Genomic DNA, 57,671 nt, shown 5'->3' with positions numbered 1-57,671 from the left:
CAAAAGAAATGTTCGATAAGGAAAGAAAGTTTTTGATTAAATAATTTTAAGAACTTAGTCAAAAGGAAATAAAAAGGTCAAAAAATCAATTTGAAAAAAACAACAAAAAGATAAATATCGAATTAGGAATTTGAATTGCTATTTGAAGAAATTTTTTAAAAACAAAAAAGCCACTTAAAAAAGTGGCTTTTTTGAAATTCATTTTTAAAGAATTGTTATTCGATTTCAGAAACTCTCATCGTGTTAACCATTCCTTTATCTTTAATTGGCATTGCAGCAAGGTTGATTAAATAATCTCCTTTTTGTGCATAACCTTTATCGATAGCAATTTGATTTACATCTGTTACAGTATCGTCTGTACTTTCTTCATTATCATAGTAGAAAGATTTAACACCCCATAATAAATTCAATTGTGTTAAGATTCTTCTGTTTGAAGTAAATACTAAAATATGAGCTGTTGATGGTCTCCAAGCCGAAATTTGGAAAGCCGTATAACCGCTGTTTGTTAAAGTACAGATTGCTTTAGCTTCGATTTCGTTAGCCAATAAAGCTGCTTGGTGGCAAACTGTTTTAGTAACAAAACGTTTCGTTTTAATTTGTGGTGTATTTTGAGGAACCTGAATAAGCGGTGAGTTCTCAACAGCTTCACAAATTTGTGCCATTCTTTGGATAACTTGTACTGGGTAGTTTCCTGTAGCAGTTTCTCCAGACAACATTACAGCATCTGCACCGTCCATTACTGAGTTCGCAACGTCGTTTACCTCTGCTCTAGTTGGAGTTAAACTTGTAATCATTGTTTCCATCATTTGTGTAGCAACGATAACAGGAATTCTAGCCGTTTTAGCTCTTCTGATCAAATCTTTTTGTACCAATGGAACTTCGTGAGCAGGAAGCTCAACACCAAGATCTCCACGAGCAACCATTAAACCATCGCAATATGCTACAATTTTATCCATATTCTCAAGAGCTTCTGGCATTTCAATTTTAGCAACGATTGGAATTTTATATTCTGAATGCTTAGCAATTAATTCTTGTAAGTCTTGTAAATCGCGAGGAGTTTTCACGAATGAAAGGGCAATCCAATCAACTTTTTGCTCGATTGCAAAAATAGCGTCAGCGATATCTTTTTCAGTTAAAGCTGGTAAAGAGATTTTTGTGTTTGGAAGATTAACCCCTTTTTTAGATTTTAATTCTCCACCTTGAATAACTTTAGCAACAACCTCAGTTTTTTTATCTGTAGATACGATTTCGAAAATAAGTTTACCATCATCAAGCAAGATTCGCTCTCCTGGGTTAACATCATTTGGGAAATTCTGATATTTCATGAACACTCTTTTTGATGTTCCGATAATATCTTCGGCAGTTGTAAAAGTGATTTCGTCTCCATCGTGTACAACTGTACCTTCTTCCATTACACCAACTCTAAGTTTTGGTCCTTGCAAATCTCCTAAAATTGCTGTCGTGTAACCAAACTCTTCGTTTAGTCCTCTAATGATATCGATTTTTTCTTTTACTCCTTCGTAATCTGCATGCGAAAAATTGATTCTAAACACATTAACACCTGCATCGATCATATCTTTAATGATCTCTCTTGTACTACAAGCGGGGCCAAGTGTAGCAACAATTTTGGTTTTCTTGTTTGTTAGCATTTTTTTTAAAAAATTAGATTGTTTTTTGATTTTATTTTGTCTGTATCAACGGCATAAATAGCCGCAATACTTTCTATTGTGTTTAATTTTTGTTGAATTTCTGAAAAATTAAGCGCCTCTTCGCTATTATCAATTTTCAGGAAAAAATCGACTTTTTTAAATTCAGGAAGTAAATGAATTGTTGTCGAAACCTCACTTGTTTCATTAGAAAACAAATTCTGAAAATCATTTGTACTCACAGAAATGATTTCATTTTTATTCTGAATTAAATTCCAGGAAACAGCTTTTTCTTCATCATAATAATAGAATCTCGAAAAATTTGCTTCACCTTCCTTAGTCTGAGCATGGATCTCGTTTTTGCTCTTACTTAAGTTGATCGGAAGGATTTTATTGATAAAATAGGCTAATCTATAATCTTCTAATGAAGTATGAATTGCCATTAAATAATAATCAATTTCGTCAAATTCGTCTAAATCCAATTTATGAATAGCCATGTCTTGAAAAATCAAGTTGTAAATATACTATTTCTAAACTGAGCATCAACAGTTATGACATGCTTGTTTTGTTAAATTATAAACGAAAACGATGTAGCCTTGTGAGAGTTACAACATTTTTGCAGCTATTTCTTGTCAATTTTTTCTTGAAACGCAAAATAAGCTCTCTGCGATGCTTTTTCTTCTGCTTTCTTTTTTGAAGTTGCTCGCGCTCTTGCGACAACTTTATCATCGATACTCAATTTAACTCCAAATAAACGCTGGCCATCTATACCGTTATCTTCAAAAATGTCATAATGGAAAACTCTTTTTTCTTTCTGACACCATTCGATAACAAGACTTTTATAACTTATAACTTTTCCTTCTAGTCGCGCAATGTCAACATAAGGCGTTACTACCCTTTTTTGGATGAATTTCTCGCAAAAGGTATAGCCTTTGTCTAAATAAATAGCTCCTATAAGGGATTCAAAAATATTACCATGAATATTTTCTCCAAAATGCTGAATCGGCACTTTGCTTTCTACAAACTGCACTAAATTTAAGTCTTTGCCCAATTCGTTCAAATGTTCACGACTCACAATTTTTGAACGCATTTTGGTCAAATAACCCTCGTCTCCATTTGGGGCTTTATTAAATAAATGTGCAGCAATTACAGCACTTAACATGGCATCTCCTAAAAATTCTAAACGTTCATAATTAATAGGATGACCATTCTGATCTAATTTATTAGACGAACGATGTGTAAACGCTCGTCTGTAAAAATCTATGTTAGAAGGCTGAAAACCAAGAATTTTCTGAATAGTGTCAAAAAAAATCCCGTCTTCTTGAGAACGGGATTTCGAAAATATTTTTTTGATAATATTCATATACAGAAAATTAATCAGCTAGTTTTTTAAACAATACGCAAGCATTGTGTCCACCAAAACCAAATGTATTACTCATAGCAACATTTACTTCTCTTTTTTGAGGTTTGTTTAGAGTAAGATTTAAAGATGGGTCAATGTTTTCATCAACAACTGTATGGTTAATCGTTGGAGGAACAATTCCGTGTTGCATTGCCAAGATAGAAGCAATAGCTTCAATAGCTCCTGCCGCACCCAATAAATGTCCTGTCATTGATTTTGTAGAGTTGATGTTGATGTTTTTAGCGTGGTCACCAAAAACAGCGCTAATTGCTTTTAACTCAGCAACGTCTCCTAATGGAGTAGAAGTTCCGTGAGTGTTGATATGATCTACCTGATCAGGAGTCATTCCGGCATCTCTCAATGTGTTTTCCATTACTGCGATAACTCCAATCCCTTCCGGATGTGGTGCTGTTAAGTGATAAGCGTCAGAAGACATACCTCCACCGCCAATTTCACAGTAGATTTTTGCTCCTCTTGCTTTAGCATGTTCATAATCCTCAAGAACCAAAGCTCCTGCTCCTTCTCCCAATACGAAACCATCTCTAGTTGCGTCAAAAGGTCTTGAAGCTGTTTCTGGGCTTTCATTTCTTGTAGATAAAGCGTGCATTGAACTAAATCCTCCCATACCAGCAATTGTAACAGCAGCTTCAGAACCACCAGAAACAATAACATCGCACATTCCTAAACGAATGTAGTTGAAAGCATCAATTAATGCATTTGCAGAAGATGCACAAGCAGAAACCGTAGTATAATTTGGCCCCATATACCCGTTACGCATAGAAATATGTGCAGGAGCAATATCGGCAATCATTTTAGGAATAAAGAAAGGGTTGAACTTCGGAGTTCCATCACCTTTTGCGTAATACAATACTTCTTCTTGGAAAGTCTCTAAACCTCCAATTCCTGCTCCCCAGATAACACCAACTCTTTGTTTGTTTACGTTATCATTTGTGATTCCAGCATCTTTAATAGCTTCATCACTGGCAGCAATTGCGTATTGTGCAAATTTATCTAATCTACGAGATTCCTTGCGATCCATGTAATCTTCAATATTGAAGTTTTTTACTTCGCAGGCAAATTTCGTTTTGTGTTTCTCGGTATCATAATATGTGATTGGAGCGGCTCCGCTAACTCCATTCACAAGTGCATTCCAATATTCCTGGATATTATTCCCAATAGGAGTAAGTGCACCTAATCCTGTTACAACAACTCGCCTTAATGCCATAAATATGTATTTTGTACTTTAAACAAATAAAACCCACGCTTTCTTAACTTATTGTTACTTAAGAGCCATGGGAATTACAATATAAATATATCTTTTTGATTGAAAATCAATCGAAATTTAAAATTTAAAAAAAATAATAACACCCGACTCTTAAAAATTTCAAAAATCAAAAATCAAATTCCAATTGGAATTTGGAATTTCAAAAATTGGTACTTTTAGAAATCGGGTGTGGTATTATTATTTTTTTGCTTCTTCGATATAAGAAATAGCTTGACCAACAGTAGCAATGTTTTCTGCTTGATCGTCTGGAATTTGAATATCAAATTCTTTTTCGAATTCCATAATAAGCTCAACAGTGTCTAGTGAGTCAGCTCCTAAATCATTAGTGAAGCTTGCTTCTGTTACAACTTCGTTTTCGTCAACACCTAATTTGTCTACGATAATCGCTTTTACTCTTGATGCAATGTCTGACATAATCTTTAATTTTAGAATTTAATTTGTTGGCAAAAATAAAAAACTTTATTTTAAAACAACTATTTAGTTTATAAATGTGACACTAATTTATAAAATTAATTTCAAGAAAGGTCTTTTAAAGCTATTTATTTTCGTTTTTTATTCCGTTTTTTGCACTCTCAAAACACACAACTTTATGAAAAAAATTATTGTTTTTGCCTCAGGATCAGGAACTAACGCAGAGAACATTATAAAATATTTTTCGAACACTGAAATTGCAAAGGTCGTTTCGGTCTTTACAAATAATGCTTCGGCAAAAGTGATTGAAAGAGCAAAAAATCACCAAATTCCAGTCGAAATCTTCGAAAAAAACGAACTTTTGGAAAGAAAAGTGCTACAAAAAATACAAAAAATCGACCCAGATTTGATAGTTTTGGCTGGATTTTTACTCAAATTCCCAGAAAACATAATCGAACAATATCCAAATAAAATAATCAATATTCATCCTGCACTTTTACCTAATTATGGAGGCAAAGGAATGTATGGAATGCACATACACAGAGCAATTGTAAACAATAAGGAAAAGGAAACTGGAATATCTATTCATTACGTTAACGAAAACTACGACGAAGGCGCTATCATCTTTCAGGCAAATGTAGCCTTAACAGACGAAGACACTCCAGAAACGGTTGCAGAGAAAATTCATGAACTGGAACAAAAACATTTTCCAGAGATTATTCATAGAATATTAGAAGAATAGATTTTAAAATTGAAACCATATAAGTAATGTAAGGCAATTTAAGATTGCTTTCGAAAATTTAGATAATCAAATACGCTAAAATTTAAAAGCCTTAGAAATATAAGTCTCTACTTTAAATGAACTTTTATTACTTATATGGTTAACAAAAAAAATAAATGAATCACGAAGTACATATATATACAGACGGCGCTGCAAAAGGAAATCCAGGAAATGGCGGTTATGGAGTCGTGATGGAATTGGTGGGCACACCGCATAAAAAAGAATTCTACGAAGGTTTCCGCCTTACTACTAATAATAGAATGGAGCTTTTGGCTGTAATTGTGGGTTTAGAAAAACTAAAAAAGCCAAATATGAAAGTCCTCGTTGTATCAGATTCTAAATATGTGGTGGATTCTGTAGAAAAGAAATGGGTGCTTGGCTGGGAGAAAAAAGGCTTTGCAGGAAGAAAAAATGCAGATCTTTGGAAACGTTTTTTAGTCGTTTACCGCAAACACCAAGTCGATTTCAAATGGATTAAAGGGCATAATAATCATCCGCAAAATGAACGTTGCGATCAATTGGCTGTTATGGCATCTATGCAGCCTAAACTTTCGATTGATTCTTATTACGAAAACATCGATTCTAAGTTGCTATAAAAAAGATAACGTATCGAAAACCTAAATTCTCGATACGTTATACTAAAATTACTAATTATTGACTATTATTCTTTATCTAAGTCTTTTGCAGTTTTAAATCCTGTCAAAAGCCCGATTCCAGCCATTATGAAAATAATTGAAGGATAAACCGCACCGTCATCTAGCGACGTATAAGTTGTAATTAATAGCGCTAGAAAAATTCCAACACCGCTTCCTATTAATAAGAAAGCTATATTTACAACAAACACTTTCCAAGCCGGAACTCCGCTTCCTTTTCCTTGCAAAAAGATACTTGCATCAACGCCTTTTTCGATAAGAGCCAAACGCTCTCTGTTTCTTGTTGAATAAATTAAATAAACGATCCCGAAGATCATTAAGAAAAGACTGATTGGAATTAAAATTTTTGAATCCATGATATTTTATGTTTTTAATTGATTGATATACCTCATAGGACGAGGGTTTTTAAAATTAGGTTACAGGATTTTGGAAAAATTTTCAATTTTTAAATTCCAAATTCCAAAACTAACTGATTATCAATTAATTTTGATTCTGAAAAACTTTATCAAAGTTTTAAACTTTGACAAAGCTTATACTATTATATAATAAGTATAATTTGAATTTTAACTCTGATAGTTATTGGATTGGAATTTGGGATTTGCTTTTTGGAATTTATTTTTCAAATTCCTTGTAACCTAAACAAACAACTTGTCGTCCTATATAATATGAGCACATTAACTGATCAACATTATATCGATAAAATTCTGCAGGGCGAGACGAATGCGTTTTCCGTTCTTGTGGATCGTTATAAGGATATGATCTTTACTTTAGCACTTAAAATGGTTAAAAATCGTGAAGAAGCGGAAGAAGTTGCTCAAGACACTTTTATAAAAATTTATAGTTCGCTGACAAAATTTAAAGGAGAATCTAAATTTTCGACTTGGATTTATAAAATTGCTTATAACACGTGCCTAGACCGTTTGAAGAAAAATAAAAAAGATGATTTAAATATTTCAATAGATGATTTTTCTTCTCATTTAATTAAAACAATGGACAATGCGTTGAGCGCATTAGAAGAAACAGAACGAAAACAAACCATCCAGAAATGTTTAAATTTATTACCAAGTGACGAAAACTTCCTTTTAACTTTATTTTATTTTGACGATCAGAATTTAGAAGAAATTGGAAAGATTATGAATATATCGGCCAATAATGCCAAAGTGAAATTATTTAGGAGTCGACAGAAATTAGCCGTAATTTTGAGACAGCAGTTAGAACCAGAAATAATAGAATGTTATGAAAGAGAGCGATAAAAATATAGAACAACTTATTGAGAAAATGATGGCTGAAGATAAACTGCAGTCGCCATCAATAGATTTTACTTCTAAAATTATGGCTGAAGTTCATGTATTAGAAGAGAAAAAACTCAAAGCATACAAACCATTAATTTCTAAACCAATTTGGATATCGATTGGCTTGGCTGTAGCGGCATTAGTGATTTATGTTTCTTTATTCTCCGTTTCAAATAATGATTTAAAAATTGATGAAATCGGGAAATTATATTCTGATAGAATGTCAACAGCATTTTCAGGAATTCATTTTTCTAAAAACATCTTGTATGCCATTTTGATTGTTCCAATTATGATTTTGGTTCAGGTTGGAATTTTAAAGAATTATTTCGACAAGAAGTATCAACTATAAATTTAAAAATGAAAAATAAAACGGCCTTATATTCGCTCTTAATGTTATTGCTGTTTGTCACTAATTATGCATCAGCAATTCCATCAAATTTTACTACTAAAGAAATAAAATTTGTTAGCGAAGGAATTTCACTTGCGGGAACTGTTTTTACACCAAACAATATACAAGCTGCCGTTGTGATTGTTCATGGATCTGGACAAGAAAAAAGAATGATAGACTTTGCTACAACTCTAGCCAACAACGGTATTGCCGTTTTAACTTATGACAAACGAGGAGTCGGAGAATCAGGCGGCGTATATGCAGGACCTGAAGTAGGAACGAACAATGTGGATTTGGCCAATCTAACTCTTTTGTCTTTAGACGCAAGTGCTGCCGTAAATGCTTTATCTAAATCTTTATCAAATACTAAAATATCAATCGGTTTAATAGGCGGAAGTCAAGCTGGATGGATAATACCATTAGCGGCAGAGAAAAATAAGAAAGTTAAATTTATGACCATATTTAGCGGAGCGCTTATAACGGTTAAAGAACAATTAAGATTCCAATTTTACACCAATGGAAATCAAAAATTCTGGGATACGCATTCAGAAGAAGAGGCAAGAAAACATGTATTCAATGACCCTGATAAATATGAATTCATCGATACAAACCCTAACGATGTTCTTTCTAAATTGTCAATCCCAGGATTCTGGATTTTTGGAGGTAAAGATATTCAAGTTCCTGTGAAACTATCCATCGAATATCTAGATAAATTAAAATCTACAGGAAAACCTTATGAATATAAATTATTTCCAAACTTGGGTCACAATACAGCATTTTCAAAATCTGAAGAACCTATGAAAGATGCAATCACTTGGATTAAAAATATTAAATAAAAAAAAGCATTTTCAAGAAGCTGTAAATTATTCGCAATTATTTTCAAAAAAGTTGCATCTTAAATTCAAAAAACCTATTATAAACACTGCGAAAAATCAATTTTAACCCATTCATTTACAATAGTTTTAGTTCGAAATCGCTGTCATTTTTTTAAGAAAATTTTGAGAACCTAAACCGTTGCAAGATTGTAACTTATGAAGTATCTTTGCACCCTAATTCGAAATTCATAAAATGAATAAACTATTGATTGTTGGAACAGTTGCTTTCGACGCGATTGAAACTCCTTTCGGAAAAACAGATAAAATATTAGGTGGTGCTGCAACCTACATCGGATTATCAGCGTCATTTTTTAACTTGCAATCAGCCATTGTTTCTGTAGTTGGCGACGATTTTCCTCAAGAACATTTAGATCTTTTAACTTCAAAAAATATTGATATCTCTGGTATCGAAATTGTAAAAGGAGGAAAGACTTTTTTCTGGAGCGGTTTATACCACAACGATTTAAATTCTAGAGACACTCTTGTAACAGAGTTGAACGTTTTAGCTGATTTTCAGCCAAAAGTTCCTCAAAACTACAAAGATGCTGATGTTGTGATGTTAGGAAACTTACACCCATTAGTACAAAGCAGTGTTCTGGATCAAATGGAGAAAAAACCAAAATTAGTAGTTTTAGACACTATGAACTTTTGGATGGATTGCGCTCTTCCAGAATTATTAGACGTTATTAAACGTGTAGATGTTATTACAATCAATGACGAAGAAGCAAGACAACTTTCTGGAGAATATTCATTAGTAAAAGCTGCTGCTAAAATCCAAGACATGGGACCAAAATATGTGGTGATCAAAAAAGGAGAACACGGAGCACTTTTATTCCACAACAGAGAAGTATTCTTTGCACCAGCTTTACCATTAGAAGATGTTTTTGATCCAACAGGAGCAGGAGACACTTTCGCAGGTGGTTTCTCTGGATTTATTGCGCAAAGCGAAAACATTTCGTTTAACAACATGAAGAATGCAATTATTTACGGTTCAAATTTAGCTTCGTTCTGCGTTGAAAAATTTGGAACTGAAAGAATGGAATCATTAAGCAAAGCCGAGGTGGCGATTCGATTACAGCAATTTAAGTCGTTAACTCAGTTTGACATAGAAATATAATGCCTAAGAGCCTCGATAAAACGGGGCTTTTTTATTACGAATACACACAACTTACAACAACACACAAATAACAAAAAAACAATGAGCGACGCTTTAAAACACGAATGTGGGATAGCTTTAGTTAGACTACTTAAACCGCTTGAATACTATAAAGAAAAATACGGAACTGCTTTCTACGGAATCCAGAAGATGTATTTAATGATGGAAAAACAGCACAACCGCGGACAAGACGGCGCTGGTTTTGCTAGCATTAAATTTGATGTTGATCCAGGACAACGCTACATTAGTAGAGTTCGTTCTAATCATGCTCAGCCCATACAAGATGTTTTTAAACAAATCAATGAGAGAATCAGCGAGGAGTTAAAAGCACATCCAGAATTGGGAGACAATATGAAAGAGCTAAAAGCAAATATTCCTTATGTTGGAGAATTGTTTTTAGGTCACGTTCGTTACGGAACTTTTGGAAAAAACAGCATCGAAAGTGTTCACCCATTTTTGCGTCAAAGCAACTGGATGCATCGTAACCTGATTTTGGCAGGAAATTTTAACATGACAAATGTTAAAGAACTTTTCGAAAACTTGGTTGAATTAGGACAACACCCAAAAGAAATGGCTGATACTGTTACAGTAATGGAAAAAATCGGTCACTTCTTAGACAAAGAAGTAATGCAACTATACCAAGATTGTAAAGCTGAAGGCTATTCAAAAAGAGATGCTTCTCCAGTAATTGCGGAACGCTTGGATATTGCTAAAATATTAGCTCGTTCAGCTAAAAATTTAGACGGAGGTTATGCTATGGCTGGTTTATTAGGCCACGGTGATGCATTTGTTTTTAGAGATCCAGCCGGAATTCGTCCAGCTTATTATTACCAAGATGACGAAGTTGTTGTGGTAGCTTCTGAAAGACCAGTTATTCAAACTGTATTCAATGTTCCTTTTGAAAGTGTTCAGGAAATCAATCCAGGAAATGCATTGATTATCAAGAAAAATGGTAACGTTAGCATGAACCAGATCTTGGAACCAACCGTTTTAAAAGCTTGTTCATTTGAAAGAATCTATTTCTCAAGAGGAAGTGATGCTGAAATTTACCAAGAGCGCAAAAATTTAGGAAAATTTATTTTACCTGCTGTTCTTAAAGCAATTGATAGCGACACAGACAACACTGTTTTCTCTTATATTCCGAATACAGCCGAAACATCATTCTATGGTTTAGTTGAAGCTGCTCAGGATTTCTTAAATCAGAGAAAAAACAATTATATTCTAGAAAATAGAAATACATTAACTGCAGAAACACTTCAGGAGCTTTTATCTGTAAAAATACGTACAGAGAAAGTAGCTATTAAAGATGCTAAACTTAGAACTTTTATTACTGAAGACAGCAGCCGTGACGATTTAGTGGCTCACGTCTACGATGTTACTTACGGTGTAATCAAACCAGAGGATAACTTGGTAATTATAGACGATAGTATCGTTCGTGGTACTACATTGAAAATGAGCATCATTAAAATGATGGATCGTTTAAAACCAAAACGTATTGTAATCGTTTCATCTGCTCCACAAATCCGTTACCCTGATTGTTACGGAATCGATATGGCAAAGCTAGAAGGTTTAGTTGCTTTTAGAGCAGCGCTTGCTTTATTAAAAGAAAGAAACTTATACCATATTGTAGACGAAGTTTATGCTAAATGTAAAGCTCAAGAAAATTTCGCAGACAAAGACGTTGTTAATTATGTTACAGCAATCTACGATCAATTCAGTGACGAAGAAATCTCAGATAAAATTGCAGAAATGTTAAGCTCACCAGAAATCAATGCTGAAGTAAAAATCATCTTCCAAACAGTAGAAGATTTACACAAAGCATGTCCTAAAAATTTAGGTGATTGGTACTTTACCGGAGATTACCCAACTCCTGGTGGAAATAGAGTTGTAAATCGTGCTTTCATGAATTTTTATGAAGGAAAAGACGCTCGAGCTTATTAATAAAATACTAACAAAAGGTTAAATTGTGCATTTCATCGGTTTTTTTTGCCGTTCATCCTGTTTCTTTGGTAAAATTGAAAAGCTACAATACTTTTGAGATACCATAACATTAGTAGGTTAAGTTTATGGTAGATTTGGGGCAAAAAGGGTGGAAGAAATTCCACCTTTTTTATTGAAATAAACTCAAACTATTTATAAACAGCCAATTATATCTCTTCATCGGATATACTTACCTTTCATCTAAAATTTTTCCGTTACAAAAATAACTGCCATACATTTACTGAACCATAACATTAGTAGGTTAGTTTATGGTAGATTTGGGGCAAAAAAGGCGGAGTAACTTCCGCCTTTTTTATGCATATTGTAATTTACTGTAAAACAATTAGTTAGCTGTATTTTATCGAATATAATTGCTTTTCATCTAAAATTTTTCCTTTATAAAAATTCCTGCCATAAATTTACTGGACCATAACATTAGTAGGTTAGTTTATGGTAGATTTGGGGCAAAAAAGGTGGAAGAAATTCCGCCTTTTTTATTTTCTTTTTTTTAGAACATAGAATATAGAGCATAGAATACAGAATAAAGACCAAAAATTGAGCACAAAAAAAAAGACGAACATTTGGTGCTCGTCTTTTTTCTATATTCTATGCTCTATTTTCTTATTTCTCTAAAGCAAATCTTCTAGCAACTTCTGTCCAGTTGATTACATTGAAGAAAGCTTCAATATAATCTGGTCTTCTATTTTGGTAGTTTAAGTAGTAAGCGTGCTCCCAAACATCCATTCCTAAGATTGGAGTTCCACCGTTACCAGCAACTTCTGGCATTAATGGATTATCTTGATTTGGAGTACCTACAACTTCTAATTTTCCACCTTTTTGAACTGTTAGCCAAGCCCATCCAGAACCGAATTGTGTTGCTCCAGCTTTAGCAAATTTTGCTTTAAATTCTTCAAATGATCCAAAAGAAGACTCAATTGCAGCTAATAAATCGCCTGTTGGCAAACCTCCTCCGTTTGGAGACATTACAGTCCAGAATAAATTGTGGTTGTAGAAACCTCCACCATTGTTACGAACTGCAGCGTTAGATTTGTCTAAGTTGATTAGAATATTTTCGATAGTTTTTCCCTCTAAATCTGTTCCAGCAATAGCTGCGTTAAGATTTGTAGTATATGCGTTGTGGTGCTTTGTATGATGGATTTCCATTGTACGTGCATCAATATGTGGTTCTAATGCATCGTATGCATAAGGTAATTGTGGTAATTCAAAAGCCATGGTAAAATGATTTTTATGGTTTATAATAATTTATTCCAAATTTAGACATTTAACTTTGGAATTGAAAATACTATTTCGTTATAATTGAATTAAATTCACTGATAATTTACATTTTTACGATATAAACGCCTGAAAATCTTTATTTTCCATTAAATGTAGTCATTGTATTTTCTAAACCAGCCGTTCCGAAAGTTTTTATAATTTCAGCAGAAGTTTCTAAACGCTCTGGCAATTTTGCTTCTTCTTCGGCATTCCATTCTCCTAAAACATAATCTACCTGCTGTCCTTTTTTAAATTGGTCACTGATACCAAATCTATAGCGGGTATAGTTTTGCGTATTAAGAACTAAATTGATGTTTTTAAGTCCGTTGTGGCCGCCATCGCTTCCTTTTGGTTTGATGCGGATTGTGCCAAATGAAAGGTTCAAATCATCTGTAATAACCAGAATATTCTCTAACGGAATATTTTCCTTATCCATCCAGTATTTTACTGCTTTACCGCTAAGATTCATGTAAGTGTTTGGCTTCAAAAGAAAAAAAGTTCTTCCTTTAAATTTATATTCAGCCAATGCGCCCAATTTTACGGTTTCGAATGAAAGCCCTTCTTTTTTAGCGAAAAAATCAAGCACTTTAAATCCGATATTGTGTCTGGTGTTTACGTATTCGGCTCCGATATTTCCTAATCCTACGATTAAATATTTCTTCATATTATCTTCTTTGTTCTCTTCTTTTGATGTTGATGAAAACATTTTTGTTATCCATTTTATCATGATTGCAAAAGTAAGATTAATTAGAGAATGCGGCAATTGGATAATTAGATAATTTGAAAATGCGGCAATTAAATAATTTCTTACTGGCCGTGGTTTAACCACAAAGTTCGCAAGGGTTTACGCAAAGAACACTAAGATTTCTTGTCCTTCTTGTCATCCAGAGCGAAGTCGAAGGACCACAAAAAGAAGGTCGACAACCTAAATTCCATACTTTGCGTTGGCTTCGACTCCGCCAGCCTGACATGTTCAATATTTGTAAAGCTGAGCGGAGTCGAGCCTTACATAGCAAAAACCTTTGAATCTTAGCATCTTAGAAACTTAGAAGCTAAAAAAAAGCCCCAATCGAAAGATTGAGGCTTTTTGTATAGTTTGAAAAAAATTATTTTTTCTTTCCTTTTGCAGGAGCTTTTGCAGCTTTTGCAGCCTCTTGAGCAGCTTTCATAGCAGCACGAGAGATTCTCACTTGACAAACTACAGTGTTGTCTGGGTGCATAATTTTGTACTCTGGTTTTCCAACTTTAGTAACGTATAATTTGTTACCCATTTCAAGTGGAGTGATGTCAGCTTCAACGAAATCAGGAAGATTTGCTGGTAAAGCTTTAACTTTTAATTTACGTTGGTTTAAACGTAAAACACCTCCCGCAAGAACACCTTTAGATGTACCAACGATTTTCACAGGAACTTCCATTGTGATTTCTTTATCATCAAATAATTGGAAGAAGTCAATGTGTAAAATTTTGTCAGATACTGGGTGAACTTGGATATCTTGCAAAATTGCATTGAATGATTTTCCTTTTCCAAGTTCGATCACAACTGTGTGAGCGTTTGGAGTGTAAACCAAGTTTTTGAATGCAGTAACGTCTGCTGAGAAATGTACTGCTTGGTTTCCTCCGTATAAAACGCAAGGTACCTGTCCAGCATTACGTAAGGCCTTAGTTGACACTTTGCCCACGCTTTCTCTTTCTGATCCTTTAATTGTAATCGATTTCATTGTAAAAAAAATATAGTTATTAATATAAATATTCTAATTTTTGATGTAGTGAGATTGCTTCGTTCCTTGCAATGACTACATTATAAATTTTCCACTGATGGAATTGTTGTGGTGAACCATTTGCATTACCTCAGCAAATAAAGGCGCGCAGCTTACCACTTTTATTTTCTTTGATTCTCTCTTTAACGGAATAGAATCGGTTACGATTAATTCTGTTAGTTTTGAGTTTTCAATTTTCTCATACGCTCCGCCTGATAAAATAGCGTGCGTACAAATTGCTCTTACGCTTAGCGCTCCTTTTTCGATCATTAGGTCTGCCGCTTTCGCTAAAGTCCCTCCTGTATCGATCATATCGTCTACTAAGATTACGTTACGTCCTTTTACTTCACCAATAAGCTCCATAGTATCGATAACGTTGGCTGCTTTTCTTTGTTTGTAACAGATTACTACATCTGATTCTAAAAACTTAGAGTAAGCATATGCTCTTTTTGAACCTCCCATATCTGGAGATGCAATTGTCAGATTTTCTAACTTTAAACTTTCTACGTATGGTAAAAAGATTGTAGATGCAAATAAATGATCTACTGGTTTTTCGAAGAATCCTTGAATCTGGTCTGCGTGCAAATCCATTGTCATGATTCTTGTTGCTCCTGCAGCTGTTAGTAGGTTCGCTACTAATTTAGCTCCAATCGGAACTCTTGGTTTGTCTTTTCTATCTTGTCTTGCCCAACCAAAATAAGGCATAACAGCTGTAATATGTCTTGCTGATGCGCGTTTTGCCGCATCAATCATTAACAACAATTCCATCAGATTATCTGCACTTGGAAAAGTTGAACACACGATAAAAACGCGTAAACCTCTAATTGATTCTTCGTAAGACGGCTGAAATTCTCCATCACTATACGTTGACATCGTTACTTTTCCTAACGGAATCCCGTAATCTTTTGCAATTTTTTCTGCAAGATAAACACTTTGTGAACAAGCAAAAATTTTAGCTTCTGGTTCTAGGTGCGACATTGTAATTTGTTGTTTTATTCCGCTACTTTCACACTATTCGACTTTATTTTTTAAACAAAGAGGAATGCGCATAAATGTCTCGAATGTAGTTAGTTGTGTGTGCTTCGTTTTAACGAGGTGCAAATTTATAAAATTTATTGGACACTGAAAGCAAAAAATTAAGTATTTTTAGTAGTTCGTTTAAAATTATTTTTTACATTTGCACCGTGTTAAAGGAATGACGCCATTTATGACTTCATTCTATTGCGTTAAAATAACTGATTTATCATTTATTTTTTCGTCTGCTACGCCCGGATGGCGGAATTGGTAGACGCGCTGGTCTCAAACACCTGTGGGAAACCGTGCCGGTTCGACTCCGGCTCCGGGTACATAAAAACCTCTTCTTAACGGAAGAGGTTTTTTTTATCTCTTTTTTTAACCATATAAGATATATAAGTAAATATAACTTTGCGTATAATTCAGTTTTTACTGAATGAACTTATATCACTTATATGTTTCAAACCTCACAACTCGCCTCATGCAAAACAGGAAAATTGCATGAATTAGCAATAAAACACAACTGATTTGCTTTCTGATGCAATTCTAAGGCCAATTCAATTTGATCTGGATTTGAAATTTTTACTTTCGGATATAATCTTGCCTCAACAAAACGACCGCTTCCATCTTGATTTACTTCTAAAGTTGCTTCTGCATTGTCTGAATATTCTAAAACTTCTATTCCGTTTTGAGAACAGACATATAAATACGACATCATATGGCAGGAAACTAAACTGCTCAACAATAAATCTTCGGGATTGTATAATTCTGGATCGCCTTTAAATGCTTTTGCTGCTGAAACATCTAAAACTGGTTTTCCTTCAATTTGAATTTTATGGGTTTTACTATAGTTTTTTGAGGATGCCTCTTCTTTTTTTGAAGTCCAGTTTAACTGCGCTTTGAATAGATGTTTCATTTTGTCTTCTTTAACATAGCAAAGTTACTATTAAATACAGTTAAGGCTTTAAGTTTAAACACTATATTGTCATTTCGACGAAGGAGAAATCTTCGTGAGAAATTCCACACTGCAATTCCAATCTTTGTAGAGCTACTTGCGAAGATTTCTCCTTCGTCGAAATGACAAAAATGAATGAATTCTTTGTGTCAACAAAAAAACCTCGAAAGCAATTACTTTCGAGGTTTTTAGAAAATTACTAAATTAATAAACAGATTCTAAAACTATTTTTTAACTGAAAACTTAAAAGTAGTTTTCGTTTTATAATTTTCTCCCGGGTTTAAAACCGTTGTTGGGAAGTTTTTCTGGTTTGGAGAATCTGGATAATGTTCTGTTTCTAGACATAATCCTGTTCTGTGTGCAAAAGTTCCTCCGTTTGGCATTGGCAACGTTCCGTCAAGGAAGTTTCCAGAATAGAACTGAATTCCAGGTTCGTCTGTTGTCATTTCCATAACTCGTCCGCTTGCGGCGTGATACACTTTTGCAATGATTGTTTTTCCTTTTTCAGGATTGTTCAATACCCAGCAGTGATCATAACCTTTTCCTTTTTCTAACTGGTCATTTTTAGCATTAATGTCTTTTCCAATTAATTTTGGAGTTCTAAAATCGAAAGGAGTGCCCGCAACATCTTCTAATTTTCCTGTCGGAATTAAATCTGCATCAACTGGGACTAATTTATCTGCATTTAAAGTCAATTCGTGATCTAAAATGGTTTTGGTGAAATCTCCTGATAGGTTGAAATACGAATGCTGTGTTAAGTTTACAACTGTTTTCTTATCAGTTGTTGCTTCGTATAAAACTTCTAATTGATTATCATTTGTCAAGGTATAAGTCACAAAAACTTTCAGATTTCCTGGATAACCTTCTTCCATATCTTTGCTTACATAAGACAATTTTAAAGAAGCTGTTTCGCCAGATTTAACCTCATCTGCTTTCCAAACTACATTGAAGAATCCTTGCGGACCACCGTGCAAAGCATTTGGCGCATTGTTAATTGCTAACTGATATTCTTTTCCATCTAATGAAAATTTACCTTTTGCAATTCTGTTTCCGAATCTTCCGATCAAAGCTCCAAAAAACGGATTTTCTTTTTCATATTGTGCCAAAGAACTAAATCCGATTACAACATTTTCTGAAACGCCAGCTTTATTTGGCACTTTCAAATCGGTAATTCTTCCTCCAAAAGTGATGATATCAACCTCCATCCCATTTTGGTTTTTCAGTTTATAGCTCTCAACTTTTTCGCCTTTAGCTGTTGTTCCGTATTCTGATTTTTCAATTGTAACTTCTCCTTTTTTATCTGAAGAAACTGTAGTGTTATCCATTTTTTTATCGCTTTTGCATTGAACTGTAACTATAGCAATACCTAGCATGCTTAGTATAAAAAGGGAACGTTTTAATACATTCATAAATGATAGTTTTTTAAGTTAGTAAAGTCTTAAAGCCGAAAGTCTTAAAGTCAATTCCTCAAAGTAACTAAATCTTTAAGACTTTATGACATTAGACTTTTGACTAATTTAAAGGCCGTGTTGAAACAAATGGTAATATGCTTCGTTGGCATTAATTTTATCTTTAAACTCTCTTACAGTAGTTTTTTCATCAATAACCAATAATTCTATTCCCGCAATATCCGCGAAATCTTCCATGTATTCAGTTGTGATTGACTGGCTATAAACGGTATGATGCGCTCCACCAGCTAAAATCCAAGCTGTTGCTGCAACTTCAAGATTTGGTTTACAATCCCAAAGAACACGTGCAACAGGTAATTTTGGTAATTCAGCCATTGGCTTAACTGCTTCAACTTCGTTTACAATTAAGCGGAAACGAGTTCCCATATCAACCAAAGAAACGTTGATGGCATCACCAGCAGGAGAATTGAACACCAAGCGAGCTGGATCTTCTTTTCCGCCAATTCCTAAAGGATGCACTTCGCAAGAAGGTTTTCCATCAGCAATAGATGGACAGATTTCTAACATGTGAGATCCTAAAACATACGATTTTTGTGGTGTGAAGTGGTAAGTGTAATCTTCCATGAAAGAAGTTCCGCCATCAAGACCAACACACATCACTTTTAAAGCCCTAACCATTGCTGCCGTTTTCCAATCTCCTTCTCCACCAAAACCATAACCATCGGCCATTAATCTCTGTGTTGCAATTCCTGGCAATTGTTTCCAAGCACCAAGATTTTCGAATGTATCTGTGAAAGCTCCAAAACCTCCTTCTTCAAGGAAAGCTCTTAATCCTAATTCAATTTTTGCCGCTTCAACCAAAGAACTTCTTTGTGCTCCGCCTTCTTTTAATGAATCAGTTAAGTTATATGATTGCTCGTAAACAGCTAATAAATCGTTTAATTCTTTATCTGTTACTTTTTCGATATGTTTAGTAACATCTGAAGAATCATATCCGTTTACCGAAACGCCAAAACGAATTTGAGCTTCCACTTTATCACCTTCTGTAACGGCAACTTCACGCATATTGTCCCCAATACGAGCTACTTTTAGGTTTTGAAGTTCATCCCAACCTAAAACCACTCTCGACCAAATTCCTAGTTGTTTTTGGACTCTTTGATCTTCCCAATGTCCAACCACAACTTTACGTTTTTTACGTAAACGAGACATAATGAAACCGAATTCACGATCTCCGTGAGCCGATTGGTTCAAGTTCATGAAATCCATATCGATGCTTCCCCACGGAATTTCAGCATTGTATTGCGTGTGTAAATGGCATAATGGTTTTTTAAGGATATTTAATCCGCCAATCCACATTTTTGCCGGTGAGAAAGTGTGCATCCAAGCAATAATTCCGATACAGTTTTTAGCTGAATTTGCAGCCAAACAAACATCTAAAATTTGTGAAGGAGATTTCACCACATCTTTATAAACCACTTTTACTGGAATACTAGGCGATGCATCTAACCCTTTTGCAATAATTTGCGAATGTTCTGCTACTTTTCTAAGCGTTTCTTCACCGTATAATTCTTGGCTGCCTACTACAAACCATACTTCTTTTTGAGATATATCAATCATTTTGTTTAATCGTTTATTTGTTTAACCGTCAAATCGTTTTTCTTTATCTAAAAATTCACGATTAACGAAAGTCTTTTCTCTATGTTCTTTATTCTATTTTCTTTAATCTAAAATCTGCACTCTAAAATCTAAAATCACTATTGTCCGTAATACGAATCTTTTCCGTGTTTACGGTTGTAATGTTTCTTTATTAATGAATCTTTTAATCTTGGTGCATTTGGGTTGATTTGCAAAGTCAGATAAGCCATTTCTGCCACGACCTCTAAAACCTTACTATTGTAAACTGCTTTTGCTGCGTTTTTTCCCCAGGCAAAGGGACCGTGATTTCCAATAAGGATCATTTCTACTTCTTCATAAGAAAGATTTTTTTCTTTGAAACAATCCAAAATCTGAATTCCGGTATTGTGCTCGTAATTTCCTTCAATTAAATGATCTGCCATCGGGGGCGCACACGGAATATCTGCCGTTAAATGATCGGCATGTGTGGTTCCGAAAATTGGAATATCTTGTTGTGCTTGTGCCCATGCAACCGAGTACGTTGCATGCGTGTGAGCCACTCCGCCAATATTTGGCCAATTCTTGTATAAATACGCGTGCGTTTTTGTGTCAGACGACGGACGCAGATTTCCTTCTATAACATTATTGTCAAAATCGACAATTACGATATCTTCCGGTTTTAAATCTTCGTAAGGGACACCGCTTGGTTTTATAGCAAAAACACCATTTTTTCGGTCAACGGCACTTACGTTTCCAAAAGTGTATACCACCAAATTCAATGCATTTAGTTGCATGTTGGCTTCATAACACTCTTGTTTTAAATCTTTATAAAGAGAGCTCATGTTGCGATATTTTAAGGTTTGGATCTGCAAAAGCACTTAGTTTTTCGTACCCTAAAAGCAGTTTGTGATAGGCTTCAACTTTGTCTGTCTGAGGGAAATATTCTCCATCAAAATCACTTCCGATTTTTTGGCTTGCTTCGATTACATTTGGATAAATTCCGGCTGCGACAGCTGCATAAATTGCTGCACCTAAAGCAGGAGTTTGGTCTGAGGCTGCCACTTTAATTGGCTTGTTTAAAACATTTGCCAAAGTCTGCATGATGAAAGGTGATTTTCTCGCCACACCGCCAATTCCGATAACGCTGTCAATTTTTACACCTTCTTCTTCAAAACGGTCTACGATTTTCTTCGCTCCAAAACAGATTGCGTTTACTAAAGCTTTGAAAATATGTGGCGCTTTTGTTCCTAAAGAAAGATTTGAAATGGCGCTTTTTAATTCTTGATTTGCATCTGGAGTCCTTCTTCCGTTGATCCAGTCTAAAGCAATTGGAAGACTTTCAGAAACAGGAATTTTCTCTGCTTCTTTTGTTAATTCCACAATTAATTTATCGCTGAATTCTTCTCTTAATTGTTCTTTTTGAGCCTCATTTAAAACAGATGAAGAACTTAATAAATGTTCTGTCGGCCACATTAATAATTCTTTGTACCAAGCCAATAAATCACCAAAAGCAGATTGTCCTGCTTCTAAACCAATAAAGCCCGGAATAACAGAACCGTCAACTTGTCCGCAAATTCCGCGAACGGTTTTTGTTCCTACTTCATCATAAGAACCAACTAGGATATCGCAAGTTGAAGTTCCCATAACGCGAACTAAAGTATTTTCTTCGATTTTAGCTCCAACAGCTCCAGAATGCGCATCGAAAGTTCCAACAGCAACAACTGTTTCTGTTGAAAGCCCTAAACGGTCTGCCCATTCTTTGCTTAGTGTTCCAGCAACTAAATCTGATGTATAAGTTTCATCATATAAATTACCTCGAAGCTGTGCTAAATATGGATGTAATTTTTCTAAGAATTCAACTGGCGGTAATCCGTTCCAATCTGTGTGCCACATGGCTTTATGACCTGCTGCGCAACGGCTTCTTTTGAAAGTTTTTAAATCTTTATCTTCAATTAACAAGTACGTCATTAAATCGCAGTGTTCCATCCAAGTATGTGCAGCATTTTTAACCGCTTCATCTTGTCTTGCAATGTGAAGGATTTTTGCCCAAAACCATTCAGAAGAATAAATTCCGCCCACATATTTCGTAACGTCTTCTCCGCCCCAACTTACTGCCAGTTCGTTGATTTCGTTTGCTTCGTTTATTGCTGTATGATCTTTCCACAACACCATCATCGCGTTTGGATTTTCCTCAAAACCTTTTGTCAGGGCTAATGGTGTTCCGTCTTTTGTAACCGGAACAGGAGAAGATCCTGTTGTATCAATACAGATTCCACGAACCAATGACGGATCGACTTTACTTTCTTTGACAACATTCTGTATCGTAATTTCCAATCCTTCGATATGATCTAAAGGATGCTGGCGAAACTGATTTATAGAGGCGTCACAATATTGCTTGTTTTTCCATCTTTTGTAATGAGAAACATTCGATGCCAGCTCCTGTCCATTCTCAGTATCAATTAGCACCGCGCGAACAGAATCTGTTCCGTAGTCCAATCCTATTACATAATTTTTCATTCGTATTTTATTTTAAAATATTGACAAATATAGACATAAATATTTTATAAGTGTACAAAAAACACTTAATTAAAAATGCATAATTAATTTTTGCTATAAATGCATTAAAACAGCATTTTAGCACTAAATCAGAAAATAAATGTCAATGACACATTTATAATATTGCGATTATTTCATCCTTAAACAAAAGTCAATTATTTTAAAAATTGCATTTTGTTTGCTTAAGCTGTAAAATCCGCTCTTTTTGCAGAACGGATTTTAAGATTTTTCATCAATTACTTTCCTTCTAAAACCAATACAGAGTAAGGAGGCAATGTTATTTCAAGTTTCCCTTTTTTATTTTCAAAACCTTTAAAAGCAACTGGAACAATTTTATTTGGATTTTCGAAAGAATTATAATCCTGAAGTTTTGAAGCAGTGATTACACTTCCTGAAAAACCCTTTACACCTAGATCTTTTACATCAATTTCTATTTTGTTTTTATTTACTGGGTCAATATTTACCAGCGAAATATGAACAGAACCGCTCTGGTCTTTTGAAGCTGAAGCTGAAACCGCTGGAATACTTTGTCCATCAAAAACATAAGAAGGCGATTTAAAATCTATTGACAATAATTTGGCATCCTGATGCACGCTGTACATTTTCATCACATGATAGGTCGGCGTCGTGATCATTTTTGCTTTGTCTGTTAAGATTACCGCTTGGAGCACATTAACACATTGGGCTAAGTTTGCCATACGAACACGATCTGCGTGATTATTGAAAATATTTAATGTTGCTCCAGCCAAGACAGCGTCTCTCATGGTATTTTGCTGATATAAAAATCCTGGGTTTGTTCCTTTTTGAACATCGTACCAGCCGCCCCATTCGTCAACAATCATGGCTACTTTTTTCTCTGGATCGTATTTATCCATAACAGCAGCATGTTTTGTCACTAATTCTTCCATTTTTAAAGCCGACTGCATGGTTAAGAAATACTCTTTTTCGGTAAAATCAACATCAGCACCTTTTTTGGCCCAATCAATTACAGCATAATGGTGAACACCAACACCGCCAAGCATATTTAAAGGAATGTTTTTCATTAAAACTTCTGTCCAGTTGTAATCAGAGCTATTGGCACCAGAAGCAATTCTTGTAATTCCGCCTGCATTTCCCCAATCAGACATAAAAGTGGCAAACTTTTTATATTCGTTTGCATAATAATCTGCGGTCATATTTCCTCCGCAGCCCCAAGCTTCATTTCCGATTCCCCAATATTTTACTTTCCAAGGCTCAGTTCTTCCGTTTTTCTTTCGCATATCGCTCATCGGACTTTTACCTCCAAAATTGGTGTACTGCACCCAGTCTGCCAATTCTTGAACTGTTCCGCTTCCTACGTTTCCAGACAAATACGGTTCTGCTCCAAGCAATTCGCACATATTTAAAAAATCGTGTGTCCCGAAACTATTATCTTCCGTTACACCTCCCCACCATTGGTTTACAATTGTTGGGCGCTGTTCCTTCGGACCTATTCCATCTTTCCAGTGGTATGTATCGGCAAAACATCCGCCCGGCCATCTTAGATTTGGAATTTTTAAATCTTTTAATGCTTTTACAATATCATTTCGAACTCCATTGGTATTTGGAATTTTTGAAGTATCTCCAACAAAAAAACCGCCGTAAATACAGCGTCCTAAATGTTCGGCAAAATGGCCGTATATATTTCTATTAATGGTTGGCGCCGAAGCATCATTTTTTATTGAAACAATTGTGGGCTCTTTTTGTGCAGATACGGTTTGAATGCAGAATACAGCAAACAATATCAGTAATAGTTTTTTCATGTCTTTTGTGGTTTTTTTGATGTTTAGAATAGAGAATGTCTCTTGTTTCTAATGTCTTTGGTTTTTAATTATAAGTGTTTGTTTAACATTTGTAAATTTAAATAAAAAAAAGCCACATAAAAAAATAAAAATATCAAAACAACGGGTTGCAAAAAATGGATTTCGCAATTAGATCTTAAAAATCAGTGTAAAAAAGGGTTTTAGTAGTATATATAAATTAAAAAAACAAAAAAAATCGACAAAAAACTTTTGAACGGTGGCATTTGTAACAAAATTTGAAGAAATTTAATTTTAAAACACGAAATAATAATACTGAGATTAACTCTCTTTTAAAAATGTTTCTACCTTTGACTTTAATAATTTTTTGATATAGAACTGAAAAAGAATACAGAAAAATCGTTTCATCATTATTCATTTAAAATTGATTATTATAATTCATTTATTGAACTTTAGCATAAGTGTAAAATCAACATTAATAAATTATGATACGTTTTAGGAAGTTTATATATTTACCATCCAAATTAATTATATATGTTAGATAGTTATAGTTCTGCCGATAAGGTTTTATTGGCGGTTGACTGCATCATTTTTGGGTTCGACAATGAAGGGCTAAAAATCCTTTTAATTCAAAGAGATTTTGAGCCTGAAAAAGGAAAATGGTCCTTGATTGGAGGATTTCTAAAGCGCGATGAAGTTTTAGATGCTGCTGCAACCAGAATTTTAAATACATATACTGGTCTTAACGATATCTATATGGAGCAGCTATATGCTTACAGCGAAATAGATCGTGACCCGGTAGAAAGAACCATTTCGGTTTCTTATTTTGCTTTAATTAATATTGAAAACCACAATACTGAATTGATTAAAAATTATCACGCAGAATGGTTTCCAATTAATGATGCGCCTAACTTAATTTTTGACCACAACGAAATGGTCCAAAATGCCATTAAGAGACTTCGCTACAAAACTTCCATCAAACCAATTGGTTTTGAATTGCTTCCTGAAAAATTTACCATGCGTCAGCTTTTAGAATTGTATGAAGCCATTTTGAGCAAAGAATTGGACAAAAGAAATTTCATCAGTAAAATAAATTCCTTAGAAATCTTAAACAAACTGGATGAAAAAGACATGCAGTCTTCTAGAAAAGGATCTTATTTATACACTTTTAATAAAGAGAAATACGAAGAAAAACTGCTTAACAACTTTGTGCTCAATTTATAATTGGCATTCACCTATAAAGAATTCCTTAGTATAAGAGCAGATTTATTTTCGATCTGCTCTTTGATTCCTTTTAAAACCATATCGGCCAAAATTTTTCCCATAACTTCAAAATTGGTTGAAATTGTGGTTATTCCGTTTGCTGCGATTTTCTTTAAAGGCGTTTCATTATAAGATATAATGCCAAAATCCTCTCCTAACTTTAAATTTCTGCTCATTGCATTTTCTATAACCAAAAGTAGATCACGATCATGAGGAATAATATACAAATCTCCTAGTGCAATAGATCGGTTACTAAAATCTGAAATCACCTCATAATCAAAACCATAAGTCTGGCAAAACGACTCAAATCCTAATTTCATTCCGGGAGGCTCCCTAAAACCTGGAAATATTAAAATCAGTTTTTTGTATTTTGACAATCGAGATTTGCCCTTCATCAAACCTTCGAAAATATCTTTTTGATGGTTCTGGTAAATTGCAGGAAACATTTTTAACTCTGGATTGGTCTGGTCCAAGATAATTACGTCGCTTACTGGTAGGGTTTTTATCGAGTCGACAATATCGGTTAAGTTGGTCGGCATGATAATATATTTTGTATAATTTCCATTGCTGTCATTTATCAGTTTTTTGAAAACCTGAACATTAAAATGATGAAAGAAAATATCTACCTGCACATTTTTTCCAATGTTTTTTAAAAACGAATTATAAATATCTTCCTTGAAAATATTCAATTCATCAAAAAGCAAGAAAATCTTCTGAGTTATAGTGATTTCAACACTTTTAACGTAATATCCTTTGCCTGGAATCGCATAAATAATCCCTCTTTTCTTCAATTCGTCATACGCTAATAAGACCGTATCGCGAGATAAAGAAAAAGCCAAACAGACCTTGTTGACAGACGGAAGTCTATCACCTTTAATTAAATTTCCTTCTTCAATCTCTTTTTCGATTGAAAGAATTATCTGCTTATATTTTGGCAGACCGATATTATTTTGAATTGAAATCATGTTTTTGATAAAGTCATTGTGACTATTATAATTAAAAACTGGTAGGTACTGGTATGCAAATATAGAAAATGTTTCTACTTTTGGATTTCATTTTTGTTAAAAATTACATGGAAATAAAACACATATCGCATTTAAAAGAGATTCATAATTGCAAATTGTTTGGTTTAATGCCCAATAAGGAAGAAATTTATTCTTTTGATCTGATCAATAAAAACGAAATGAAAGTTCAGATTATCAATTATGGAGCAACTGTAACTTCAATCCAAATTCCAATAGATGGAAAACCAACAGATATTGTACTAGGCTTTGATAATTTAAATGCATATTTAGAATCTTATAATTTGCCAAGCGCTCCCTATTTTGGAACAACGGTTGGTCGTTACGCTGGACGAATTCATAATGCTACTTTCAGTTTGGACGATAAAAAGTTTCAGCTTGGCAATAACAATAACGGCAATTCACTGCATGGCGGAGAAATGGGGTTTGGGAGAAAAGTCTGGAATGTTACTGATGCAAAAACCGGTGAAAATCCTTCTATTACTTTTGGGCTATTGAGCGAGCATTTAGATGAAAATTTTCCTGGCGAAATGACTGTTTATTTAACGTATACTTTGACTGAAGAAAACGAATTAAAATTAGAATATAGAGCAACCTCAACTGAAGATACCATTATCAATTTGACACATCACAGTTATTTTAACCTTGACGGTCATGACGGAAATGTTTTAGAACAGCAAATGTTTATCAAATCGGCTAAAATGCTGGAAACAAATCCAGATAATATTCCAACCGGCAATTTTACTGATTTAACAAATCATGATTTTGATTTTAGAACTCCAAAAAAATGTCCGTTTCCAATAGACAATTCTTTTGTGGTAAATTCTAAAACTGAAATTGTGGCACAATTAATCAGTTTAAAAAATAAATTGAGAATGAATGTTTACACCGATCAGCCAAGTGTACATATATATGTAGGCGGAAATTGTTTCGGAAAACTGAAAGGAAAAGAAAATGTTGATTACAATGCTCAAAGTGGAATCTGTTTTGAAACACAGAATTTTCCAGATGCGCCAAATCATCCTCATTTCCCAAATGCTGTTCTTAAAAAAGAAGAACAATACTCTCAAAAGACACTTTACAAATTTGAAACCTTAAACTAACTATTTACACAATACACCAATTACACAACAATAATGAATGATATTTTAATACAAAATACTGTTGCTTTTTTTGAGAAATCTTTCGGGTCTTCTCCAGAGAAAACGGTACTTTCTCCTGGCAGAATCAACATCATTGGAGAGCATATTGATTACAATGACGGTTATGTTTTACCTGCTGCAATTGATAAAGTAATTTGCTTTGCTTTTGCAAAAAACAACACAAAAACATCTAAAGTAATTGCTATTGATTTAAACGAAGAGTTTGAAATCGATTTGACTCAAGAAGTAAAGCTAAGCGATGTCGTTTGGACCAATTACATTCGTGGCGTTATCAAACAATTGCAAGATAACGGATTTTCTTTTGAAGGTTTCAATTGTGTTTTCAGCAGTAATATTCCGGTTGGTTCTGGATTATCTTCTTCGGCAGCTTTAGAATGCGGAATGATTTTCGGAATCAAATCTCTTTTCGATTTAAAAATTGAAAAAAAAGACATTTCACTATTAGGACAGAAAGCAGAACATTGGGTTGGAATCAACTGCGGAATTATGGATCAGTTTTCGAGCGTTCATGGTCTTGAAAATAAAGTAATCCAATTAGATTGCAACACTTTAGAATTTGAATATCATAATGCCGACTTTAAAGACTATTCTTTGATTTTATTTGATTCTAATGTTAAACATTCGCTCTTTACATCAGAATATAATACAAGAAGAATTGAATGTGAAGAAGGTTTATCGATCATAAAAAGTCATTTTCCAGAAGTAAAAACTTTTAGAAATGCTACAGAAGAACAGGTTTTGAATCTTAAAGATAAAATGACTGAAAAAGTTTTTGCCAGAGTTCATTTTGTAGTAAAAGAAATCAATCGCGTTATCAAAGCTTGCAAAGCTTTAGACCAAGGAAATATTGAACTTTTAGGAGAATTGCTTTTTGAAACACATTACGGATTGTCGCAAGAATATGAAGTAAGCTGCGAAGAATTAGACATGCTTGTTGATACAGCAAAAGAAGATGATGCCATTATTGGTTCCCGACTTATGGGAGGCGGTTTTGGCGGCTGCACTATCAATTTAGTTAAAAAAGGACATGAAAATGAGGTTAAGCGTAAGTTTTCAAAGCTTTATTTAGATACATTTGGAATTGAATTAAAATTCTATGATGTAAAAATATCAAACGGAACAACGCTACTTTAAAACCACACACACTACAATGAAAAATTTTGACATTAACGAAGATCCGCACAGACGCTTCAATCCATTAATTAACGAATGGGTATTAGTATCGCCACATCGTGCAAAACGCCCTTGGCAAGGGCAAAATGAAACCATTTCGACAGAAGAACTTCCTAAATATGACCCAACTTGCTATTTGTGTCCAGGAAATGTTCGTGCTAACGGAATGAATAATCCGCAATACGAAAACAGTTTTGTTTTTGAAAATGATTTTGCGGCCATGAAACAGGACGAAATTATTTTTGAAGATGATATTAAACATACTTTTTTTAAGGCAAAACCAGAACAGGGTATTTCTAGAGTAGTTTGCTTTTCTCCAAGACATGACCTGACTCTTCCAGAAATGGAAATTGCCGATATTGAAAACATCATCAAAACTTGGCAGAAAGAATATACCGATTTAGGAAGCATTAAATATATTAACCACGTTCAGATTTTTGAAAACAAAGGAAGTGTAATGGGCTGCAGTAATCCGCATCCGCACGGACAAATTTGGGCTCAATCTTCTCTTCCTACTCAAGTTGAAAAAACACAAAATAGCTTAAAATCATACTACGATAAAAACGAGAGAACTTTATTGGAGGATTATGTGAAAGCTGAATTGAAAGCTGGCGAACGTATCGTAATCGAAAATGATCATTTTGTTGCGCTGGTTCCTTTTTGGGCAATCTGGCCTTATGAAACAATGATTGTAAGCAAAAGAGCCGTAAACAAAATTACCAATTTTACTGCTGAAGAAAGTACCGCTTTCGCGAAAATCTTAAAGCAGTTAACCACGAAGTACGACAATTTATTTAATACTTCTTTTCCATATTCATCAGGAATTCACCAATCGCCAACAGACGGTTTACTGCATCCAGAATGGCATTTCCATATGCATTTTTATCCACCATTGTTAAGATCAGCAACTGTAAAGAAATTTATGGTTGGATACGAAATGTTGGGCGAATCGCAACGTGATATTACACCTGAAAAAAGTGCTGAAATTTTGAGACAGCTTTCAGATGTACATTACAAAAGCACTGTAAAAGTGTAATAGCTTTCACATTGTAATAAAGCCAAAAATAAAAATTTAACATAATAACCATGAAATAAATGTAAAAAACACATTTACTAGTGATTGATTTCTAAATTTTTATTTTACATTTGGCTTCTGCTTTTATTTTCGCAAAAAAATAACAGAAATAAAACACATCTTGCATTTTTAACAAGATTTAACAACATAAAAACAAATTTAAACCACATAAACAAACAACCTATAATAATTATTTAAAATACTACTAACAATGAACCAAAACCTCGCTTTCGCAGACTATGCGGTTTTTATTATTTATTTTATCGTAGTCTCTGTCTATGGCTACACTGTTTATCGCAAACGTAAACAGGACGAACATGATGCTAAAGCTTACTTTTTGGCTGAAGGAAATTTAACTTGGTGGGCAATTGGGGCTTCTCTTATTGCTTCTAACATCTCTGCAGAGCAATTCATCGGAATGAGCGGTGAAGGTTTCTTCTTAGGAATCGCTGTTGCTGCTTACGAATGGCTTGCTGCCGTTGCCCTAATTATTGTGGCTGTATGGTTTATTCCCGTTTATCTTAAAAACAAGATTTACACTATGCCACAGTTCTTAAAAACACGTTACAACGAATCTACTGCACTTATCATGGCAGTATTTTGGCTGTTTTTATATGTTTTTGTAAACCTTACTTCTATTTTATATTTAGGAGCAGTTGCGATTAACAAACTTGCTGGTGGAGAATATCTTCACGTAATTATGCTTGGATTGGCTATTTTTGCTTTGTTTATTTCTCTTGGAGGAATGAAAGTTGTAGCCTATACAGACGTTATACAGGTAGCTGTATTAATTATCGGAGGTTTGGTTACTTCTTATATTGCTTTAACAACAGTTGCGGAAGCTTTTGGTGTTGGTCAAAATGCAATTGCCGGTTTTAAAGTTTTAATGCAGCAGGCTCCCGAACATTTCAAAATGATTATTCCGAAACCAACTGCGACGTCTTCTCAGCTTGAGATCGACAAATATTTAACTTTCCCTGGATTATTATCTTATGCTGCTGGTATTTGGATTATTAACTTAAACTACTGGGGATGTAATCAATACATTACACAAAGAGCACTTGGAGCAGATTTACAAACAGCACGTACAGGAATTTTGTTTGCTGGTATGCTTAAATTATTAATGCCACTTATTGTAATGCTTCCTGGTATTGCCGCTTACGTTTTATACACAAGCGGACACTTACCTCAATTAGAGGGTGGAGTAAAAGATGAGGCATATTCTGCTATCTTAACATTCCTTCCAACCGGATTAAAAGGACTTTCAGTCGCTGCTCTTACTGCTGCAATTGTAGCTTCTTTGGCAGGAAAAGTAAACAGTATTTCTACAATCTATACATTAGACGTTCATAAAAAATACATTCAAAAAAATGCTGGCGAAAAACAGCAGGTAAACATCGGTCGTCTTGCCGTTTTTGTTGCTATGCTTTTGGCGGTTTTATTTACATGGAATGACGTTTTAGGAATTGGTGGCGTTGGAGGATTTACATACATCCAAAAATACACTGGATTCATCAGCCCTGGAGTTTTTGCCATGTTCTTCTTGGGTATGTTCTGGAAAAGAACTACAGGAACAGCAGCAATCGTTGGGGTAATCTTAGGATTCTTATTATCTGTTTTATTCAACGAATACGCTCCAGCTTTATTTGGAAACGACACACTTTTATACACAGCTTACAATAATGGAAAAGGAGCTTTCGAAATTCCGTTCCACATCTGTATGGGATTATCATTCTTATTCACAATGATTGCAATGATCTTAATAAGTTTTGCTGGTCCAAAAGTAAACCCTAAAGCATTCGAAATTGATTCTGAAATGTTTAAAGTAAAACCGCAGACAACAGTCTTAATCGTTATTACATTATTGATTATTGCTGCGCTTTATGTTAAGTTCTGGTAATAAATTATCAGTTCTATTCTCTCTATTTTTACAGCTGTTGTTTGTCATGAACAACAGCTGTAAATTTTTTAAAGTATATTCATTGGATAAAAAGGATTAACTTTTTGTCAGGCTGAGCGGAGTCGAAGCCCACGTCCAATTGGAGCGCCCTTCGACTTCGCTCAGGGTGACATCTCATTCATAAATCAAGAATTTCAAATTATAATACATAAATACCATGCAGTTATTATTAACCCAAAAAATCATTATCGTTACGGGCGGCGCAAAAGGAATCGGTTTAGGAATCGTTAAGGTTTTAGCCGAAGAAAATGCAATTCCGTTTATCGTTGGCCGTAACGAAAATGACAACATCAAAGCCGTAGAAGAATTAAAAGCCATTGGAAAAGAAGCGCATCAAGTTGCCGCCGATTTGACAAAACCTGAAGACTGCAAAAAAGCTGTTGAAGCCGTAATCGCAAAATTTGGCAGAATTGACGGACTTGTAAATAATGCTGGCGTTAACGATGGCGTTGGATTAGAAAACGGAAATTATGAAGATTTTGCCGCTTCGCTTCACAAAAATTTAGTGCATTATTATTTAATGGCGCAACACGCTCTTCCTTATCTAAAAGAATCAAAAGGAGCCATTGTAAACATTGGTTCTAAAACTGCCGAAACGGGTCAAGGTGGGACCTCAGCTTATGCCGCTTCAAACGGTGGAAGAAATGCTTTAACTAGAGAATGGGCGGTTGAATTATTAAAATACCGCATCCGCGTAAATGCCGTAATTGTAGCAGAATGTTACACCCCACTTTACGAAACGTGGATCAATACTTTTGAAAATAAAGAAGAAAAACTGGCTGCAATCACTAAAAATATTCCTTTAGAAAACCGAATGACAACTGCTGAAGAAATCGCAAATATGGTGGTTTTCCTTCTTTCAGAAAAATCAAGCCATACTACTGGACAGATCATTTATGTTGATGGTGGTTATACACATTTAGATCGTTCTATCTAATTTTTTTTAGCCACGAATTAAAAGGATTAAAATGATTTGCTTTAGTTTGTCACCCTGAGCGAAGTCGAAGGGCGTTCCAATTTGACGTGGGCTTCGACTTCGCTCAGCCAGACAAAACTGGACTTAAAAATCTCTTTAATCCTTTAATCCCGATAGCTGTCGGGAGTGCCAAAATTAACCTTCGCATTATTTTTAAAATCGGAAGGCGTAATTCCCTTAACTTTTTTAAAGAGTTTATTAAAGTTTGAAGCTGTTTTATAACCACAAGCATAAGCGATTTCAGACATACTTTTATCAGTTTCCAAAAGCAATTTACAAGCATTCGAAATTCGGATCTCGTGCAGATAATCCACAAAATTTTTCTTTGTTTTAATTCTAAACATTCTGCAGAAAGAAGTCCGCGTCATATTCGCAACAGCGGCAATTTCTTCTAATGAAATATTCTTTTTATAATTTTTATTTACATATTGAAAAACCTCCGAAAGACGATCTACTTTCGAATCTTTCTGCATCAGCGAATAAATTTCGTCGTTGATGTAAATTTTATCCTGACTTTCTGAAAGGATAGATAAAATTTCAAAAAGCCCAACAATTACTTCAAAGTCTTTTTTGGAAACTAATTTCTCCAGTTTTTTAGCAATCTGCTTATTGGTTTTTCCAATAATCGAAATGCCTTTTCCAGCCTGAAAAAAAAGTTCGTTGATTTTTTGAGTTTCTTTTAATTCGTAAAAAGTCGGTCCGAAAATATCTTTATGAAAATATACGACAATCGAATTGGCTCTTAAATCTTCAATTCCCTGATAATATTTTTCGTCATTTAACCAAACGTGCGGAATATCCGATCCTAAAAAGACCATATCGCCAGGTTCAAACGGCATTACCGAATTTCCGATAATACGTTTTCCGTAACTCTCTTTTACATAAACCAATTCCAGTTCAGGATGCGAATGAAACGGCGCTTGAAAAAATGGTTCAATACGATTGAGCACCGAAACTTTCGTGTTGAGATAAGACGCTATTTTGGTTTGTTCCAATTTCATTCTGCAAAGATAATTAAAGATTAGATACGGATAATATTAGACTATTGATGAATATCTAAAAAAGCTAATTTTATTTTTCGTTAACTGCCCGAATTCTATACAAAATCAGAAGATTAAAATGTTATAAAACAAAAGCAGTGACATCAAAAAAGAAAAAAAAACAAACAACAAAATGTCTGAGAATAACACAAAAAAACTGGTTGTAAAACTGCATCCAGACGATAATGTATTGGTTGCCTTAACCGATCTTCAAAAAGGCGAAACCATTCATTTTGAAAACGAAATTTACGTTTTACAAGACCTCATCAAAGCCAAACATAAATTCTACATGCAAGATATGAAGCAGGGAGAAGAAGTAAATATGTACGGCGTTTTGGTTGGAAAAGTGCAAAATGATGTGGCTAAAGGAAGTTTAATGACGACCGAAAACCTAAAACATGCTGCAGATCCATACGCGTACAGAAATGCTTCTTACGAATGGAATGCACCTGATGTTTCTAAATTTGAAAACAGAACTTTTAAAGGATATAAAAGAAAAGACGGACGCGTTGGAACAGCAAATTACTGGCTTTTTATCCCGACTGTTTTTTGTGAAAACAGAAATTTAGACGTAATCAAAGAAGCCTTACACAAGCAATTGGGTTATGCTGTGACCGATAAATACAATCAATTTACACACGAATTATTGGAAGGTTATTTGAACGGAAATGACATAAACGATATTAATATTGAATTAAATCCGACACCAAAAAACAAACGTGTTTTTGAAAATGTAGACGGAATTAAATTCTTAAATCACCAAGGCGGTTGCGGCGGAACTCGTCAAGATGCTTCTACTTTGAGCGCTTTATTGGCTTCTTACGCGAATCATCCAAACGTTGGCGGAATCACACTTTTGAGTTTAGGATGCCAGCATTTACAAGTTCAGGATTTTGTAAACGATGTAAAAAGACAAAACCCAGGTTTCGATAAACCGTTGTTTATTTTTGAACAGCAGCAAACAGAAAGCGAAGAAGTTCTAATTACAAACGCCATCAAGAAAACTTTTGAAGGTTTAATCGAAATCAACAAATATGAAAGAACCGATGCGCCTTTAAGCGATTTATGCATTGGGGTAAAATGTGGCGGAAGCGACGGTTTCAGTGGTGTTTCTGCAAATCCTGCTGTGGGTTACACTTCTGATTTAGTGGTGGCTTTAGGCGGAAAAATTCTTTTGGCTGAATTCCCAGAATTATGTGGCGCTGAACAGAATTTAATCGACAGATGTATTACGGAAGATAACGCTAAAAAATTCATCGATTTAATGGAATCTTACGATGAACTGGCGCATAAAGTGGGTTCTGGTTTCCATATGAATCCGTCACCGGGAAATATCAAAGACGGTTTAATTACAGATGCTATCAAAAGTGCTGGAGCAGCCAAAAAAGGAGGAACTTCACCTGTTGTTGATGTTTTAGATTATACCGAATTGGTTACAAAACCAGGATTAAGTTTGGTTTGTACGCCAGGAAATGACGTAGAAGCGACAACTGGAAAAGCGGCTTCTGGAGCAACTTTAATTTTGTTTACAACGGGATTAGGAACTCCAACAGGAAACCCAGTTTGTCCTGTAATTAAAGTGGCAACAAACTCAGTTTTGGCAACTAGAATGAAAGATATTATCGATATTGACTGCGGACCAATCATCAGCGGTGAAAAGTCTATTGAAGAAATGGGCGAAGAAATTTTAGAATATTGCATCAAAGCGGCAAGCGGCGAAATTATTCCGAAAGCGGTTCAATTAAACCAAGACGATTTTATTCCGTGGAAACGCGGCGTATCTTTGTAAAAAACTATTAAAAACAACTCATAAAAATTTATATCAAATGTTTTCATTACAAAATAAAAAAGCAATTATAACGGGCGGTGGAAGCGGAATCGGAAGAGCGATTTCGGTTTTATTTGCTAAACAAGGTGCAGAAGTTCACGTTTTAGAATTAACAGAAGAAAGCGCAAAAGAAACGGTTGAAGAAATTAAATCTGCTGGAGGAACTGTTTTTGCTCACGCTTGCGATGTTTCAAATCACGAACAAGTTAAAACGACTTTCGATAAAATTGGAAATATTAATATTCTAGTAAACAATGCTGGAATTGCTCACGTTGGAAAAGTAGACACGACTTCTGAATCTGATTTTGACCGTATCATGAATGTAAACGTAAAAGGGGTTTACAATTGTCTTCACGCTTCGATTCCTGCATTAAGAAATTCTGGCGGAGGTGTTATTTTGAACTTAGCTTCAATCGCTTGCTGGGTTGGAATTCCAGATCGTTTTGCTTATTCTACGGCAAAAGGAGCAGTTATGGCAATGACTTTATCGGTTGCAAAAGATTATTTACACGATAAAATTAGATGTAATTCTATTTCTCCTGCGAGAGTTCACACGCCTTTTGTAGACGGATTTATTGCTAAAAATTATCCTGGAAAAGAAGAAGAAATTTTCGAAAAACTATCACAATCACAGCCAATCGGCCGTATGGGAAAACCAGAAGAAATCGCAACTTTAGCCTTATTCTTATGCAGTGATGAGTCATCTTTCATCACAGGTTCAGACTACCCAATTGATGGAGGATTTATCAAATTAAACAACTAAAATATTTAAACAAAATTATAGCCACGAATTACACAAATTTCCACAAATTTTAATTCGAGAAAATTCGTGTAATTCGTGGCAAAAAAACTAAAAATTAAAATATGAAACTTATTAGATTCGGAGAAGAAGGAAAGGAAAAACCAGGAGTTTTACTAAATGAAAAAAGATACGATGTTTCGTCTATTGTAACAGATTACAACGAATCTTTTTTTGAAAATGACGGTTTAGCAAAATTAGAGGAAGCTTTAAAAAACAATCCTTCTTTACCAGAAGTAAGCGATTCAGTGCGTTTAGGTTCGCCGGTTGCGCGTCCATCAAAAATTATCTGCATCGGATTAAATTATGTGGATCACTGCGAAGAAACAGGTGCTGCAATTCCAGAAGAACCAATCATTTTCTTTAAATCAACGACTTCTTTATGCGGTCCAAATGATAATTTGATTATCCCAAAAAACAGCGAAAAAACAGACTGGGAGGTTGAACTAGCATTTGTCGTGGGCAAAAAAGCAAGCTACGTTTCTGAAGAAGATGCGCCAAATTACATTGCAGGATATTGTCTTTTGAATGATTATAGCGAAAGAGCATTCCAAATCGAAAGAGGCGGACAATGGGCAAAAGGAAAAGGTTCTGACACCTTCGCTCCTCTTGGGCCAATTATGGCAACTCCAGACGAAATTGGTGATGTAAACAATCTAAAAATGTGGTTAACTGTAAACGGAAAAACTTTCCAAAACAGTAATACTTCAAATTTGATTTTCAAAATTCCATTTTTAGTTCATTATTTAAGCCAGTTTATGACTTTGCTTCCTGGTGATGTAATCAGTACAGGAACACCTCCGGGAGTTGGATTAGGAATTAAACCAGACCCAATTTACATTAAAGCAGGCGACGTAATCGAATTAGGAATTGAAGGTTTAGGTACAAGCAAGCAAACTGCTGTAGCTTACCAAGGATAAATTTAGATTATGGCAACTCAAAAATTCTGTCTGGCTTTAGACTTAAAAGATGATGCAGATTTAATTGCAGAATACAAAGAACTGCATGAAAATATATGGCCAGAAATCAAAAAAAGCATTCAAGATTCTGGAATTGAAGTGCTGGATATTTATTGCACCGGAAACCGACTATTCATGATCATCGAAGCAGATGCCGATTTTACTTTCGAAAAGAAAGATCAAGCCGACGCAGCAAACGAAAAAGTTCAGGAATGGGAAACTTTAATGTGGAAATTCCAGCAAGCTTTGCCTTGGGCAAAACCGGGACAAAAATGGATTTTAATGGAGAAAATTTTCGGATTGTAATCCATGAATATTCCGTTAGGAATATCTGGTCGGTAGAAAAAAAATATTGTCGTTTTGTGTTATGTTCTGTAGGGACATCTGATTTACGGAAATAATATTCCCAATCAATTAATCAAACGTTCCTACGGAACGTATTATCCCAATTCAAATTTCTCGTTCTACCGACGAGACATTCCTACGGAATGATAAAAAAAAAGCCCTGATTATTCAGGGCTTTGTTCTTTTTGCATATTTAATAAATACGCCATATTCGCAATTACGTGATCATGTTTTTTGACAAACGAATTTTCTTCATTCCAAACATAACCTGCTAAAACCGCACATATTTTTTCTTTTACTTCAGGATTTTCTGGCTGATGGAAAAACAGCGTCTGAAGATTTCCTGTATACCATTCTTGAACATAAGTTGTGAAAACGGCAATTCCGCGTTTCATGTATTGCGTAAATTCCACTTCCCAATCTACCGGAATTCCTTGTGATTCTTTCAAATATAATTTTGCTGCCAACATTCCAGATTCGGTAGCAAAAGCTACACCCGAAGAGAAAACTGGGTCTAAAAATTCAGAACTGTTTCCTGTTAAAGCAAAACCATCGCCATACATTCTTTTTACTGCTCTTGAGTAGTTTTCCAATTTAACTGGCTCAAATAAAAATTCTGTTCCAGCAAATCTTTTAATATAATAATCCGATTTCTGAATGGCATTTCGCAGAGCCTCGGCATTATCTTTATTTTCAGAAAGCGAATTGATAAAATCTGTCGGACCCACAACTCCTAAACTTGTATTTCCGTTAGAAAACGGAATTACCCAAAGCCAAACTTCAGTTTCTAAAATATCAAACGAAATTTGAGTTCCCTCTACCCCTTCTTCTCTATTAATATCTTTAACATGAGTAAAAATCGAAGAATGCGGATCTAGTTTTGATGGCGTATCCAGATCTAAAAGTCTTGGCAAAACACGTCCGTATCCGCTGGAGTCAATGATAAATTTTGCGTGAATTTCTTTTAGGTTTCCGTCTTTATCTTTTACGATAGTTTTTGAATTTTTACCTTCAAAAGAAACTTCCAAAACTTCAGTTTCAAATTCTAAGTCAATTCCTTTTCTTATAATTTCTTGAGCCATTGTATTGTCAAAATCAGCTCTTGGAACCTGCCAAGTCCAATCCCATCCTTCGCCAAATTTTACGCTGAAATCAAAATTGCAGATTTCTTCTCCTCTGATAAAACGAGCTCCTAATTTCTTTTCGAAGTTCATCGCGTCAAGAGCGTCAAACAATTCTGCTTCAGCAAAATGATCCATTACACGAGGAATAAGGCTTTCGCCTACAACAAGTCTCGGAAACTTTGTTTTTTCTACAACTTTAACCTTTACGTTGTTCTTAAAAAGATACGATGCCGAAACACATCCGGACGGTCCTGCGCCAATCACTAAAACATCAACAAACTCCTTTGTCATATTAGAATTATTATCATTAATTAACCTACATTTGCCATCATCAAAATAACTACATTTATTTTGATAAATAAAATTAAATTAGCGCAACCAAAAACGATTTGATGAATACAATAAATGAATATCTAAGTTTAGCAGAATTTGAAGCCATAATCTTTGGAAAAAACAAAGTTGCCATAAGCGATGTGGTTTTAAATCGAGTAAACGAAAGTTTTAATTTCTTAAAAGAATTCTCAGGAAATAAAGTAATCTACGGAGTAAATACAGGATTTGGTCCAATGGCTCAATATAGAATTAAGGAGTCAGATCAAATTCAATTACAATACAATTTAATCAGAAGCCACTCTTCTGGAACAGGAAAACCTTTGAACGCTGAGTGCGCAAAAGCAGCAATTCTTGCAAGATTAAATACACTTTCTTTAGGAAATTCAGGAGTTCACTCTTCTGTTATTCATTTAATGGCAGAATTAATCAATCGAGATATTACACCTTTAATTTTCGAACACGGCGGTGTGGGAGCCAGCGGAGATTTAGTGCAATTATCACACTTAGCTTTAGTTTTAATTGGCGAAGGAGAAGTTTTTTATAAAGGTGAAAGACGTGCAACTGCAGAAGTTTTTGAAATTGAAGGTTTAAAACCAATTCAAGTAGAAATTAGAGAAGGTTTAGCGCTAATCAACGGAACTTCTGTAATGACAGGAATTGGAGTTGTAAATGTTCATTATGCTAAAAAATTACTAGACTGGTCATTAAAAGCTTCTTGCGCAATTAACGAATTGGTGCAAGCTTATGATGATCATTTCTCTGAAGAATTAAACCAAACCAAACGTCATAAAGGTCAGCAGGAAGTTGCGGAAAGAATGAGACAAAATCTTTCGGACAGTACGTTGATCCGTAAAAGAGAAGATCATTTATATTCTGGCGAAAACACAGAAGAAATCTTCAAAGAAAAAGTTCAAGAATATTATTCATTACGTTGTGTTCCTCAAATTTTAGGACCGGTTTTAGAAACCATCAATAATGTTGCATCTATTCTGGAAGACGAATTTAACTCGGCAAACGACAATCCAATTATTGACGTTAAAAACAAACACGTTTACCACGGCGGAAATTTCCACGGAGATTATATTTCGCTAGAAATGGATAAACTGAAAATCGTTATTACAAAATTAACGATGCTAGCAGAACGCCAATTGAATTATTTATTGAATTCAAAAATCAACGAAATTCTTCCTCCATTCGTAAACTTAGGAACATTAGGATTTAATTTCGGAATGCAAGGCGTTCAGTTCGTCGCAACTTCAACAACTGCCGAAAATCAAATGTTATCAAACCCGATGTACGTGCACAGTATTCCGAACAACAATGACAATCAAGACATTGTAAGCATGGGAACAAATGCTGCGGTTATTACATCAAAAGTGATTGAAAACTCATTTGAAGTTTTAGCGATCGAATTAATCACAATTGTTCAGGCAATTGATTATTTGAAACAGAAAGATCAAATTTCGTCAACGACTAAAAAATGGTATGACGATATCAGAAATATAATTCCAGAATTTAAGGAAGATCAAGTAATGTATCCTTTTGTTCAAAAAGTAAAAGATTATTTAATCAACAGTTAAAAATCTTTATTTTACAGTATTAATATTGAATCTTAAAATCATGAAAAAGTCATTTGTTTTTTTATTGCTTGGTTGCATTCAATTTGTTAATAGCCAAGAATTAGCATTAGTTAAAAAAAATTCTAAAATTGGATATCTGTCTAAAGATGGATCTTTTAAAATCGAACCTCAGTACAAATCTGCCAGAAGTTTTTCTGAAGGTTTAGCTGCCGTAGAAAACGGCGGAAAATGGGGATTTATCGATGCAAAAGGAGCTTGGGTAATTCCAGCAGATTTTAAAGATGCTAAAGATTTTAACAGCGGAATCGCAGTTGTACAAAAAGACAAAGATTGGGTTTATATTAATACAAAAGGAGAAATCCAAAAAGCACCAGCTTCTGATAAAGTATTTGATTTTAATGACGGCGTTGCGTTCATCAGACAAAACAATAAAGTGGGTTTAATCAACAACAAAATGGGTGTTGTTTTAGAACCAAAATACGATCAGATCAAACCTTTTGAAAATGGTTATGCCAGAGTTGAATTAAACAAAAACTGGGGAATTATTGATACTAACGGAAAAGAATTGGTTGAACCAGTTTATGCCGAAGTTGGAAATTATTTTAAAGGAACAACTTGGGCAAGAAAAGACAAAACTTTCGGATTAGTAAGTAGCGGGAAATTTGTTCCAGTTGACGGAGCTGAAAAAATCTGGGATTTTGAAACTCAAGATTTGACTTTCGCTAAAAAGAACGGAAAAATCGGTTACATCGATTTAAAAGGAAATTGGGCAATTCTTCCTATTTATGATAAAGGAAAAGCTTTCTCAAAAAACTTAGCTCCAGTTTTGGTTGGAAAAAAATGGGGATTCATCAATCCAGAAGGAAAATTTGTGATTGAACCAACGTACAACGATGCCGAAGTTTTTAGCACAAACGGACTTGCTCCTGTAAAAGAAAGCAACTGGGGATTCATCAATGAATCTGGAAAACTGGTAATTCCAACTCAATACGGTATCACTACAAATGCTATTATCGCGATGTTTACGCAACAAGATAAAGGATTTATTGGTGGTGTTGCCCGAGTAAAAAACGAAGGAAAATGGGGGTTTCTTAAACCTGACGGAACAGTCTTGGCTAACCAATGGTTTGAAAATGCTGAACTGTTTTCTAAAAGTGCAGAAAAACCTCAGCCAGCTGCAGCTCCAGCCGAAAAACCAAAAGAGGAAATTAAACCTGCAACGAAAAAACCAGCCCCAAAGAAAAAGAAATAGTATTTATTCTCCGAAATAAATTATAACATTTGCATAGATGAAATCGTCTTTTTTAGAATACGATTTCATTTATGACGAATAAAAATAAAATCTACATTATAAATGAAGTGTGTATTAGTAACAGGCGGTTCGAGAGGAATTGGAAGTGCGATTTGTAAAAAACTAGCCGTAGAATCCGATTATCATATTCTGATTAACTATCATTCAAATAAAACGGCTGCCGAAGAAACATTGCAAGAAGTACAAAAATTAGGCGCAACAGGAGAAATCTTAGGTTTTGATGTTTCTAATTTCGAAGAAGTACAAAATGTTTTAACTGCTTGGCAGGAAGCAAATCCTGAAAAATTAGTTGAGGCAATTGTTAACAATGCCGGAATCACTAAAGATGGTCTTTTTATGTGGATGACACCAGAAGACTGGAACGGCGTTATGAATACAAGCGTAAATGGTTTCTTTAATGTTACACAGTTTTTTATTCAAAAAATGTTACGCAATAAATACGGCCGAATTGTAAATATGGTTTCTGTTTCTGGAGTAAAAGGAACTGCAGGACAAGCCAATTATTCGGCTGCAAAAGGTGCCATTGTAGCAGCGACTAAAGCTTTGGCTCAAGAAGTTGCCAAAAGAAATATTACTGTAAATGCTGTCGCTCCAGGTTTTATCAGAACCGATATGACAAGTCAGCTGGACGAAAAAGAATTATTAAAGCTAATTCCGGTTAATCGTTTTGGTGAAGCAGAAGAAGTAGCAGATTTGGTAAGCTTTTTGATTTCTAAAAAAGCAAGCTATATTACAGGAGAAATTATCAATATTAACGGCGGAATATATTCTTAAAGAATACTATGTTTGCGAGATTATTTTAAGATTTTTAAACATAGAAAATTGCTCGCAAAGTCGCAAAGTTTAAGCAAAAAGACTTTAAAAAAACTTAGTGCCTTTGTGCCTTTGCGGCAAGATTAAAAAAATTACACTTTAAGGATAAAAAATTACTTTTGAAAGACGATGAATAGACGAGTTGTAATTACTGGAATGGGAATTTATTCTTGTATCGGAACTTCTTTGGACGAAGTAAAAGATTCGTTATACGAAGGAAAATCTGGTATTCAGTTTGATTCTGAACGTAAAGAATTTGGTTTCCAGTCGGCCTTAACAGGAATGGTTCCGAAAGCCGATCTTAAAAATTTATTGACGCGAAGACAACGTATGAGCATCGGTGAAGAAACCGAGTATGCTTATATGGCCACTATAGAAGCGCTTAAAAACGCTAACATCGATGATGCCTTTTTTGACGAACGCGAAGTAGGTATTATGTACGGAAACGACTCTGTTTCTAAAGCCATCATTGACGCAACAGATATTGTACGCGAGAAAAAAGACACTGCCCTTATTGGTTCTGGTGCCATTTTTAAATCAATGAATTCTACGGTTACGATGAATCTTTCTACGATTTTTAAACTTCGCGGAATCAATCTTACCGTTAGTGCTGCTTGTGCAAGCGGTTCCCACTCAATTGGTTTGGCTTATTTTTTAATTAAAAGCGGTTTTCAAGACATTGTAATTACTGGCGGAGCTCAAGAAATCAACAAATATGCCATGAGCAGTTTTGATGGATTAGGCGTTTTTTCTAACAGAGAAGGCGATCCTACAAAAGCCTCAAGGCCTTTTGACATTGGTCGCGATGGATTAATTCCGAGTGGCGGTGGCGCAACTTTAATTTTAGAAAGCTATGAATCTGCCATTGCGCGCGGTGCCAATATCATTGCAGAAATTGGCGGTTACGGATTTTCTTCAAACGGAGGACATATCTCAACGCCAAACGTTGAAGGACCTGCAACAGCAATGAAACGTGCGCTTGACGATGCAAAATTAGAAGCTTCAGATATTGAATATATAAATGCTCATGCAACCTCAACTCCTGTTGGAGATGCAAACGAAGCAAAAGCCATTTTTGAGGTTTTTGGAGAAAAAAATCCTCCGGTAAGCTCTACAAAATCAATGACTGGCCACGAATGCTGGATGGCAGGAGCCAGCGAAATCATTTATTCTATCTTAATGATGCAGCATGATTTTATCGCGCCAAACATCAATTTGGAAACTCCAGACGAAGATGCGTCAAAATTAAATTTAGTTAAAACTACGTTAAACAAAAAATTTGACATATTTTTGTCCAATTCTTTCGGTTTCGGAGGAACCAACTCTGCGTTGGTGGTTAAAAAGTTTAAATTGAACAATGAATAAAGAAGAGATTATAGCAAAAATTAATGGTTTTTTAGTTGATGAATTTGAAGTTGATAATGACGACATTGAACCAAATGCTAATTTAAAAGATACACTTGGGTTAGACAGTCTGGATTATGTTGACTTAGTCGTTTCAATAGAGGCAAACTTTGGTGTAAAACTAGTTGAAGCAGATTTTGTTGGAATTTCTGATTTTCAAAGTTTTTATGACTTAATCGAAACTAAAATCAAAGCCAAATCAGCTTAAATGAGTCAATGGGATGGTAAATCCAAAGGAACTGTATTAGGTTATAAAATATTCGTTTTTTTAATTCAAAAAGCGGGTGTAAAAGCTGCTTATGTCTTACTTTATTTTGTTGCTTCTTATTATTTTTTATTTCTAAGAAAAAGCAATAAAGCCATTTTCTATTACTTTAAAGAAAGACTTCAGTATTCCTATTTCAAATCTAAAAAAATGGTTTTCAAAAGCTATTACACTTTTGGGCAAACCATTATTGATAAAGTTTCCATTTCTGCTGGAATGAGAAACAAATTTACCTACGAATTTGACGGAATAGAAACGCTTAAAAAACTACTTGCCGAGAAAAAAGGCGGCGTTTTAATCAGTGCCCATGTTGGTAATTTTGAAATTGCTGAACACTTTTTAGGTGATATTGACCTTAATTTCCAAATCAATCTTGTTACAACAGATTTAGAGCATTCTGCTATTAAGAATTATCTAGAAAGCGTTTCTCAAAAACCAACCGTAAAATTTATTATCATCAAAGAAGATTTGTCTCATATTTTTGAGATCAATGCCGCTTTGGCCAATAACGAATTAATCTGCTTTACAGGTGATCGTTATTTTGAAGGAACCAAATCACTTTCTGAAAACCTGCTTGGCAAAGAAGCCAATTTTCCTGCAGGTCCTTTTTTAATTGCTTCACGATTAAAAGTTCCAGTAGTTTTTGTTTATGTAATGAAAGAGCCAAATCTTCATTATCATTTGTACGCAAGAGAAGCCGAAGTAAAACATCGTGACGAAAAAGCACTTTTGAAAGAATATGTAAAAAGCGTTGAAAGTATCTTGAATCGTTATCCTTTACAATGGTTCAATTATTTTGATTTTTGGAACGATATAAAGTCTTAAATTTTTTCCGCCACGAATTCACGAATTATACTATCATTTGGAGCGAATGCTTTTGTCGCTAATTTCACTAATTTTTTCTTAACGCAATATCCTTTGCATAAACCATAATTTGTGAAATTTACTACAGCCATAATTTCAGCAAAATCATCTTTACAGTATTTAAAATAATTCGTGAACTCGTGGCTAATAAAAATTTAAACAAAATCATTCATAACAGCTGTATTTTGAATAATTCGTGAATTCGTGGCTAATAAAAAAACGTTGGTCGAAATAAGAAAATTCGTTTAAATAAATTTACTTACTTTTGCTGACCACCAAAGCCAAAAAACCTAATGAAAAATGTTCTCGTAATTTATTATTCTCAATCTGGACAATTGGAATCTATTGCAAGAAATATTGCAAAACCATTTCTAAATTCAGAAGAAATAAATCTTACTTTTCACGAAATACAATTAGAAAAACCATTTCCATTTCCTTGGAACAAAGAATCATTTTTTGATGCATTTCCAGAATCGTTTTTACAGATTCCGACTGCATTAAAACCTGTTCCAGAAGAAATTCTAAACACAAAGTTTGATTTGGTATTATTTCATTATCAGGTTTGGTATTTATCTCCTTCAATTCCGATCAATTCATTTTTGAAAAGTGATGACGCCAAGAAAATTTTGAACAATACACCTGTAATCACAATAAGCGGTTCAAGAAACATGTGGATTATGGCTCAGGAAAAAATCAAAGTTTTGCTTAGAAAAGCCAATGCCAATTTGGTTGGAAATGTAGCTTTGGTTGATCGCGTTGGAAATTTAATCAGCGTTATTACCATCGTAGAATGGATGTTTTCTGGAGTTAAGAAAAAATATTTAGGTATATTTCCGCTTCCGGGAGTTTCAGAAAAAGACATACAAGAATCCAGTCAGTTTGGAGAAATTATGCTTGATTCTTTACAACAAAATAATTTAGCACAATTACAGCCAAAATTAGTCAAAGCTGGCGCTGTAAAAATAAGTTCATATTTAGTGACTGTTGACAAAACGGCCAATAAAATTTTCAATAAATGGTCAAACATCATTTATAAAAATCAAAAAAAACGAAAACAGCTGCTTAAAGTATTTAATGTTTATTTATTCCTTGCGATATGGTTAATTTCACCAATAGTGTATATATTGCACCTTATTACCTATCCGCTTAAGTTAAAAACTATAAAAAAGGAAACTCAATATTATCAGGGAGTTTAGAAGACGAAATTTAAATTATGTTTGAAGTATATATTACAAAAGCTGCAAAATATTTGCCAAACGAAGCCGTTTCAAATGACGAAATGGAAGCCTATCTAGGCCTTATCAATGATACTGCTTCTAAAGCAAGACGTATTATTTTGCGCAATAATAAAATTACAAGCCGATATTACGCTGTTGATAAAGAAGGAAAAAGCACTCACAGCAATGCCGAATTAACCAAAAATGCCATTTTACCGTTATTCGACGAAAATTTTACGCCTCAAGATGTAGAAGTACTTTCATGTGGGACCTCAACTCCCGACATTTTTCTGCCTTCGCATGCTGCGATGGTTCACGGTCTTTTAAAAAATAAATCCGTGGAATTAAACTCTTCAACAGGAGTTTGCTGTGCCGGAATGAACTCTCTTAAATTTGGCTTTCTTTCTATAAAATCTGGAAATTCAAAAAATGCAATCTGCACAGGATCTGAAAAAGTTTCAACCTGGCTGAATGCTCAAAAATACAATCACGAGGCTGATAATTTAAAAAGCCTTGAAGAACAGCCCATTATTGCGTTCAAAAAAGATTTTCTTCGCTGGATGTTGTCTGATGGTGCTGGAGCTTTTTTATTAGAAAATAAACCAAGAGGACCAATTTCTCTAAAAATCGAATGGATGGAAGCTTTTTCGTATGCGTACGAATTGGAAACTTGCATGTATGCGGGAGGTGATAAATTGGAAAACGGAGAAATTAAAGGCTGGAGCGATTATTCTCCAGAACAATGGCTAAACGAATCTGTTTTTTCTATAAAACAAGACGTTAAATTATTAGATGAATTTATCCTGTCAAAAGGTGCTGAAAGCATGAAAGACGCTATGGATAAAAACAATATTAAATCGGAAGATATTACTTATTTCATTCCTCACGTTTCTTCTAACTTTTTTGTTGAAGGATTGAAAAAAGGATTAACAGAAAAAGGTATCGGAATGAGCGATGACAAATGGTTCATGAATCTTTCTCGAGTTGGAAATGTTGGCTCTGCTTCTATTTACCTAGCTCTTGAAGAATTACTGAATTCAGGGAATTTGAAAAAAGGAGATAAAATTTTATTATCTGTTCCAGAAAGCGGAAGATTCTCTTTCGCGTATGCGTATTTAACAGTTTGCTAATGGAAACAATGGCACTTCTAGAAAAAGAAATGGTAGAAAATTTACTGCCGCAAAAGTTCCCTTTTGTGATGGTAGACGCTATGCATTCTTATTCTGAAACTTCTTTGGTTTCTGGTTTAGAAATTCAACGCGATAATATTTTTGTATCAAACGATACTTTTCTTGAAGCTGGATTAATAGAACACATGGCACAATCTGTAGCATTGCATACAGGATATCAATATTTTTTGAGAAACGAAATTGCTCCAACGGGTTATATTGGTTCTATTAAAGAAATTGAAATCAAGAGACTTCCAAAACTAAGCGACAATATTCAGTCTCAAGTAACAATTCTACAGGAATTTGCTGGAATTACTTTGGTGGATATTGTGACGACTTTGAACAATGAAGAAATTGCCAGAGGACAAATGAAAACTGTTTTGGCAAAATAAAATTATAATGAAAGCTACTGCTGTTGACATACAAAATTATTTACCGCACCGAGCACCAATGCTTATGGTGGATTTGATTTTGAATATTGATTCAAGTTCAGTAGAAACTGTTTTTCTTGTCGAAGAAGACAATATTTTCGTTCAAAACAATGTTTTTATTGAAGCAGGTTTAATCGAAAACACCGCTCAGACTTGTTCGGCAATTGTTGGAAAAAAATACTTTTTTGACGACAACGGAATAGAAAATGAAAACATAAATGTAATTGGATTTATCAGCGCTTTAAAAAACGTAAAAATTCATGCTCTGCCAAATGTTGGCGATACAATAATTACCAAAGCAGATTTAGTTTCGAAATTCACTGGCGATGATTACACTTTATGTACGATGAACTGTAAAAGTTCAGTCGAAGACCAGATACTCTTAGAATGCGAGATTAACTTGTTTATTCAGAAAACAATTTCGGTTTCGTAACAATTCCACTTGAAAATAATAACTAGGTAATGGAAAAAGATAAAGTACCTCAGGATCAAAGCAACTTAACGAAAAACAACGTTAAAGAACTTTTGTACGCAACAGATGAAAATGGTAATTATACCACAACATTAAGTACGGGCTGGGAACCTAAAACAATAGCACTTTCAAATTCTATAGATGAAATAAACGAACGAATTGCGGATGCCAAACAACAGGTTTTGAATGGTGAAGCAAGTCCAATTGTGTATTTTATGGAAGCCAATAAAATGGACCTTAACATATTATCCAGTTATGTTGGGTTTTGGAAATGGCGTGTAAAAAGACATTTTAAACCTAGTGTTTTTGCCAAACTAAACGATAAAATCCTGAAAAAATATGCTGATACTTTTGGAGTATCAATTGAAGAATTAAAAAACAGCATTACCAAATAAATGGAATTAACTTTCACACATCATCAGTCTGCTCATTGCGAGAATGGAGTAGCGTCAAATCTGCTAAAAAACAGCGGACTAAACATTAGCGAACCGATGGTTTTTGGTATTGGCTCTGGATTGTTTTTTGTATATCTGCCTTTTATAAAAGTGAATCATGCACCGGCAATCAGTTACAGAACTTTGCCTGGACAGATTTTCAATAAAGTCGCAACCCGTTTAAATTTAAAAATAAAAAGACAAAAATTTTCTTCTATAGCAAATGCCAATAAAGCATTAGACGAAAATTTAAAAAATAATATCCCAACCGGATTACAGGTTGGCGTTTACAATTTAAGTTATTTTCCTGACGAATATCGTTTTCATTTCAACGCACACAATTTAGTCGTTTACGGAAAAACCGAAACCGAATATTTAGTGAGCGATCCTGTAATGGAAACCGTTACGACTTTAACTTACGAAGACATGAATAAAGTACGTTTTGCCAAAGGAGCTTTTGCGCCTCGTGGACAAATGTATTACCCGATTCAGATTCCAAAAGAAGTTGATTTAAAAAGCGCCATCATAAAAGGAATCAAAAATACGTGTCGAGATATGCTTGCGCCAATGCCAATTGTTGGCGTTCGCGGCATCAAAATGGTTTCTCGCCAGATTCGAAAATGGCCTGCAAAACATGGCGTTAGAAAAGCCAATCATTATCTGGCGCAAATGGTTCGTATGCAAGAAGAAATTGGTACTGGAGGCGGTGGTTTCCGTTTTATTTATGCGGCATTTTTACAAGAAGCTTCCGTTATTTTGAATAACGAAGAATTAAAAACACTTTCTAAAGAAATGACCAAAATTGGAGATTCATGGCGTGATTTTGCTGTTGAAGCTTCAAGAATTTACAAAAACAGAAGTGCCAAAGAAGATGCTTATAACACTATTGCCGATGAACTTTTGGACATTGCCAATAGAGAAGAAATCTTTTTCAAAAAATTAAAAAAAGCGATCAGCTAAAATACTATTTTGCAATCTATCATTCAAATAGAATCCCTTTCGAAAAAGTACAAAAATGCAGAAATGTATTCTTTGAACAATGTTTCGCTAAATATAAATGAAGGTCAGATTTTTGGTTTGCTTGGCCCAAACGGTGCCGGAAAAACTACTTTGATTTCCATGCTCTGCGGATTGGTAAAACCAACTTCTGGACATTTTACAATTGATGGTTTAAACTATCAGCATCATGCTTCAAAAATTAAAAAAATCATAGGCGTTGTTCCTCAAGAATATGCTTTGTATCCAACTTTGACTGCCAGAGAAAATCTGCACTATTTTGGAAGCATGTACGGTCTAAAAGGTTTTGATTTAAAAGATAAAGTAATAGAAACTTTGGATCTTTTGGGTTTATTGAAATTTGCCGACAAACAAGTTCAAACTTTCTCAGGCGGAATGAAACGCCGTGTAAATCTGATCGCAGGAATTCTACATAATCCGAAAGTTTTGTTTTTGGATGAGCCAACAGTTGGTGTCGATGTTCATTCTAAAACTGCCATTATCGATTATTTGAAAGTGTTGAACCAAAACGGAACGACTATTATTTATACTTCGCATCATTTGGCTGAAGCCGAAGATTTCTGTTCGCAAATTGCAATTTTAGACCAAGGACAAATTTACGCACAAGCAACTCCGTTGGCATTAATTGAATCTACAAAAGATGCTCGAAATCTCGAAGATGTTTTTATTTCATTAACCGGTAAAGCGTTGAGAGATGATATATAAAATTTGGATGTCGGTAGTAAAAGAATTCCTTTTGCTAAAAAGAGATTTAGGCGGATTGATCATTTTATTTGTCATGCCTTTGGTTTTGGTAATTGCCGTAACCTTAATTCAAGACAGCACTTTTAAAGCTGTAACCGATTCTAAAATTCAGATTCTTTTGGTCGATAAAGACAAAGGATCTGTGTCGAAAACCGTTTTTGAGAACTTAGAAAAAAGCAAAAACTTTATCATTGTAACACAAATTGACCATAAACCGATTACCGAAGAAATTGCCAAAGAAAATGTGTACAAAGGAAAATTTCAATTGGCGATTGTAATTCCAGAAAATCTAAGCTCTGATTTGCAGGAAAAAGTGAATCAGAATGTAGAGAAAATTGTCAGCAATTTGGGATTGACCGATAGTACAACAGCTGACAAACCTCAGCGTGTCATTAAAGAAAAAGAAGTAAAACTATATTTTGATCCAGCCGTTCAAATGAGTTTTAAAAATGCGGTTATGAGTTCGATCGATAAAATGATTTCTCAGATTGAAACCAAATCGATTTATTCTACTTTTCAAAAACAACTCGGAGAAGAAACAATCGATTTTGAACAAAAGAACTTTATTACGTTCAAAGAAATAATTCCGAGAATCAACAACAAAGAAGTTCGACCGAATTCCGTTCAGCACAACGTTCCAGCGTGGACACTTTTTGCGATATTTTTTATTGTGATTCCATTATCAATCAATATTGTAAAAGAAAAATCACAAGGGACTTTTGTTCGATTAAGAACCAATCCTGTTTCTAATCTGGTTGTTATTATTGGAAAAACCATTACCTACTCCATCATTTGTATGATTCAGTTTTACATGATGGTTGCCGTTGCCGTATTCTTATTTCCATCCATCGGATTGCCTTCTTTAAATATCGAAGGTCATTTTGTATTGACAAGTATTGTAGCATTATTTTCAGGTTTTGCAGCAATCGGGTTCGGAATCTTGTTAGGAACTGTTGCCAGCACACAAGAACAATCTGCTCCATTTGGCGCGACAAGTGTGATTATTTTAGCGGCAATTGGCGGTGTTTGGGTTCCTGTTTTTGCTATGCCGAAAATCATGCAGTTTATTGCAAAATCATCTCCAATGAACTGGGGATTAGAAGCTTTTTACGATGTTTTATTGCGTAACGTTTCTTTCGTCGAAATCATACCAAGAATAAGTTTATTATTTTTGTTTTTCATTATTACCACTTCCATCGCATTATTTTATGATAAAAAGAAAAGAGCAGTTTAAAGAAGCTACAGATCTAACCGTTTCACACGAAATCAGGATTCGTTTTAACGAAACAGATCCGCTTGGAATTGTTTGGCACGGCAATTACATCACGTATTTTGAAGATGGACGAGAAGCTTTTGGACGTCAGCATGGACTTACTTATCTGGATATTGCCAAAACGGGTTATACTACGCCAATTGTAAAATCGACTTGCGAACATAAATTGTCTTTGCGTTACGGAGATGTAGTTACAATTGAAACAACCGTTGTTGACACTCCAGCAGCAAAAATGATTTACCGTTTTAAAATTATTGACGACAAAGGAGAAGTAGCCTGCACAGGCGAAACTACTCAAGTTTTTTTAGATGCAGCAGGAAATTTAATGCTGACAAATCCGCCTTTTTATGAGGAATGGAAACGAAAAGTGGGATTATTGAAGTAGCCACGAATTACACAAATTTTCACGAATTAAAAATAATAGAATCTATACAAATCTGCTTAAATCTGTAAAATCTGCGTGAAACCCTTTTTTTAGAAAACGCTTAAAATAAAAAACATACCTACAAGATTTTAGAGACCTTGCAGAAGAAAATCAGAATCATAAAATGTTAAGAGAAATATACATCACAGAAACAAATTGCATCACCCCTTTAGGTTTTGATGTTGAATCTAATATCAGCGCTATTCTTCGTGGCGATTCTGGAATTCAGCTTCATAACGATGTTTCTTTGATGCCGAATCCGTTTTATGCTTCGATTATTTCTGATGAAAAAATAAACACTGCTTTTTCAAAAATTAGTACTGAAACAAAATATTCCCGTTTAGAGAAAATGATGATTTTGGCTTTGGAACCAATTATCAAAAACTCAAACGTAGAATTAAATTCAAAAACTGCTTTTATACTTTCTACCACAAAAGGAAATGTAATCGCTTTAGCAAATGATTCTGAGGAAAGTTTTAACAACGCACATTTAGATGTTTTGGCTAAAAACGTTGCCGATTTCTTCGGATTCCAAACTCAGCCAATTGTAGTTTCGAATGCCTGCGTTTCTGGAATTTTAGCCATTTCTGTTGCCAAAAGAATGATTCAATCTGAACTTTACGATACTATTTTTGTGGTGGCTGGCGACGAAGTTTCTGAATTTGTTTTGTCAGGTTTTAATGCTTTCCAAGCGATGAGCGAACTGCCTTGCAAACCCTATTCTAAAAACAGAACCGGCGTAAGTTTAGGCGAAGCAACTGCAGCTGTTTTAGTTTCGGCAGAAGCGAAAAACGCTAAAATAAAAGTAATTGGCGACAGTTCGATAAACGATGCGAATCATATTTCGGGTCCGTCAAGAACAGGTGAAGGTTTGTTTAGAAGTATTCAGAATGCTTTGAAAGAAGCTCAAATTGAAGCAAACAAATTAGATTATATTTCAGCACACGGAACCGCAACGCCTTATAATGACGAAATGGAAGCGATTGCTCTAACTCGTTTAGACTTACAAAATGTCCCCGTAAATAGTTTAAAAGGATTTTACGGTCATACACTTGGCGCTTCGGGATTATTAGAAACGGTTATTGCAATTGAATCTGCGAATCAAAGCAAGCTTTTTGAATCCAAAGGTTTTGATGAAATTGGGGTTAGTGAAAATATTAATGTGATTGAAAAAAACGGAGAAAAGAATATTGAATATTTCCTGAAAACGGCTTCTGGTTTTGGAGGTTGTAATACGGCTGTGATTTTTGAGAAAATGAAATAAATTTCAACTGTTCGGAAATTCCGAACAGTTGAAAAATCCAACTTGTCAATAAATCTTACAAGTTCAATATATTTAAAATTCATGAAATTATGGACGATGATATTACATACCTAAAAAAATATATTGAGCGAAATCTTAATAAAAGAGAAGTTGGTCATTGGGAATATATTGTTCGTCCTGAAATCAGAGATGTTATCAACGCTTTAAGTGAAACTGATAGTGAAAGATTTTCCAAGGAAATTTTTAATTGGGATGAAAAAACGATATATCCATTAGCTGATGAAATCATATTTGGTGATAATAAATACATAGATCAAGATTATCTCTATTGTTGTATTTTTTTAAAAATTAATGATAAAGAAAAGTTACGCTATTTATATGAAAATTTATTTGCCACCTTCAATCTGATTAACTTTGAAAAAATCTCTTTAGAATTCTTTATACAGATGAAAGAGAAAATAAAAAATCTTTACAACATAAAAGATGAAAAGGAAAATGAGGATTATTTCATTAAACCATTAAATGATATAATTAATGAAAAAATGAAGAACATCTAAAATCACTAATTCAGTATAAATTTTATACTAATTAATTACAAATGACTCAAAACAAAACCTACATACAATCCTACATCAAAATCCAAAACAACGAAATTGTTTTGAACGGAACTTCTGTATTTAAAATTGAACCAACCGATTTTGCTGATTTCTCGAAACAAGCGTATCGTAATTTTGAAATGCAATATCCAAAGTTTTTCAAAATGGATGCTTTGAGCAAACTGGCTTTTTTAGGATCAGAATTGCTTTTGAGCCCGATTACCTCAACAGAGAAAGAAAATAATATTGCTTTGGTTTTGGCCAATAAATCGTCGAGTTTGGATACCGATGTAAAATATCAGGAATCTATTTCAGACAAAAAAAACTATTATCCGAGTCCGGCGGTCTTTGTTTATACGCTGCCAAATATTTGTTTGGGCGAAATAAGTATCCGTCATCAGCTGAAAAGTGAAAATTCTTTCTTTATATTTGACACCTTTAACACCGAATTTATGTCGAATTATTCGAATATTCTTCTGAATACAAATAAAGCAGATGTGGTTTTGTGCGGTTGGGTAGAATATTTTAACGACAATTATAAAGCTTTTTTATGTACAATTAATACAGAAGAAAATGCAAAATATACAAACGAGACTATCAATACATTATACAATAAATAATCATGGAAGCATTAAAAGAAGAATTAAAAAATAAAATCATAACTACTTTAAACCTTGAAGATATCGCAGTAGAAGATATTGCTGATAACGATCCTTTGTTTGGAGATGGTTTAGGTTTAGACTCGATTGATGCACTTGAATTGATCGTGATTTTAGATAAAGATTACGGAATTAAATTGGTTGACCCGAAAGAAGGAAAAGCTATTTTCCAATCTATCGAAACTATGGCGGCTTATATTAGCGCAAATAGAACAAAATAGATTTCAGATTTTAGACTTTAGATTTTAGATTCCATCCTGAATCTAAAATTTTAAATGTTTAAAAATCTGTCAACTTTGTCAAAGTTTGAAACTTTGACAAAGTTCTGAGAATCTAAAATCTAAAATCATAAATCTAAAATTAGATGAAAGGTGTTGCAATAACGGGAATGGGAATTATCTCTGCGATTGGTAATTCGGTTGAGGAAAATTATATTTCACTGACCGAAAACAAAATCGGCATTTCTCGTATTCAAAATATTTCGACTGTTCACGCAGATGTTATCAAAGTTGGTGAAATCAAAAAAACCAATGAAGATCTTATCGATGAACTGAAATTAAATGAGGATAATAATTTTTCCAGAACCGCTATGATTGGCACTTTGGCAGCAAAACAAGCTGTTGAAAATGCTGGAATTACCGATATAAATGAATTTAGGACGGGACTTATTTCGGCTACAAGCGTGGGCGGAATGGACATGACGGAAAGACATTATTATGATTATTTCGAAAAACCAGAATTGGTTAAATATATCACTTGCCACGATGGCGGCGATGTTGCCGAAAAAATTGCTGAAGAATTAGGTTTAAAAGGAATGGTAACAACCATCAGTACGGCTTGTTCGTCTGCTGCCAATTCGATTATGTTGGGTGCAAGATTGATCAAAACGGGAAAATTAGATCGCGTAATTGTTGGCGGAGCCGATGCTTTAGCAAAATTTACCATCAACGGGTTCAAGACTCTGATGATTTTATCTGACGATTACAACAAACCTTTTGACAACACCAGAAAAGGATTAAATCTTGGAGAAGCTGCTGCATTTTTGGTTTTAGAATCGGATGAAATTGTTGAAAAGCAAAACAAAAAAGTGCTGGCAAGAGTTTCGGGTTACGGAAATGCCAACGACGCTTTTCACCAAACCGCTTCTTCAGAAAATGGAGACGGCGCTTATTTGGCGATGAAAAAAGCATTTGAAGTTTCTGGCCTAAAACCATCTGAAATTGATTACATCAACGTGCACGGAACCGCAACTCCGAACAACGATTTGTCTGAGGGAAGAGCTTTGCTTCGAATTTATGAAAACGAAAAAGTTCCAGATTTTAGTTCTACAAAACCTTTTACAGGACATACTTTAGCGGCTGCTGCTGCGATTGAAGCCGTTTATAGCGTTTTGGCTATTCAAAATAATGTGGTTTATCCAAACTTAAATTTTGAAACTCCGATGGAAGAATTTGATTTGAAACCGCAAACCTCATTAAAAAATAAAAACATTGATCACGTTTTATCCAACTCTTTTGGTTTTGGAGGAAACTGTTCAACTCTTATATTTTCAAAAAGCTAATGACAAAAAAAACATATATAAATGGAGTAGGCTGTATTTCGACTCAAAAAACATTTGATACTGTTTTTTTGGAAGAGGCCAGTGTTAATCACGACGAAAATGTACTGGCAATTGTTCCGCCAGCGTACAAAGATTATATTTCGCCAGCAGCCAGCCGACGCATGGCAAAAGGTGTAAAAAACGGAATCGTAGCTTCGGCTTTGGCTATGAAAGATGCGAATGTTGAAAGCGTTGATGCGATTATTACAGGAACTGGTTTAGGATGTATTGAAGATTCTGAAAAATTCCTAAAAAGCATTTTAGATAATAATGAAGAGTTTTTGACTCCAACTTCTTTTATTCAATCAACCCACAACACAGTTGGAGCGCAGATTGCTCTTTTACAGCAATGTAAAGGTTATAATTTTACTTACGTGAATGGTGCGGTTTCTTTTGAATCGGCATTGATTGATGCTAAAATGCAGATTGAAGAAGATGAAGCCAATTCAATTTTAGTGGGCGGTGTTGATGAAAATGGAGATTATACTACTGCCCTTTTCAAATTAAACGGACGTATTAAAAAAGACAATTCGGCTCCTTATGATGTTTTAAATTCTACAACAAGTGGAGCTGTTTATGGCGAAGGCGCTAGTTTTTTTGTTTTAGAAAACGAAAGAAAAGAAAACACTTATGCCGAACTTCTAGACGTTTCTATTATAAATACTTTGGAAGAAAATGAGGTTGAAGCAGCTGCTGTTTCTTTCTTAAAATCAAATAATTTGGAAATTTCAGACGTTGATGCACTTATTTTAGGTTTTGACGGAAATGTCGATTTTGAGAATTATTACAGAAATCTTGCCGAAAATTCGTTTGCTCAAACTCCTGTTTTGTATTACAAACACTTGA

57 protein-coding genes and 1 tRNA gene (1 of these 58 only partly in view) are annotated in these 57,671 nt (G+C 34.5%); 39 read left to right on the top strand and 19 right to left on the bottom strand.

Features of this window, described 5'->3' with window-relative positions; all coding sequences use genetic code 11:
* Positions 1-215: 215 nt before the first annotated feature.
* The 5 genes from pyk to ACNRYB_RS05275 form a co-directional block, all read right to left on the bottom strand.
* On the bottom strand, positions 216-1,649 hold the full coding sequence (gene pyk, locus ACNRYB_RS05295) for a pyruvate kinase (protein ID WP_129745893.1): 1,434 nt from the start codon (positions 1,647-1,649) through the stop codon (positions 216-218).
* Positions 1,650-1,654: 5 nt separating this feature from the next.
* Positions 1,655-2,143, bottom strand: a complete 489-nt coding sequence (locus ACNRYB_RS05290; protein WP_095930692.1) for an IPExxxVDY family protein — start codon at positions 2,141-2,143, stop codon at positions 1,655-1,657.
* Positions 2,144-2,268: 125 nt separating this feature from the next.
* Positions 2,269-3,009, bottom strand: coding sequence for a ribonuclease III (gene rnc / locus ACNRYB_RS05285; protein WP_129745892.1), 741 nt, complete (start codon positions 3,007-3,009; stop codon positions 2,269-2,271).
* A gap of 10 nt (positions 3,010-3,019) precedes the next feature.
* Positions 3,020-4,273: a beta-ketoacyl-ACP synthase II gene (fabF, locus tag ACNRYB_RS05280; RefSeq protein WP_129745891.1), complete on the bottom strand. Its 1,254-nt coding sequence runs from the start codon at positions 4,271-4,273 to the stop codon at positions 3,020-3,022.
* A 237-nt stretch (positions 4,274-4,510) separates the two neighbouring features.
* Positions 4,511-4,747: an acyl carrier protein gene (locus tag ACNRYB_RS05275; protein WP_007137004.1), complete on the bottom strand. Its 237-nt coding sequence runs from the start codon at positions 4,745-4,747 to the stop codon at positions 4,511-4,513.
* Positions 4,748-4,922: 175 nt separating this feature from the next.
* On the opposite strand from ACNRYB_RS05275, the gene purN reads away from it, so the two are divergent.
* Positions 4,923-5,486, top strand: a complete 564-nt coding sequence (gene purN / locus ACNRYB_RS05270) for a phosphoribosylglycinamide formyltransferase (protein ID WP_129745890.1) — start codon at positions 4,923-4,925, stop codon at positions 5,484-5,486.
* Positions 5,487-5,641: 155 nt separating this feature from the next.
* Positions 5,642-6,121, top strand: coding sequence for a ribonuclease HI (gene rnhA / locus ACNRYB_RS05265; protein ID WP_129745889.1), 480 nt, complete (start codon positions 5,642-5,644; stop codon positions 6,119-6,121).
* Positions 6,122-6,186: 65 nt separating this feature from the next.
* Here the strand turns inward: rnhA and ACNRYB_RS05260 are convergent, their stop codons facing one another.
* Entirely contained in the window at positions 6,187-6,534 is a 348-nt protein-coding gene (locus tag ACNRYB_RS05260; protein ID WP_343705162.1) for a DUF6249 domain-containing protein, read from the bottom strand.
* A 309-nt stretch (positions 6,535-6,843) separates the two neighbouring features.
* Here ACNRYB_RS05260 and ACNRYB_RS05255 point away from each other — a divergent pair, with 309 nt between their 5' ends.
* From ACNRYB_RS05255 to ACNRYB_RS05235, 5 genes are all read left to right on the top strand, one after another.
* The gene (locus ACNRYB_RS05255) at positions 6,844-7,431 is read left to right on the top strand and encodes an RNA polymerase sigma factor (RefSeq protein ID WP_473729442.1); all 588 of its coding nucleotides are present in this window, start codon (positions 6,844-6,846) and stop codon (positions 7,429-7,431) included.
* The gene (locus ACNRYB_RS05250) at positions 7,415-7,819 is read left to right on the top strand and encodes a hypothetical protein (RefSeq protein WP_473729441.1); all 405 of its coding nucleotides are present in this window, start codon (positions 7,415-7,417) and stop codon (positions 7,817-7,819) included. The genes ACNRYB_RS05255 and ACNRYB_RS05250 overlap by 17 nt, the downstream gene beginning before the upstream one ends.
* 8 nt (positions 7,820-7,827) lie before the next feature.
* Positions 7,828-8,694, top strand: a complete 867-nt coding sequence (locus ACNRYB_RS05245; protein ID WP_473729440.1) for an alpha/beta hydrolase family protein — start codon at positions 7,828-7,830, stop codon at positions 8,692-8,694.
* A 232-nt stretch (positions 8,695-8,926) separates the two neighbouring features.
* A complete protein-coding gene (locus ACNRYB_RS05240; protein WP_008465988.1) occupies positions 8,927-9,850 on the top strand; it encodes a PfkB family carbohydrate kinase in 924 nt (307 codons plus the stop codon).
* A gap of 81 nt (positions 9,851-9,931) precedes the next feature.
* Positions 9,932-11,830, top strand: coding sequence for an amidophosphoribosyltransferase (locus ACNRYB_RS05235; RefSeq protein WP_473729439.1), 1,899 nt, complete (start codon positions 9,932-9,934; stop codon positions 11,828-11,830).
* Between the two features lie 660 nt (positions 11,831-12,490).
* On the opposite strand, the gene ACNRYB_RS05230 is transcribed toward ACNRYB_RS05235, so the two are convergent.
* The 4 genes from ACNRYB_RS05230 to ACNRYB_RS05215 form a co-directional block, all read right to left on the bottom strand.
* Positions 12,491-13,102 carry a superoxide dismutase gene (locus ACNRYB_RS05230; RefSeq protein ID WP_129745880.1) on the bottom strand — a complete coding sequence of 204 codons (612 nt, stop codon included), beginning with the start codon at positions 13,100-13,102 and terminating at the stop codon, positions 12,491-12,493.
* Between the two features lie 139 nt (positions 13,103-13,241).
* On the bottom strand, positions 13,242-13,871 hold the full coding sequence (gene pth / locus ACNRYB_RS05225) for an aminoacyl-tRNA hydrolase (protein ID WP_119788853.1): 630 nt from the start codon (positions 13,869-13,871) through the stop codon (positions 13,242-13,244).
* 379 nt (positions 13,872-14,250) lie between these two features.
* Complete coding sequence (locus ACNRYB_RS05220) at positions 14,251-14,862, bottom strand: 50S ribosomal protein L25/general stress protein Ctc (protein WP_111368498.1); 612 nt, start codon at positions 14,860-14,862, stop codon at positions 14,251-14,253.
* A 75-nt stretch (positions 14,863-14,937) separates the two neighbouring features.
* The gene (locus ACNRYB_RS05215) at positions 14,938-15,879 is read right to left on the bottom strand and encodes a ribose-phosphate pyrophosphokinase (protein WP_111368496.1); all 942 of its coding nucleotides are present in this window, start codon (positions 15,877-15,879) and stop codon (positions 14,938-14,940) included.
* 288 nt (positions 15,880-16,167) lie between these two features.
* Between ACNRYB_RS05215 and ACNRYB_RS05210 the strand changes: the two genes are divergently transcribed.
* Positions 16,168-16,247 (top strand) — tRNA-Leu (locus ACNRYB_RS05210).
* 128 nt (positions 16,248-16,375) lie between these two features.
* On the opposite strand, the gene ACNRYB_RS05205 is transcribed toward ACNRYB_RS05210, so the two are convergent.
* From ACNRYB_RS05205 to ACNRYB_RS05180, 6 genes are all read right to left on the bottom strand, one after another.
* Complete coding sequence (locus ACNRYB_RS05205; protein WP_473729438.1) at positions 16,376-16,831, bottom strand: OsmC family protein; 456 nt, start codon at positions 16,829-16,831, stop codon at positions 16,376-16,378.
* Positions 16,832-17,094: 263 nt separating this feature from the next.
* Positions 17,095-18,279 (bottom strand): aldose epimerase family protein, encoded by a 1,185-nt coding sequence (locus tag ACNRYB_RS05200; RefSeq protein ID WP_129745877.1) that lies wholly within the window; start codon positions 18,277-18,279, stop codon positions 17,095-17,097.
* A gap of 108 nt (positions 18,280-18,387) precedes the next feature.
* Positions 18,388-19,896 (bottom strand): L-arabinose isomerase, encoded by a 1,509-nt coding sequence (gene araA, locus ACNRYB_RS05195; protein ID WP_473729437.1) that lies wholly within the window; start codon positions 19,894-19,896, stop codon positions 18,388-18,390.
* A 137-nt stretch (positions 19,897-20,033) separates the two neighbouring features.
* Entirely contained in the window at positions 20,034-20,735 is a 702-nt protein-coding gene (locus tag ACNRYB_RS05190) for an L-ribulose-5-phosphate 4-epimerase (RefSeq protein ID WP_066033118.1), read from the bottom strand.
* Positions 20,719-22,410, bottom strand: coding sequence for a ribulokinase (locus ACNRYB_RS05185; RefSeq protein WP_473729436.1), 1,692 nt, complete (start codon positions 22,408-22,410; stop codon positions 20,719-20,721). Before ACNRYB_RS05185 ends, ACNRYB_RS05190 begins: the two co-directional genes overlap by 17 nt.
* A 275-nt stretch (positions 22,411-22,685) precedes the next feature.
* Positions 22,686-24,230: an alpha-N-arabinofuranosidase gene (locus ACNRYB_RS05180; protein WP_473729435.1), complete on the bottom strand. Its 1,545-nt coding sequence runs from the start codon at positions 24,228-24,230 to the stop codon at positions 22,686-22,688.
* A 531-nt stretch (positions 24,231-24,761) separates the two neighbouring features.
* Between ACNRYB_RS05180 and ACNRYB_RS05175 the strand changes: the two genes are divergently transcribed.
* The gene (locus tag ACNRYB_RS05175) at positions 24,762-25,451 is read left to right on the top strand and encodes an NUDIX hydrolase (protein WP_129745873.1); all 690 of its coding nucleotides are present in this window, start codon (positions 24,762-24,764) and stop codon (positions 25,449-25,451) included.
* An 11-nt stretch (positions 25,452-25,462) separates the two neighbouring features.
* Here the strand turns inward: ACNRYB_RS05175 and ACNRYB_RS05170 are convergent, their stop codons facing one another.
* A complete protein-coding gene (locus ACNRYB_RS05170) occupies positions 25,463-26,455 on the bottom strand; it encodes a GntR family transcriptional regulator (RefSeq protein ID WP_473729434.1) in 993 nt (330 codons plus the stop codon).
* A 107-nt stretch (positions 26,456-26,562) separates the two neighbouring features.
* Here ACNRYB_RS05170 and ACNRYB_RS05165 point away from each other — a divergent pair, with 107 nt between their 5' ends.
* From ACNRYB_RS05165 to ACNRYB_RS05145, 5 genes are all read left to right on the top strand, one after another.
* A complete protein-coding gene (locus tag ACNRYB_RS05165; protein ID WP_473729433.1) occupies positions 26,563-27,615 on the top strand; it encodes an aldose epimerase family protein in 1,053 nt (350 codons plus the stop codon).
* Positions 27,616-27,648: 33 nt separating this feature from the next.
* Positions 27,649-28,809, top strand: a complete 1,161-nt coding sequence (gene galK / locus ACNRYB_RS05160; RefSeq protein WP_473729432.1) for a galactokinase — start codon at positions 27,649-27,651, stop codon at positions 28,807-28,809.
* 16 nt (positions 28,810-28,825) lie between these two features.
* On the top strand, positions 28,826-29,884 hold the full coding sequence (locus ACNRYB_RS05155; protein WP_129745869.1) for a UDP-glucose--hexose-1-phosphate uridylyltransferase: 1,059 nt from the start codon (positions 28,826-28,828) through the stop codon (positions 29,882-29,884).
* 250 nt (positions 29,885-30,134) lie between these two features.
* The gene (locus ACNRYB_RS05150) at positions 30,135-31,823 is read left to right on the top strand and encodes a sodium/sugar symporter (protein WP_129745868.1); all 1,689 of its coding nucleotides are present in this window, start codon (positions 30,135-30,137) and stop codon (positions 31,821-31,823) included.
* A gap of 217 nt (positions 31,824-32,040) precedes the next feature.
* Positions 32,041-32,820 carry an SDR family oxidoreductase gene (locus ACNRYB_RS05145; RefSeq protein WP_473729431.1) on the top strand — a complete coding sequence of 260 codons (780 nt, stop codon included), beginning with the start codon at positions 32,041-32,043 and terminating at the stop codon, positions 32,818-32,820.
* 143 nt (positions 32,821-32,963) lie between these two features.
* On the opposite strand, the gene ACNRYB_RS05140 is transcribed toward ACNRYB_RS05145, so the two are convergent.
* Positions 32,964-33,860, bottom strand: coding sequence for an AraC family transcriptional regulator (locus ACNRYB_RS05140; RefSeq protein WP_473729430.1), 897 nt, complete (start codon positions 33,858-33,860; stop codon positions 32,964-32,966).
* 172 nt (positions 33,861-34,032) lie between these two features.
* Here ACNRYB_RS05140 and ACNRYB_RS05135 point away from each other — a divergent pair, with 172 nt between their 5' ends.
* From ACNRYB_RS05135 to ACNRYB_RS05120, 4 genes are all read left to right on the top strand, one after another.
* Positions 34,033-35,688, top strand: a complete 1,656-nt coding sequence (locus tag ACNRYB_RS05135) for a UxaA family hydrolase (protein WP_473729429.1) — start codon at positions 34,033-34,035, stop codon at positions 35,686-35,688.
* 37 nt (positions 35,689-35,725) lie between these two features.
* Complete coding sequence (locus ACNRYB_RS05130; protein WP_473729428.1) at positions 35,726-36,490, top strand: SDR family NAD(P)-dependent oxidoreductase; 765 nt, start codon at positions 35,726-35,728, stop codon at positions 36,488-36,490.
* A gap of 101 nt (positions 36,491-36,591) precedes the next feature.
* Positions 36,592-37,446, top strand: coding sequence for a fumarylacetoacetate hydrolase family protein (locus ACNRYB_RS05125; RefSeq protein ID WP_473729427.1), 855 nt, complete (start codon positions 36,592-36,594; stop codon positions 37,444-37,446).
* A 9-nt stretch (positions 37,447-37,455) separates the two neighbouring features.
* The gene (locus tag ACNRYB_RS05120) at positions 37,456-37,791 is read left to right on the top strand and encodes an L-rhamnose mutarotase (protein WP_473729426.1); all 336 of its coding nucleotides are present in this window, start codon (positions 37,456-37,458) and stop codon (positions 37,789-37,791) included.
* Positions 37,792-37,994: 203 nt separating this feature from the next.
* Here ACNRYB_RS05120 and ACNRYB_RS05115 read toward each other — a convergent pair whose 3' ends face one another.
* Entirely contained in the window at positions 37,995-39,245 is a 1,251-nt protein-coding gene (locus ACNRYB_RS05115) for an NAD(P)/FAD-dependent oxidoreductase (protein ID WP_129745863.1), read from the bottom strand.
* 101 nt (positions 39,246-39,346) lie between these two features.
* Between ACNRYB_RS05115 and flxA the strand changes: the two genes are divergently transcribed.
* The 21 genes from flxA to ACNRYB_RS05010 all read left to right on the top strand — a co-directional run.
* The gene (flxA, locus tag ACNRYB_RS05110; protein WP_473729425.1) at positions 39,347-40,867 is read left to right on the top strand and encodes a flexirubin biosynthesis tyrosine ammonia-lyase FlxA; all 1,521 of its coding nucleotides are present in this window, start codon (positions 39,347-39,349) and stop codon (positions 40,865-40,867) included.
* Between the two features lie 40 nt (positions 40,868-40,907).
* Complete coding sequence (locus tag ACNRYB_RS05105) at positions 40,908-42,119, top strand: WG repeat-containing protein (RefSeq protein WP_473729424.1); 1,212 nt, start codon at positions 40,908-40,910, stop codon at positions 42,117-42,119.
* Between the two features lie 102 nt (positions 42,120-42,221).
* The gene (gene flxB, locus ACNRYB_RS05100) at positions 42,222-42,953 is read left to right on the top strand and encodes a flexirubin biosynthesis SDR family reductase FlxB (protein WP_008465909.1); all 732 of its coding nucleotides are present in this window, start codon (positions 42,222-42,224) and stop codon (positions 42,951-42,953) included.
* A gap of 168 nt (positions 42,954-43,121) precedes the next feature.
* Positions 43,122-44,357, top strand: a complete 1,236-nt coding sequence (locus ACNRYB_RS05095) for a beta-ketoacyl-[acyl-carrier-protein] synthase family protein (RefSeq protein ID WP_473729423.1) — start codon at positions 43,122-43,124, stop codon at positions 44,355-44,357.
* Positions 44,350-44,604, top strand: a complete 255-nt coding sequence (locus ACNRYB_RS05090; protein WP_008465907.1) for an acyl carrier protein — start codon at positions 44,350-44,352, stop codon at positions 44,602-44,604. The genes ACNRYB_RS05095 and ACNRYB_RS05090 overlap by 8 nt, the downstream gene beginning before the upstream one ends.
* Complete coding sequence (locus ACNRYB_RS05085; RefSeq protein ID WP_379795016.1) at positions 44,605-45,486, top strand: LpxL/LpxP family acyltransferase; 882 nt, start codon at positions 44,605-44,607, stop codon at positions 45,484-45,486.
* A gap of 332 nt (positions 45,487-45,818) precedes the next feature.
* A complete protein-coding gene (locus ACNRYB_RS05080; RefSeq protein WP_473729422.1) occupies positions 45,819-46,721 on the top strand; it encodes an NADPH-dependent FMN reductase family protein in 903 nt (300 codons plus the stop codon).
* A 17-nt stretch (positions 46,722-46,738) separates the two neighbouring features.
* Positions 46,739-47,872, top strand: coding sequence for a dialkylresorcinol biosynthesis protein DarB (darB, locus tag ACNRYB_RS05075; protein ID WP_263523799.1), 1,134 nt, complete (start codon positions 46,739-46,741; stop codon positions 47,870-47,872).
* Complete coding sequence (locus ACNRYB_RS05070; RefSeq protein WP_343705142.1) at positions 47,872-48,303, top strand: hotdog family protein; 432 nt, start codon at positions 47,872-47,874, stop codon at positions 48,301-48,303. Before darB ends, ACNRYB_RS05070 begins: the two co-directional genes overlap by 1 nt.
* Positions 48,304-48,310: 7 nt before the next feature.
* On the top strand, positions 48,311-48,775 hold the full coding sequence (locus ACNRYB_RS05065; protein ID WP_473729421.1) for a hotdog family protein: 465 nt from the start codon (positions 48,311-48,313) through the stop codon (positions 48,773-48,775).
* A 29-nt stretch (positions 48,776-48,804) separates the two neighbouring features.
* A complete protein-coding gene (DarG, locus tag ACNRYB_RS05060; protein WP_008465900.1) occupies positions 48,805-49,209 on the top strand; it encodes a flexirubin biosynthesis protein DarG in 405 nt (134 codons plus the stop codon).
* A complete protein-coding gene (gene darH, locus ACNRYB_RS05055) occupies positions 49,210-50,208 on the top strand; it encodes a BtrH-related acyltransferase DarH (RefSeq protein ID WP_263523795.1) in 999 nt (332 codons plus the stop codon).
* A 63-nt stretch (positions 50,209-50,271) separates the two neighbouring features.
* The gene (locus ACNRYB_RS05050; RefSeq protein WP_473729420.1) at positions 50,272-50,970 is read left to right on the top strand and encodes an ABC transporter ATP-binding protein; all 699 of its coding nucleotides are present in this window, start codon (positions 50,272-50,274) and stop codon (positions 50,968-50,970) included.
* Positions 50,960-52,243: an ABC transporter permease gene (locus tag ACNRYB_RS05045; RefSeq protein WP_473729419.1), complete on the top strand. Its 1,284-nt coding sequence runs from the start codon at positions 50,960-50,962 to the stop codon at positions 52,241-52,243. The genes ACNRYB_RS05050 and ACNRYB_RS05045 overlap by 11 nt, the downstream gene beginning before the upstream one ends.
* Complete coding sequence (locus ACNRYB_RS05040) at positions 52,218-52,667, top strand: acyl-CoA thioesterase (RefSeq protein ID WP_111423009.1); 450 nt, start codon at positions 52,218-52,220, stop codon at positions 52,665-52,667. Before ACNRYB_RS05045 ends, ACNRYB_RS05040 begins: the two co-directional genes overlap by 26 nt.
* A gap of 163 nt (positions 52,668-52,830) precedes the next feature.
* Complete coding sequence (locus ACNRYB_RS05035; protein WP_473729418.1) at positions 52,831-53,970, top strand: beta-ketoacyl synthase N-terminal-like domain-containing protein; 1,140 nt, start codon at positions 52,831-52,833, stop codon at positions 53,968-53,970.
* Positions 53,971-54,059: 89 nt separating this feature from the next.
* The gene (locus tag ACNRYB_RS05030) at positions 54,060-54,527 is read left to right on the top strand and encodes a hypothetical protein (protein WP_473729417.1); all 468 of its coding nucleotides are present in this window, start codon (positions 54,060-54,062) and stop codon (positions 54,525-54,527) included.
* Positions 54,528-54,568: 41 nt separating this feature from the next.
* Entirely contained in the window at positions 54,569-55,186 is a 618-nt protein-coding gene (locus tag ACNRYB_RS05025; protein WP_473729416.1) for a 3-oxoacyl-ACP synthase, read from the top strand.
* A gap of 2 nt (positions 55,187-55,188) precedes the next feature.
* Positions 55,189-55,446, top strand: coding sequence for a phosphopantetheine-binding protein (locus tag ACNRYB_RS05020; RefSeq protein ID WP_008465883.1), 258 nt, complete (start codon positions 55,189-55,191; stop codon positions 55,444-55,446).
* Between the two features lie 143 nt (positions 55,447-55,589).
* Positions 55,590-56,786 carry a beta-ketoacyl-[acyl-carrier-protein] synthase family protein gene (locus tag ACNRYB_RS05015; RefSeq protein ID WP_473729415.1) on the top strand — a complete coding sequence of 399 codons (1,197 nt, stop codon included), beginning with the start codon at positions 55,590-55,592 and terminating at the stop codon, positions 56,784-56,786.
* Positions 56,786-57,671, top strand: partial view of a beta-ketoacyl synthase N-terminal-like domain-containing protein gene (locus ACNRYB_RS05010; RefSeq protein WP_473729414.1) — the 5' portion only. The gene runs 179 nt beyond the window's last position; 886 of the gene's 1,065 nt are visible here — the first part of the coding sequence; it begins with the start codon at positions 56,786-56,788; its stop codon lies off the right edge, out of view. Before ACNRYB_RS05015 ends, ACNRYB_RS05010 begins: the two co-directional genes overlap by 1 nt.

The sequence above is a fragment of the Flavobacterium sp. CR10 genome (genome assembly GCF_055814415.1).
This window is presented reverse-complemented; position numbering and strand designations above follow the sequence as displayed.

What these genes read in the sequence shown, in the direction of transcription:
- pyk (WP_129745893.1), bottom strand. Translation starts at nt 1,649, where the DNA reads ATGCTAACAAACAAGAAAACCAAAATTGTTGCTACACTTGGCCCCGCT.
- ACNRYB_RS05290 (WP_095930692.1), bottom strand. Translation starts at nt 2,143, where the DNA reads ATGGCTATTCATAAATTGGATTTAGACGAATTTGACGAAATTGATTAT.
- rnc (WP_129745892.1), bottom strand. Translation starts at nt 3,009, where the DNA reads ATGAATATTATCAAAAAAATATTTTCGAAATCCCGTTCTCAAGAAGAC.
- fabF (WP_129745891.1), bottom strand. Translation starts at nt 4,273, where the DNA reads ATGGCATTAAGGCGAGTTGTTGTAACAGGATTAGGTGCACTTACTCCT.
- ACNRYB_RS05275 (WP_007137004.1), bottom strand. Translation starts at nt 4,747, where the DNA reads ATGTCAGACATTGCATCAAGAGTAAAAGCGATTATCGTAGACAAATTA.
- purN (WP_129745890.1), top strand. Translation starts at nt 4,923, where the DNA reads ATGAAAAAAATTATTGTTTTTGCCTCAGGATCAGGAACTAACGCAGAG.
- rnhA (WP_129745889.1), top strand. Translation starts at nt 5,642, where the DNA reads ATGAATCACGAAGTACATATATATACAGACGGCGCTGCAAAAGGAAAT.
- ACNRYB_RS05260 (WP_343705162.1), bottom strand. Translation starts at nt 6,534, where the DNA reads ATGGATTCAAAAATTTTAATTCCAATCAGTCTTTTCTTAATGATCTTC.
- ACNRYB_RS05255 (WP_473729442.1), top strand. Translation starts at nt 6,844, where the DNA reads ATGAGCACATTAACTGATCAACATTATATCGATAAAATTCTGCAGGGC.
- ACNRYB_RS05250 (WP_473729441.1), top strand. Translation starts at nt 7,415, where the DNA reads ATGAAAGAGAGCGATAAAAATATAGAACAACTTATTGAGAAAATGATG.
- ACNRYB_RS05245 (WP_473729440.1), top strand. Translation starts at nt 7,828, where the DNA reads ATGAAAAATAAAACGGCCTTATATTCGCTCTTAATGTTATTGCTGTTT.
- ACNRYB_RS05240 (WP_008465988.1), top strand. Translation starts at nt 8,927, where the DNA reads ATGAATAAACTATTGATTGTTGGAACAGTTGCTTTCGACGCGATTGAA.
- ACNRYB_RS05235 (WP_473729439.1), top strand. Translation starts at nt 9,932, where the DNA reads ATGAGCGACGCTTTAAAACACGAATGTGGGATAGCTTTAGTTAGACTA.
- ACNRYB_RS05230 (WP_129745880.1), bottom strand. Translation starts at nt 13,102, where the DNA reads ATGGCTTTTGAATTACCACAATTACCTTATGCATACGATGCATTAGAA.
- pth (WP_119788853.1), bottom strand. Translation starts at nt 13,871, where the DNA reads ATGATAAAATGGATAACAAAAATGTTTTCATCAACATCAAAAGAAGAG.
- ACNRYB_RS05220 (WP_111368498.1), bottom strand. Translation starts at nt 14,862, where the DNA reads ATGAAATCGATTACAATTAAAGGATCAGAAAGAGAAAGCGTGGGCAAA.
- ACNRYB_RS05215 (WP_111368496.1), bottom strand. Translation starts at nt 15,879, where the DNA reads ATGTCGCACCTAGAACCAGAAGCTAAAATTTTTGCTTGTTCACAAAGT.
- ACNRYB_RS05205 (WP_473729438.1), bottom strand. Translation starts at nt 16,831, where the DNA reads ATGAAACATCTATTCAAAGCGCAGTTAAACTGGACTTCAAAAAAAGAA.
- ACNRYB_RS05200 (WP_129745877.1), bottom strand. Translation starts at nt 18,279, where the DNA reads ATGAATGTATTAAAACGTTCCCTTTTTATACTAAGCATGCTAGGTATT.
- araA (WP_473729437.1), bottom strand. Translation starts at nt 19,896, where the DNA reads ATGATTGATATATCTCAAAAAGAAGTATGGTTTGTAGTAGGCAGCCAA.
- ACNRYB_RS05190 (WP_066033118.1), bottom strand. Translation starts at nt 20,735, where the DNA reads ATGAGCTCTCTTTATAAAGATTTAAAACAAGAGTGTTATGAAGCCAAC.
- ACNRYB_RS05185 (WP_473729436.1), bottom strand. Translation starts at nt 22,410, where the DNA reads ATGAAAAATTATGTAATAGGATTGGACTACGGAACAGATTCTGTTCGC.
- ACNRYB_RS05180 (WP_473729435.1), bottom strand. Translation starts at nt 24,230, where the DNA reads ATGAAAAAACTATTACTGATATTGTTTGCTGTATTCTGCATTCAAACC.
- ACNRYB_RS05175 (WP_129745873.1), top strand. Translation starts at nt 24,762, where the DNA reads ATGTTAGATAGTTATAGTTCTGCCGATAAGGTTTTATTGGCGGTTGAC.
- ACNRYB_RS05170 (WP_473729434.1), bottom strand. Translation starts at nt 26,455, where the DNA reads ATGATTTCAATTCAAAATAATATCGGTCTGCCAAAATATAAGCAGATA.
- ACNRYB_RS05165 (WP_473729433.1), top strand. Translation starts at nt 26,563, where the DNA reads ATGGAAATAAAACACATATCGCATTTAAAAGAGATTCATAATTGCAAA.
- galK (WP_473729432.1), top strand. Translation starts at nt 27,649, where the DNA reads ATGAATGATATTTTAATACAAAATACTGTTGCTTTTTTTGAGAAATCT.
- ACNRYB_RS05155 (WP_129745869.1), top strand. Translation starts at nt 28,826, where the DNA reads ATGAAAAATTTTGACATTAACGAAGATCCGCACAGACGCTTCAATCCA.
- ACNRYB_RS05150 (WP_129745868.1), top strand. Translation starts at nt 30,135, where the DNA reads ATGAACCAAAACCTCGCTTTCGCAGACTATGCGGTTTTTATTATTTAT.
- ACNRYB_RS05145 (WP_473729431.1), top strand. Translation starts at nt 32,041, where the DNA reads ATGCAGTTATTATTAACCCAAAAAATCATTATCGTTACGGGCGGCGCA.
- ACNRYB_RS05140 (WP_473729430.1), bottom strand. Translation starts at nt 33,860, where the DNA reads ATGAAATTGGAACAAACCAAAATAGCGTCTTATCTCAACACGAAAGTT.
- ACNRYB_RS05135 (WP_473729429.1), top strand. Translation starts at nt 34,033, where the DNA reads ATGTCTGAGAATAACACAAAAAAACTGGTTGTAAAACTGCATCCAGAC.
- ACNRYB_RS05130 (WP_473729428.1), top strand. Translation starts at nt 35,726, where the DNA reads ATGTTTTCATTACAAAATAAAAAAGCAATTATAACGGGCGGTGGAAGC.
- ACNRYB_RS05125 (WP_473729427.1), top strand. Translation starts at nt 36,592, where the DNA reads ATGAAACTTATTAGATTCGGAGAAGAAGGAAAGGAAAAACCAGGAGTT.
- ACNRYB_RS05120 (WP_473729426.1), top strand. Translation starts at nt 37,456, where the DNA reads ATGGCAACTCAAAAATTCTGTCTGGCTTTAGACTTAAAAGATGATGCA.
- ACNRYB_RS05115 (WP_129745863.1), bottom strand. Translation starts at nt 39,245, where the DNA reads ATGACAAAGGAGTTTGTTGATGTTTTAGTGATTGGCGCAGGACCGTCC.
- flxA (WP_473729425.1), top strand. Translation starts at nt 39,347, where the DNA reads ATGAATACAATAAATGAATATCTAAGTTTAGCAGAATTTGAAGCCATA.
- ACNRYB_RS05105 (WP_473729424.1), top strand. Translation starts at nt 40,908, where the DNA reads ATGAAAAAGTCATTTGTTTTTTTATTGCTTGGTTGCATTCAATTTGTT.
- flxB (WP_008465909.1), top strand. Translation starts at nt 42,222, where the DNA reads ATGAAGTGTGTATTAGTAACAGGCGGTTCGAGAGGAATTGGAAGTGCG.
- ACNRYB_RS05095 (WP_473729423.1), top strand. Translation starts at nt 43,122, where the DNA reads ATGAATAGACGAGTTGTAATTACTGGAATGGGAATTTATTCTTGTATC.
- ACNRYB_RS05090 (WP_008465907.1), top strand. Translation starts at nt 44,350, where the DNA reads ATGAATAAAGAAGAGATTATAGCAAAAATTAATGGTTTTTTAGTTGAT.
- ACNRYB_RS05085 (WP_379795016.1), top strand. Translation starts at nt 44,605, where the DNA reads ATGAGTCAATGGGATGGTAAATCCAAAGGAACTGTATTAGGTTATAAA.
- ACNRYB_RS05080 (WP_473729422.1), top strand. Translation starts at nt 45,819, where the DNA reads ATGAAAAATGTTCTCGTAATTTATTATTCTCAATCTGGACAATTGGAA.
- darB (WP_263523799.1), top strand. Translation starts at nt 46,739, where the DNA reads ATGTTTGAAGTATATATTACAAAAGCTGCAAAATATTTGCCAAACGAA.
- ACNRYB_RS05070 (WP_343705142.1), top strand. Translation starts at nt 47,872, where the DNA reads ATGGAAACAATGGCACTTCTAGAAAAAGAAATGGTAGAAAATTTACTG.
- ACNRYB_RS05065 (WP_473729421.1), top strand. Translation starts at nt 48,311, where the DNA reads ATGAAAGCTACTGCTGTTGACATACAAAATTATTTACCGCACCGAGCA.
- DarG (WP_008465900.1), top strand. Translation starts at nt 48,805, where the DNA reads ATGGAAAAAGATAAAGTACCTCAGGATCAAAGCAACTTAACGAAAAAC.
- darH (WP_263523795.1), top strand. Translation starts at nt 49,210, where the DNA reads ATGGAATTAACTTTCACACATCATCAGTCTGCTCATTGCGAGAATGGA.
- ACNRYB_RS05050 (WP_473729420.1), top strand. Translation starts at nt 50,272, where the DNA reads ATGTATTCTTTGAACAATGTTTCGCTAAATATAAATGAAGGTCAGATT.
- ACNRYB_RS05045 (WP_473729419.1), top strand. Translation starts at nt 50,960, where the DNA reads ATGATATATAAAATTTGGATGTCGGTAGTAAAAGAATTCCTTTTGCTA.
- ACNRYB_RS05040 (WP_111423009.1), top strand. Translation starts at nt 52,218, where the DNA reads ATGATAAAAAGAAAAGAGCAGTTTAAAGAAGCTACAGATCTAACCGTT.
- ACNRYB_RS05035 (WP_473729418.1), top strand. Translation starts at nt 52,831, where the DNA reads ATGTTAAGAGAAATATACATCACAGAAACAAATTGCATCACCCCTTTA.
- ACNRYB_RS05030 (WP_473729417.1), top strand. Translation starts at nt 54,060, where the DNA reads ATGGACGATGATATTACATACCTAAAAAAATATATTGAGCGAAATCTT.
- ACNRYB_RS05025 (WP_473729416.1), top strand. Translation starts at nt 54,569, where the DNA reads ATGACTCAAAACAAAACCTACATACAATCCTACATCAAAATCCAAAAC.
- ACNRYB_RS05020 (WP_008465883.1), top strand. Translation starts at nt 55,189, where the DNA reads ATGGAAGCATTAAAAGAAGAATTAAAAAATAAAATCATAACTACTTTA.
- ACNRYB_RS05015 (WP_473729415.1), top strand. Translation starts at nt 55,590, where the DNA reads ATGAAAGGTGTTGCAATAACGGGAATGGGAATTATCTCTGCGATTGGT.